General features: G+C 61.2%; 33 protein-coding genes and 2 tRNA genes. 16 read left to right on the forward strand and 19 right to left on the reverse strand.

Going from position 1 to position 43,852, the window contains the following annotated elements; genetic code table 11:
• From G5358_RS07000 to G5358_RS07045, 10 genes are all read right to left on the reverse strand, one after another.
• Positions 1-62: cold-shock protein (locus G5358_RS07000; RefSeq protein ID WP_421297730.1), on the reverse strand; the 62-nt coding region annotated here is incomplete at its 3' end.
• A 217-nt stretch (positions 63-279) separates the two neighbouring features.
• Entirely contained in the window at positions 280-1,380 is a 1,101-nt protein-coding gene (locus G5358_RS07005) for a dihydrolipoamide acetyltransferase family protein (protein WP_005359484.1), read from the reverse strand.
• The gene (locus tag G5358_RS07010) at positions 1,377-2,363 is read right to left on the reverse strand and encodes an alpha-ketoacid dehydrogenase subunit beta (RefSeq protein WP_040066143.1); all 987 of its coding nucleotides are present in this window, start codon (positions 2,361-2,363) and stop codon (positions 1,377-1,379) included. Before G5358_RS07010 ends, G5358_RS07005 begins: the two co-directional genes overlap by 4 nt.
• Entirely contained in the window at positions 2,356-3,444 is a 1,089-nt protein-coding gene (pdhA, locus tag G5358_RS07015; protein ID WP_421323843.1) for a pyruvate dehydrogenase (acetyl-transferring) E1 component subunit alpha, read from the reverse strand. Before pdhA ends, G5358_RS07010 begins: the two co-directional genes overlap by 8 nt.
• 268 nt (positions 3,445-3,712) lie before the next feature.
• Entirely contained in the window at positions 3,713-4,582 is an 870-nt protein-coding gene (locus G5358_RS07020) for a hypothetical protein (protein ID WP_421323844.1), read from the reverse strand.
• Positions 4,579-8,568, reverse strand: a complete 3,990-nt coding sequence (locus G5358_RS07025) for an amino acid adenylation domain-containing protein (protein WP_421323845.1) — start codon at positions 8,566-8,568, stop codon at positions 4,579-4,581. Before G5358_RS07025 ends, G5358_RS07020 begins: the two co-directional genes overlap by 4 nt.
• Positions 8,569-8,693: 125 nt before the next feature.
• On the reverse strand, positions 8,694-9,461 hold the full coding sequence (gene dhbA, locus G5358_RS07030; RefSeq protein ID WP_421323846.1) for a 2,3-dihydro-2,3-dihydroxybenzoate dehydrogenase: 768 nt from the start codon (positions 9,459-9,461) through the stop codon (positions 8,694-8,696).
• Positions 9,458-10,390, reverse strand: coding sequence for an isochorismatase family protein (locus tag G5358_RS07035; protein ID WP_421323847.1), 933 nt, complete (start codon positions 10,388-10,390; stop codon positions 9,458-9,460). Before G5358_RS07035 ends, dhbA begins: the two co-directional genes overlap by 4 nt.
• Positions 10,387-12,039 carry a (2,3-dihydroxybenzoyl)adenylate synthase gene (locus tag G5358_RS07040; RefSeq protein WP_421323848.1) on the reverse strand — a complete coding sequence of 551 codons (1,653 nt, stop codon included), beginning with the start codon at positions 12,037-12,039 and terminating at the stop codon, positions 10,387-10,389. The genes G5358_RS07035 and G5358_RS07040 overlap by 4 nt, the downstream gene beginning before the upstream one ends.
• On the reverse strand, positions 12,036-13,184 hold the full coding sequence (locus tag G5358_RS07045) for an isochorismate synthase (protein ID WP_421323849.1): 1,149 nt from the start codon (positions 13,182-13,184) through the stop codon (positions 12,036-12,038). Before G5358_RS07045 ends, G5358_RS07040 begins: the two co-directional genes overlap by 4 nt.
• Before the next feature lie 266 nt (positions 13,185-13,450).
• On the opposite strand from G5358_RS07045, the gene G5358_RS07050 reads away from it, so the two are divergent.
• Both G5358_RS07050 and G5358_RS07055 read left to right on the forward strand, forming a co-directional pair.
• Complete coding sequence (locus tag G5358_RS07050; protein WP_421323850.1) at positions 13,451-15,403, forward strand: TonB-dependent receptor domain-containing protein; 1,953 nt, start codon at positions 13,451-13,453, stop codon at positions 15,401-15,403.
• Positions 15,404-15,529: 126 nt separating this feature from the next.
• Complete coding sequence (locus tag G5358_RS07055) at positions 15,530-16,594, forward strand: 3-deoxy-7-phosphoheptulonate synthase (protein ID WP_236357319.1); 1,065 nt, start codon at positions 15,530-15,532, stop codon at positions 16,592-16,594.
• Between the two features lie 77 nt (positions 16,595-16,671).
• On the opposite strand, the gene G5358_RS07060 is transcribed toward G5358_RS07055, so the two are convergent.
• The 3 genes from G5358_RS07060 to G5358_RS07070 form a co-directional block, all read right to left on the reverse strand.
• Entirely contained in the window at positions 16,672-17,670 is a 999-nt protein-coding gene (locus tag G5358_RS07060) for a LacI family DNA-binding transcriptional regulator (protein WP_040066127.1), read from the reverse strand.
• Positions 17,671-17,847: 177 nt separating this feature from the next.
• Positions 17,848-19,749 carry a transglycosylase SLT domain-containing protein gene (locus tag G5358_RS07065; RefSeq protein WP_216954150.1) on the reverse strand — a complete coding sequence of 634 codons (1,902 nt, stop codon included), beginning with the start codon at positions 19,747-19,749 and terminating at the stop codon, positions 17,848-17,850.
• A 99-nt stretch (positions 19,750-19,848) separates the two neighbouring features.
• On the reverse strand, positions 19,849-22,353 hold the full coding sequence (locus G5358_RS07070; protein WP_040066125.1) for a putative bifunctional diguanylate cyclase/phosphodiesterase: 2,505 nt from the start codon (positions 22,351-22,353) through the stop codon (positions 19,849-19,851).
• 368 nt (positions 22,354-22,721) lie between these two features.
• Here G5358_RS07070 and hpf point away from each other — a divergent pair, with 368 nt between their 5' ends.
• Positions 22,722-23,060, forward strand: a complete 339-nt coding sequence (hpf, locus tag G5358_RS07075) for a ribosome hibernation-promoting factor, HPF/YfiA family (protein WP_005334257.1) — start codon at positions 22,722-22,724, stop codon at positions 23,058-23,060.
• 110 nt (positions 23,061-23,170) lie between these two features.
• Here hpf and G5358_RS07080 read toward each other — a convergent pair whose 3' ends face one another.
• Complete coding sequence (locus G5358_RS07080; RefSeq protein WP_204483842.1) at positions 23,171-23,680, reverse strand: VC2046/SO_2500 family protein; 510 nt, start codon at positions 23,678-23,680, stop codon at positions 23,171-23,173.
• A gap of 124 nt (positions 23,681-23,804) precedes the next feature.
• Between G5358_RS07080 and G5358_RS07085 the strand changes: the two genes are divergently transcribed.
• Both G5358_RS07085 and G5358_RS07090 read left to right on the forward strand, forming a co-directional pair.
• Positions 23,805-23,889: transfer RNA gene (locus G5358_RS07085), tRNA-Tyr, on the forward strand.
• A 34-nt stretch (positions 23,890-23,923) separates the two neighbouring features.
• A tRNA-Tyr gene (locus G5358_RS07090) sits at positions 23,924-24,008 on the forward strand.
• 171 nt (positions 24,009-24,179) lie between these two features.
• Here the strand turns inward: G5358_RS07090 and G5358_RS07095 are convergent.
• Both G5358_RS07095 and G5358_RS07100 read right to left on the reverse strand, forming a co-directional pair.
• Positions 24,180-27,980 (reverse strand): translocation/assembly module TamB domain-containing protein, encoded by a 3,801-nt coding sequence (locus tag G5358_RS07095; protein ID WP_421323851.1) that lies wholly within the window; start codon positions 27,978-27,980, stop codon positions 24,180-24,182.
• Between the two features lie 61 nt (positions 27,981-28,041).
• Entirely contained in the window at positions 28,042-29,817 is a 1,776-nt protein-coding gene (locus tag G5358_RS07100) for an autotransporter assembly complex protein TamA (protein WP_005334265.1), read from the reverse strand.
• Positions 29,818-30,331: 514 nt separating this feature from the next.
• Between G5358_RS07100 and G5358_RS07105 the strand changes: the two genes are divergently transcribed.
• Together G5358_RS07105 and G5358_RS07110 are read left to right on the forward strand one after the other, a co-directional pair.
• Positions 30,332-30,706, forward strand: coding sequence for a hypothetical protein (locus G5358_RS07105; protein ID WP_139742846.1), 375 nt, complete (start codon positions 30,332-30,334; stop codon positions 30,704-30,706).
• Between the two features lie 131 nt (positions 30,707-30,837).
• Positions 30,838-31,116, forward strand: a complete 279-nt coding sequence (locus tag G5358_RS07110) for a peptidylprolyl isomerase (protein ID WP_182932597.1) — start codon at positions 30,838-30,840, stop codon at positions 31,114-31,116.
• Between the two features lie 100 nt (positions 31,117-31,216).
• On the opposite strand, the gene G5358_RS07115 is transcribed toward G5358_RS07110, so the two are convergent.
• A complete protein-coding gene (locus tag G5358_RS07115; RefSeq protein ID WP_421323852.1) occupies positions 31,217-32,176 on the reverse strand; it encodes a TIR domain-containing protein in 960 nt (319 codons plus the stop codon).
• A gap of 340 nt (positions 32,177-32,516) precedes the next feature.
• Between G5358_RS07115 and G5358_RS07120 the strand changes: the two genes are divergently transcribed.
• The 8 genes from G5358_RS07120 to mltB all read left to right on the forward strand — a co-directional run bounded on the left by G5358_RS07120 (position 32,517) and on the right by mltB (position 41,409).
• A complete protein-coding gene (locus G5358_RS07120) occupies positions 32,517-33,191 on the forward strand; it encodes a DUF1499 domain-containing protein (protein WP_139406362.1) in 675 nt (224 codons plus the stop codon).
• A 25-nt stretch (positions 33,192-33,216) separates the two neighbouring features.
• On the forward strand, positions 33,217-33,798 hold the full coding sequence (locus G5358_RS07125) for a carboxymuconolactone decarboxylase family protein (RefSeq protein ID WP_005344442.1): 582 nt from the start codon (positions 33,217-33,219) through the stop codon (positions 33,796-33,798).
• Entirely contained in the window at positions 33,798-35,951 is a 2,154-nt protein-coding gene (locus G5358_RS07130; protein ID WP_421323853.1) for an FAD-dependent oxidoreductase, read from the forward strand. Before G5358_RS07125 ends, G5358_RS07130 begins: the two co-directional genes overlap by 1 nt.
• Before the next feature lie 17 nt (positions 35,952-35,968).
• A complete protein-coding gene (locus tag G5358_RS07135; protein WP_216954153.1) occupies positions 35,969-37,168 on the forward strand; it encodes an ABC transporter substrate-binding protein in 1,200 nt (399 codons plus the stop codon).
• A gap of 77 nt (positions 37,169-37,245) precedes the next feature.
• Complete coding sequence (locus G5358_RS07140; protein ID WP_216954154.1) at positions 37,246-38,880, forward strand: ABC transporter permease; 1,635 nt, start codon at positions 37,246-37,248, stop codon at positions 38,878-38,880.
• Between the two features lie 23 nt (positions 38,881-38,903).
• Positions 38,904-39,554: an ATP-binding cassette domain-containing protein gene (locus tag G5358_RS07145; RefSeq protein ID WP_216954155.1), complete on the forward strand. Its 651-nt coding sequence runs from the start codon at positions 38,904-38,906 to the stop codon at positions 39,552-39,554.
• Between the two features lie 16 nt (positions 39,555-39,570).
• Positions 39,571-40,185 (forward strand): CDP-alcohol phosphatidyltransferase family protein, encoded by a 615-nt coding sequence (locus G5358_RS07150; protein WP_216954156.1) that lies wholly within the window; start codon positions 39,571-39,573, stop codon positions 40,183-40,185.
• Between the two features lie 132 nt (positions 40,186-40,317).
• Positions 40,318-41,409, forward strand: coding sequence for a lytic murein transglycosylase B (gene mltB, locus G5358_RS07155; protein ID WP_058058116.1), 1,092 nt, complete (start codon positions 40,318-40,320; stop codon positions 41,407-41,409).
• A gap of 48 nt (positions 41,410-41,457) precedes the next feature.
• Here mltB and G5358_RS07160 read toward each other — a convergent pair whose 3' ends face one another.
• Positions 41,458-41,940 (reverse strand): MarR family winged helix-turn-helix transcriptional regulator, encoded by a 483-nt coding sequence (locus G5358_RS07160; protein WP_123173377.1) that lies wholly within the window; start codon positions 41,938-41,940, stop codon positions 41,458-41,460.
• Positions 41,941-42,035: 95 nt separating this feature from the next.
• Here G5358_RS07160 and G5358_RS07165 point away from each other — a divergent pair, with 95 nt between their 5' ends.
• Positions 42,036-42,917: a DMT family transporter gene (locus G5358_RS07165; RefSeq protein WP_127006826.1), complete on the forward strand. Its 882-nt coding sequence runs from the start codon at positions 42,036-42,038 to the stop codon at positions 42,915-42,917.
• Positions 42,918-43,003: 86 nt separating this feature from the next.
• Here G5358_RS07165 and G5358_RS07170 read toward each other — a convergent pair.
• Positions 43,004-43,852 (reverse strand): phosphoglucomutase (locus G5358_RS07170; protein WP_421323854.1); only part of this gene is annotated, 849 nt, incomplete at its 5' end.

Genomic DNA, 43,852 nt, shown 5'->3' on the forward strand with positions numbered 1-43,852 from the left:
TCTTGCTGGATGAAGCCAAAACCTTTGGTTTCGTTGAAAAACTTAACGGTACCGGTGATCATGTTAGACATATCTTTTAAACCTGTATTCAAAATAATTACTTATGCTTTTCAGCGGGTAAAGCTCAAAAAACGGGATTAACTTATGAACAACAGGACAAGATGTGAAACATCGTATTCATTGACATAACTATCGCCCTTTCAAGCTGGTTTGGATTATACGTGGCTTTGTAGATTACGCAAACAAATTTGTGCCCTGCCAATGACAGGGCACAACCCCTTATAAGGTGGCTGCTTCCAACGCTTCGACCAGCGCTCTGAGAAAACGAGCCGCCTCCCCGCCAGTGCAGGCTCTGTGGTCAAATGTCATCGACAGCGGCAATGCCCTGACGGGACGCGCTTCCCCATGGATGAACACCACTTTTTCGAACAGTTTGCCTGCCCCTATGATGGCCACCTGCGGCGGCGTGACGATGGGGCTGGCATAACGGCCTGCGATGGCACCGAAGTTGGTGAGCGTAATGGTCGCCCCCTGCAACATCTCGCGGGGCACGGCGCGCGCCTTCACATCGGCGATCATCCGATCCAGCCCTTGCCGGATATCTGCCCCCTCCCGCTCGGCCACGTTCTCCATCACCGGCACATAGAGGCCATGCTTTGAATCCACCGCGATGGCCACATTGACCTCTTTGAACAGCCGCCGTGACAGGGTGTCGCCATCAAACCAGGCATTCATCGAGGGCTCGGCGCGGCACGCCACGCCAATGGCCTTGATAAGGCGCACCGTCACATCCTCATCAGGCCGCCAGTGACGCAAATCCACCTCGTCGGTGATGCTGACCGGCACCACAGTCTGATGAGAGAGCTCCATCGCCTTGGCCATGGCCCGCCGCGACCCTTTGAGGAATTCGTTGCCACTGCTCTGCTGGGCCTCGAATGCCTGCTGCACATCCAGCTCGGTCACCATGCCGCCGCTGCCACTCCCCTTGATCCGCTCGATATCCAGACCCAGTTTTTGTGCCAGCAGGCGCACGGCAGGCATGGCTTGCACCAGCGATCCCCCCGGGGCAATGGCCCCCACCACGAAGTGATCCTCGATATGTTGCTGATGGGCGCTCACCTTGCCCACCACGGTGCCATCATCTTCGCCCCCCTCGAACTCCACCAGCGGTGCACCGATATGGAGGATATCCCCCTCGGCGCCGCAGAGACGGGCAATCACCCCGGCTACCGGAGAGGGTACATCCACCAGCGCCTTGGCCGTTTCCACCGACAACAGCACCTGATCGACCGCAACGGTATCACCGGCACTCACCTTCCACTCGACGATCTCGGCTTCGGCCAACCCTTCACCCAGATCCGGTAATTTGAAAAATTTCATAGCCACTGGTTCTCCATCAGCTGGTGAGCGGCATCGGCGATATCCTGCTCGGTGATGAGGTAATACGCCTCGTTGCGATAGTAGGGGACGGCGGCATCCACGCCGGTCAGCCGCTTGGGTGGCGCCTTGAGGCTGGGAAGTGCCTGCTCGGTCACCCGCGCCACGATTTCGGCTCCGACCCCGAAGCTGCCACACGCCTCGTGTACCACCAGCAAGCGACCGGTCTTGCGCACCGAGGTGAGGATGGTCTCCATATCCAGCGGCTTGATGGTGGCCAGATCCAGCACCTCGCACTGGATATCCTGCTCGGCCAGCAGGTTCGCCGCCCGCATCACCTCCTGAATGCAGGCCCCCCAGGCCACTATCGTGATATCCCGGCCCGGGCGCAGGGTGAAGCAGACATCCAGCGGCAAGCCGACACCGTCATCCACCACCTCGGATTTCATCGAGCGATAGATGCGATCCGGTTCGAAAAACATCACGGGATCCGGATCGCGTATGGCCGAGAGCAGCAAACCATAAGCGCGCCTCGGGCTGGAGGGGATCACCACCCGTAGCCCCGGAATATGAGCAAACAGCGCCTCGACGCTCTCGCTGTGATGTTCAGGCGAATGAATGCCCGCGCCATACGGGGAGCGATAGACGAGGGGACAGGAGAGGCGGCCACGGGTGCGGTTTCGCATCCGCGCCGCCTGACAGATGATCTGCTCCATCCCGGGGAAGATGAAGCCCTGAAACTGGAACTCAGCCACCGGCTTGAGCCCCTGGGTGGCCATGCCGACCGCCACCCCGGCGATCAGCCCCTCGGCCAGCGGCGTGTCGATCACCCGCTTGAAACCGAACTTGTCGCGCAGGCCCACGGTGGCGCGAAACACCCCGCCGTTGACCCCCACATCCTCACCCAGTACCACCACATCCGGGTCGTGCTCCATCTCGTAGTGAAGGGCCATGTTGACCGCTTCCAGCAAACTGATCTCACTCATGGCCCACCTCCTGCTTCATCCCCTTGGCAATCACTCGCTCGCGCTGGGGCAAGAGTTCGTCGGGCAGGCTGGCGTAGTGATAATCGAGCATCGCCTCCGGTGGCTGGGGCGCCATCGCCTCATAACGGGCGACCGCCTGTTCGACCTCTCGGGTAGCTTCCACCAGCAGGCTCTGCTCCTGCTCTTCATCCCACCACCCCTGGCTGTGCATAAACTGGCGCAGCCGCTTGACCGGCTCTTTCGCCCAGGCGGCCTCGACCTCGGCCCCATCGCGATAGCGAGTGGCATCGTCGGCCGTGGTGTGATCGCCGAGGCGATAACTGACCGCTTCTATCAGGGTCGGCCCCTTGCCGCTGCGGGCCCGTTCGACGGCACCGCGCGCGGCATCGTAGACCGCCACCACATCGTTGCCATCCACCTGCAGGCTGCGCACCCCTGCACCAATCCCCTTTTGGGCCAGCGTAGGAGCGCTCGATTGCAGCTTGCGCGGCACCGAGATGGCCCACTGGTTGTTGTTGACAATGATGACCATCGGCAGGTGCCAGACACCGGCGCAGTTGAGCCCCTCCAGAAAATCCCCCTTGGAGGTGCCGCCATCGCCGATAGTGACTACGGCGACGCGCGGTTGATTACGCAGTTTGAAGGCAGAGGCAATACCGCAAGCGTGGGTGATCTGGGTGGCGATGGGAACGCAGATGGGGAGATCTTCAGAGGGAGTCCCATCGGGTTTGAGAAAATAACTGCCCCGCTCGTCACCGCCCCAATATTGCAGGTTCTTCTCCATCGGCACGCCCCGCACATAGAGGGTGGGCATGTCCCGATAGTAGGGGACGTAGACATCCTGCGGCTGCATGGCGAGACCGATGCCAATCCCCACGGCTTCTGCGCCGAGATGGGAGGGAAAAGTACCGAGTTTGCCGGTTCGTTGCAGCGCAATCGCTTTTTTGTCATAGCTGCGCACCATCACCATATTGCGGTAGAAGGTGTGCAGTATCGCCTTGTCCAGCCAGGTCGGTAAGGTGGCGACCGGGCACCCTTCCGCATCGAGGTAACGAAGGAAAGGGATGTCGACATGGGTCATAACTGGCTCCTTGCCGTTGTGAGCGTCACCGATGCTGGTGACACCTAAATGTAAATACCTTGTTAAATAAAAAGCAAAGAGATTTACTCAGGTAAGACCAGTAGAAACTTCTTTAAAGTAGCGAAGGAGCTGAATTTTCGGCGATGAGTGGCAAGGTATGCCGTAAATGGTGCAACTTTGCAGCGCTGAAGACAGGATGCCAAATATTGAAAAGGGGAGCCTTGCTCCCCCTTCTGTTACTCAAGTCAGCGGTTACGCCAACCAACAGTTACGCCAGCCACTGTTGCAGCTGGCGGGCCATGCCAACTGGCAGCAGGTGAGCGCGGTTCAGCAAGTGGCTGCGCCAGGGCTCGGCCAGCAAGGTGGGGCAAATTCGCATCTCCCGTCCCCGGTCAGCCACCCGCACCAACCGATCGATGAGGGTCTCCAGCGGCGGATGCGCCGGCCAGTGAGGATAGAGGTCGGCAGTCGCGATCCCGGCCAACTCGCACACCCGCTCCTCTTCCCCATCTCCCTTCCCATCAACCGTTGGCCAAGGGTGAAGCACCTGTAGCCAACCCGGCCGTGCTGCCTCCAGCAACTGGCCCAGCGTCGGCTGCGCAAAGTGGGGATCCCCAGCGACTTTGAGCAGATGACGCGTCCCCGCCAGCACCACCACGCCGCGCGGGGGAAGTGCAAGAAGATAGTCGGCCAGCGCCTGATCCCGCCCCCTGTTGTGTTGCTGCCACCGCTCCGGGCTCATCTCCTGCCACTCGAATAAGGGCTCGCAGAGATGCACCCGTAGCCGCACATGTTCAGGGCGCACCAGATTGCTCTGGCGCAGAGCGGAAAAGAGAGCCGGAAACTCGGGGGCCATCCAGGCGGGAAAGGCGCAGGAGTCGAGCCAGACCGGATAGAGCCGCGCCAGCGTGAGCGGCTCACCCTGCCAGCTCTCCTGCCCCGTCAGCCAGGCATCGAGCAAGCCCTGATGGCGGCGGTTGCCGCACTCCAGCACCAGATCGGTCATGACTCCCCAGAGCGCCGGATCACAGAGCCAGGCGTGCTGGCGCCGGATAAAATCCGGGTGCCAATGCGGCTCCCCCAGCCCCACCAGTTTGCCCGCCAACAAAGCTTCCCTGATAGCGGCAACCGGGGTCATGCGTCCTCCTTCTGCCGGATGTGCGGTTGCTGCCCCACCCCATCGACCCGCTCACCAATAAGGGCGCCAATCTTTGCCAGCCAGTCGGGATGCACCATCTCCTGATGCAGGCAGGGGAAACGCTCATAGCGGATCTCCCCTTTTGTCAGCGACTCCCAGCCGCGCCCATCCAGCCAGGGCTGGCGGGAGGCTGACGCCTCGATAAAGATCACCTCCCCGTGGTAGCAGTAGTCGACCGGCTGACGGATTAGCCGGTTGTTGTGGCCCACCAGCTCAATCATGGCGCTCACCACCTGCTCGTCGAGCATGGCCAGCGCACTCCCCTCCGCCCCCAGTCGGGCCACCACCTCGGCGCGAGTAAGGGAATCGAGCGCGTCGTCCGCAACCGCAATGCCTCCCATCCGCAGCAACGCATCGAGCATCCGCTGCTCGTCGGGCAACGGCTGGGTCTGCCACTGCTGACAGGGGTAGGCATCGAGCAGCAGCACCATGGCCACCTCTTGTCCCTGCTCTTGCAACATGGCGGCCATCCGGTGCACCAGCATGCCCCCGAGTGACCAGCCGAGCAGCCAGTAGGGCCCCTCGCTCTGCTGACGACGCAGCTCGGTCACATAGTCGAGTGCCAGCTCGTCGAAGCTGGCGGGCAGCGGGGCATCCGGCTGGCAGAGCGCCCTTGCCTGCAGGGCATAGACCGCCATGTCGGCCGGCAGATGGGGCACCAGCGGCGCATAACACCAGCCGAGCCCCCCTGCGGGATGGACGCAAAAGAGGGTGGGGCACGATGTACCCGATTGAGCATCATGCGCCCGCAGGGGCAACAGCATGGGCATGGCCTCCCGCTCGCCGCCCAGACGGCGCGCCAGCTGGGCGGGGCTCGGCGCTTCGAACAGACTGGCCAAAGTGAACGCCTGTCCGGTCGACTCTTCAATGCGCACCACCAGTTGAGCCGCCAGCAGGGAGTGGCCGCCGAGGGCAAAGAAGTTATCGTCGGCGCCGACCCGCACCAGCCCCAGTATCTCGGCGAAGAGGCGACAGAGCCGCTCCTCCAGCAGGGTTTTCGGCAGTGACTGACCCACCGCCGACGCCATGTCGGGCAGTGGCAGCCCCTTGCGATCCAGCTTGCCATTGGGAGTGAGCGGCAGCTCAGCCAGAGTGACCAGGAGCCCCGGCACCATGTAGTCAGGCAAGGCAGCGCCAAGGGCAGGTGCCAGCTCGGCCAGCGTCAGCTCGCTGCTATCTGCGGCCACCACATAGGCCACCAGACGGCGATCGCCGGGGGTAAATTCGGGGGCCAGCACCACCGCCTGCGCCACCCGGGGATGGCGCAGCAGCACCTGTTCGATCTCCTCCAGTTCAATGCGCTGGCCGCGGATCTTCACCTGAAAATCGAGGCGCCCCAGATACTCGATGGCGCCATCCTCGCGCCAGGCGGCCAGATCGCCGCTGCGATAGAGCCGTCCCGCGCCGAAGGGGTTGGCAATAAAGCGCTCGGCGGTGAGCTCGGGCTGGCCAAAGTAGCCATCCGCCACCTGCACGCCGCCGATCCAGAGCTCCCCCGCCACACCGGGGGGCACCGGTTGCAACCAGGGGTCGAGAATGTGGATGCTGGTATTCCAGACCGGATAGCCGATGGGCACGCTGGTTACAGCCTCGTCTGCCCGGCAGGGATACCAAGTGACATCCACCGCCGCCTCGGTCGGGCCATAGAGGTTGTGCAGGGGGGCTGAAAATGTTCCATACCAGCGCTGCACCAGATCCGCGGGCAGCGCCTCGCCGGAGCAGAAGACCTGCCGCAGGGCGCGGCAACGCGCAGGCTCGGCCTGAGTGACAAAGATCTGCAGCATGGAGGGGACAAAGTGCAAGGTGGTGATCCCGGCCTGCTCAATCAGTTCGGCAAGGTAGGCGGGATCCTTGTGGCCGCCCGGTTTGGCGAGCACCAGCCGCGCCCCGGTCATAAAGGGCCAGAAAAACTCCCAGATGGAGACATCGAAACCGGCCGGGGTCTTTTGCAGCACCCGATCCGCCGGGCCGATGGGATACATGTGCTGCATCCAGAGCAGCCGGTTGACGATGGCGCCATGGCTCACCACCACCCCTTTGGGCCGACCGGTCGAGCCGGAAGTGTAGATGATGTAGGCCGCATCTTCCGGTTTGGGGGCTGGCAGATCACAAGGTGCTATCCCCGCCACGTCTATCGTCGCCAGTTGCTCTGCCACACCGGGGGCATCGAGGCAGACAAGTGGCGCCGCCACATCGAGCGGCATCTGAAGCGTATGGCTGGTCAACACCAGCGCAGGATCGCTGCTGGCGAGAATGTAGCCAATCCGCTCCGCCGGATAGTCCAGATCAACGGGCACGTAGACGGCTCCCACCGCCATGATGGCCTGCTGGGCGAGAATAAGCTCGGGAGCGCGCGGGATCACCACCGCCACCCGGCAACCGGGGCCCACGCCCCTCCCCGCCAGATAGCTGGCCAGCTGGCGGGTGCGCTGGCGCAGCTCGGCCACACTCCAGCGCTCGGCGCCACACTCCAGCGCGATGGCGCTCTGATCTGCCGCCGCCAGCCCCTCGGCCAGCAGTGCGCTCAGGGTGGTGGTCGGCAACGGATAGTCGGTCTGGTTCCAGCGCGCCAGCTCAGCCTGCTCGCAAGGCAGCAGCAGCGGCAAACGCACTGCCTCCACCTCGTCATCCGCCTCACTCCAGGCGGCCAGATAGGCCAGCAGTCGGGCCAGATGACGTTCGCTCTCCTGTTGGCTGAAGCGCCCCTGATGTGCTTCGAGGGTCAGGGTCATAGCGCCTGCCTCCTCGGCAAAGTAGAAGGCGCACTCCTCCACCGGCCCCGCCGCCAGCACCTGCACCTCGCCACGAACCTGGTTGTGCCCTTCACCAACGCTGAGGGTGCGGGCAAAGGGCATCAAATTGACCTGAGGGCCAAACAGCGGCTGGCCCGGCTGACGCTGTTGCAACCACTCCTGACGGCAGCCCTGATGACGGCGCAGGGCGGCAAATTGCCGCTCGACCTGTGCCAGCAACTCCCCTACCCGGCTGGTGCCGCTCAGCTCGATGCGCAGGGGCACCACATTGACTTTCATGCAGGGGGTATCGGCCGCCGCTGAGCCCAGCCGCCCCATCAGCGGAATACCCAGCACCACCTCGCCAGCGCCACTCATCCGCTGCACATAGCTGGCCAGCGCCGCCAGCAGCAGGCTGTAGGGGTGACAGGCCGAACGACTCGCCCGCGCCACCAATGCCTGCCACTGGCGGCCAGCAAGCCGTTGTTCAAGACGATATGTGGGGCCCGGCCCTTGCGCCGGACGGCGGGAGAGCGACGCCGGGTTCTCCACCCCGGCCAGCTGCTGCACGAAGAAATCGCGATCCCGCGCGGCACGCGGTGAGTCCTGATAGGCCGCCTCCTCGGCCAACAACTCCTGCTGGGTCGCATAACGACAGGGAGCAGGCTGCTCGCCCATGCAGAGCGCCTCATACCAGCTCGCCACCCGCTGGCAGAGCAAACTCAGGCCAAACCCGTCGATGGCGATATGGTGCACGGCGATAAACCAGGCCCACCGCCCCTCGCCAAGGCGATAGAGGGTGGTGGCAAACAGCGGCCCCCCGGCCAGATTGAAGGGGACGGCCAACTGCGCACGCATCTCGGCCTGCGCGGCTGCGAGCGGGTCGGCTTCGCTGCGCAGATCCCGCTCGCTCAGCTGCCAGCAGGCGGGGTTGGCCACCATCTGCGGGCCATCGGCAGTGGCCACAAAGGCGCAGTGCAGACCGGGGATCTCGTCGATGGTCTGACGCACCGCTCGGGTGAAGTGATGGGGAGCCAGCGCCCCCTCCAGCAGCCAGTACTCGCCGGTATTGCAGGCGGGGCTCTGCGGATATTTTTGCTGGGCAAACCAGATGCCCGCCTGAGCGGTGGTTAGCGGCCAGCACGGGTGATCACCACGCTGGTGGGTGGCGCGCATCGCCATTGTCTGTTCCATGGGAATGTCCTTGCGCAAACATCGAGCGAGCAGTGACTTGCCCCTGCCCGCATGGCTGAAAAGCGAGGAGGCCAGGCCTCCTCCATAAAGAGAGTGTCACGCCTGCCAGATCGGCAGAGTGCAGGCTAGACCCCTAGGGTGGCACCGCCATCGACCACCAGATCCTGCAAGGTGATATGGCTGGCGGCATCGGAGGCGAGAAACAGCACGCAGGCAGCCACCTCGTCGGGGGTCCCAAGTTTGCCAAGGGGGATCCCCAGCTTGAACTGCCCGGGCAGGCCCGCGATGGTGCGCAGCTCTCCTTCCTGCTGCGCCGCCTCCCCCTCCTGCCACATGCCGTACAGCATCGGGGTTCGGGTCGAACCCGGTGACACCAGATTGCAGCGCACGCCGTAGGGTGCAAGCTCCAACCCCGCCGTTTGGGTGAGGCTGGTCAGCGCCGCCTTGGAGGCGCCATAGATACCCATCCCCACTCGTGGCACCCGACCGGCATTGGAGGAGACATTGACGATGGCGCCCCTGCGCCGTCCCTGAAACCAGGGGGTCAGGGCCCGCATCAGGTAGAAGGGGGCGAAAGTGTTGATGGCGAAGGTGCGCTGCAAGAGGGCGTCATCCACCTCATCGAGCCTGCCGGTCGCCAGTACGCCAGCGACATTGACCAGCACATCGGGCCCCAGTCCCTCGTCGAACAGCTGTTCGCAGCAGCGGGCCACGGCCTCGCTGTCGCTCACATCGATCACCACCCCCTTCACGTTGCCGGGCAGTGCCTCGGCCAGTTGCAGATCAAACGCCACCACGCTGGCCCCTGCCTCGGCAAAGGTGCCCGCCACCGCATGGCCAATTCCCTGCGCTGCGCCGGTCACCCAGACGGTTCTGCCTTGCCACTCGCTCATAGGGTGCACTCCGGTTCGCTGACGTGCTCTTCGTTGGCCTGATAAGCCGTGGCCTGACTGACGTGAAGCTGACGGGAGAGGAGCGCCCACCAGTGAGCCAGGGTCGGCGTGCGGGCCAACTCGGCCAGCTCCACCACCAGCCCCTGCTGACGCCACTCTTCCACCAGCCCCATCACAGCCAGCGAGTCGAGACCGTAGTCGAGCAGGTTGTCATCCTCGGTGGGCTGCTCCTGCTGCATCTCGGCGGGCAGCCGCGCCAGCACCTGAGCACGCAGCGACTCCCGGGTCAGAGGGCGTTTGCTGACCGCCATCACCTCGGCCACGGTGATCACCCGACCGGCATTGCGGCTGACATAGGAGAGCGCCAGCAGATGATCCTCGCGGGAAAAGTCGGCGATGGCATCAGCCACCAGGAAGGGGCGGATATCACGCATAAAGGCATCGACCGCCGTCTGCATTACCCCGATATGACCGTAGATGCCACAGATCACCAGCTGATCCCGCCCCCATCCGGCCATCAGCTCCGCCAGCGGTGAGCGACAAAAAGCGCTGTAGCGCCACTTGGTCAGCACCGTATCCTGCGGCTCGGGTGCCAGCGCCGGAACAATCGGCTGACGCTCCGGCGCCCGGGTCAGTCCCGGCCCCCACATGTCGTTAAGTAGCGCCCGATCGGCCAGGCTCTGCTCGGCAGGCTGGGCGGTATAGACCACCGGCATGCCAAGAGCTCGCGCCTGACGGATCAGGGTGGCGATATGGTCGATGACCTGATTGATCAGCGGATTGTCCGGCCCGTAGAAATCGACGAAATAGTGCTGCATATCGTGGACCAGCAAGGCGGCGCGGCCCGGTTCGAAGGGCCAGTTCACCCGCCCGGTTGGCAGCTCCTCATCGGTAGGCAGCGGGTAGGCTGCGAGGGATTGAATGGTCATGCACACTCCTTGGCGAGCTGCTCGCGCAGCGTCTGTTTGTCTATCTTGCCGACCGGGGTGTGGGGCAGTTGCTCCACCAGCACCAGGCGATCGGGCAGTTTGTAATCGGCCACCCCCTGCTCGCGCAGGAAACGGCGCAAGCGGGGCAGATTGAGGGGCTCGCGGCACATCAAAAAGGCGCAGCTGCGCTCCCCGAGCATGGGATCAGGCATGGCGACCAGCGCCGCCTGCCGCACCTCCGGGTGGGTCAGCAACAGCTCTTCAATCTCGAGGGCGTCGATCTTCTCCCCACCCCGGTTGATCTGATCCTTGTTGCGCCCCACCACTATCAGATGACCGCCGGGCAAGCGGCAGACCAGATCGCCGGTGCAGTAGAAACCGTCCCGGTCGAAGGCACGCTGATTGTGGGCATCGGCCTTGAAGTAACCGCGAAAGGTGTAGGGGCCACGCGTCCAGAGCTCGCCGCACTCGCCATCAGGCAAGGGGTGCCCGTCGCTGTCTCGCACCTCCACCTCGTCGCCCGGGCTCATCGGACGGCCCTGGGTATTGACGATGTGCCACTGGTCATCCTCGATGCGGGTGTAGTTGACCAGCCCCTCTGCCATGCCAAACACCTGCTGCAAACGGCAACCAAGGCGGCTCGCCACCGCCTCGGCATGAGCCGGGCTGAGGCGCGCACCGCCCACCTGCACACACTCCAGAGAGGTCTGCGGATAGTGGCTGGCCGCCTCCAGCCAGAGCGCCAGAGCCGGTGGCACCAGTGCCGCCCAGTTGACCTGATGGCGCTGCACCAGCGGCAGACAGGTTGCGGCGGAAGGATCCTTTGCCAGCACCACGCAGCCACCGACATAAAACACCCCGAGTGCCCCGGGGGAGCTCAGGGGAAAGTTGTGGGGCGCTGGCAGAGCGCAGAGATAGATCACCCGCTCATCCCAACCGCACACCGCTACGCTCTGGCGCACGCTGTAGCCATAGTCATCGTGGGTGCGGGGGATCAGTTTGGGGGTGCCGGTACTGCCGCCGGAGAGCTGGAAAAAGGCGACCTGATCGGCCGGAGTCGGTGCAGGTGTTGGCGCAGCAGCCACCTGCACAGAACCATCAGTACTAGCCATCAATTCAGGCCGACGCCATGCAAATCCAGACTGAAGATCACCCCCTTCAGCCTGCTCGAACAGCTGTGTCTGGCAGGAAGGAGATACCAGCTCATCAAGGGCCGCGAGGCTCCCCGCTTCACCGGCAAAGCCGGGATGGGAGGGGCTGAGAACCAGCAAGGCGGGCTCAATCTGGCGGGCAAAGGCCACCAGCTCGCGCCGCTGATGGCTGTAGAGGGCATGCACCGCCACTACGCCGCAGCGGATCAGGGCAAACCAGCAGATATAGAACTCGGCGCAGTTGGGCAACTGCACCAGCGCGGTATCTCCGTGGCCCAGCCCGCGCGCGGCCAGCCGCGCCGCCAGTGCATCGACCTCACGCTTTAACCGGCCATAACTGAGGGTGCGTTCGCCACAGATCAGGGCCGTGCGCTCGGGATAACGTTCGGCGGAGTCATCGAGCAGGGCGGTGAGCGGTTGTCCGCACCACCACCCTTGTGCCCGGTAGTGGGCAGCCAGCTCGACAGGCCAGGGGGTAAAGGGCACCAGCGGCTTCATGCGGTTACCTCCGGCTCCCGGCTTTCGAGGCCGAAGGCACGCAACATGGTGCCAAGCTTGGCGGCGGTCTCCTGCCACTCCGCTTCCGGCGAAGAGCCCACCACAACCCCGGCGCCGGCATAGAGCCGCAGTTGCCTGCCAGCCAGCACGCCACAGCGGATGGTGACCACCCACTCGCCATTGCCATCGGCATCCATCCAGCCGACGGCGCCACAGTAGAAGCGGCGATCGTACCCCTCAAGCCGGGCGATGGCCTGACGTGCTGCCGAGAGCGGCGTGCCGCACACCGCCGGTGTCGGGTGCAACGCCAGCGCCAGTGCCAGCACGGGAGAGGGCTCATGGAGCCGCCCGGCGATGCGGGTCGAGAGGTGCCACATGGTAGGAGTGGCGATCACCTGCGGCTCCAGAGGGACGTCCAGCTCGCGGCAGAAGGGATCGAGGACGGTGGCGACCGCATCGGCCACCAGCGCATGTTCATAGCGATCCTTCTGCGCCCCCAGCAGTTCGACACTGGCCGCCTGTTGATCGGAAAACGCGTGGCGCGGACGGGAGCCCGCCAGCGGATTGCTCACCACCGCCATCTCGCTGCGCGATACCAGCAGCTCGGGGCTGGCGCCAAGCAGGGTCTCCCCATCCGGCAGCGGGATCTGGAACACATAGGCGCCCGGATTCTGGGCCAACAGAGAGCCATAGGCGTGTGCGGGGGAGGTCTGCTCTGCGCTCTGCACATCAATGGCGCGCGACAACACCACTTTCTCGAGCTGCCCCTCGCTGAACTGCTGCAACGCTGCCCGCACCGCCCCCTGATAGTGGGCGGAGCCGGTCACTTCGCTCACCTCGCCATGGAGCTGGCAACAGCGGGCGGGCAACAGCGCATCCCTTGCGACCCACTGCGATTGCGCCGGGATCACCAGATGCCAGGGGGATTGGGTATCAAACGGAATGGCGCCGATGGCGATGGGATTGGCCATCCCCTGCTGGCGCAACTGACGCAGATGGGCGAGCAGCTTCTCCGGCGGGATGCCGGTAAAACTGTCGTGGATACCGGAGGCGACCAGAACCCTGCCACCGCTGGCAAAACAGCACGCTTTATCCAGCCCGGCAGTTGCTGCGGGCCACTCTCCTTCCAGTGCATGGTCACACATGACGGTGCTACTCCTTGGAATGAATCACTGCCTGACACGACTTAAAGTGAGTCATTTGACTCACCAGATGTCAGGGTGAACGGCATCCTAACAAGGAGCGAAAAAACGATCAATACAAATGAGAATCAATTTCATTAACTTTTTTTTAGTCAAAAGAGGGTGACGAACGAAACTGAGCTTCGCCGATAAAAAAGAGTTGCGATCGGAGCAAATTCAATTTGATAATGATAACGCTTATCATTTATATATTGTGGAAGATGTAAATAATGAAATCCTCAACCTCCCGTTTTATTGCTCCCAGCCTGCTGGCCACTACCATCGTCACCCTGCTGACCCAGCAAGCGATCGCCGCCAGCAACGCCCCTCAAGCCGATGAGGTGATCACCGTCACCACCACGGCGCACAATACCCGCTCAGCACCGGCCTCCATCTCTGTCATCACGGCAGAACAGATCGCCGCCGCGCCGGTCAATGACCTTGCCGACCTGCTGCGCCACGAAGTGGGCATTCAGGCTGAAGCTGACACCAATGGCCGCAGCGATATCGGCATTCGCGGCATGTCCGGCAAATACACGCTGGTACTGGTGGATGGCAAACGCCTCTCCTCCTCCAATGCCCTGTGGCGCGGCGGCAACTTCGACAACACTCCCGTGCCCCTTGGAATGATCCAGCGGGTCGAGGTGATCCGTGGCCCCATGTCGGCACTTTACGGCTCCGATGCCATCGGTGGTGTCATCAACATCATCACCAAGCAGCCGGGCAAAACCTGGCAAGGGGCGGCCGATGCCGACTTCAAGGCTATCGAAGGCAAGGATGGCGGCGATCAGCACAGAACCAACCTGGGCTTTACCGGCCCGCTGACCGACAACCTGCTGATCCGGATGAACGGCGAGGTGTATGACCGTCAAGCCTGGACTCCGCCCGAAGCGGCCGACGGCATCCCCCTCATCGAAGCCAAACAGACCCGTAACTTTGCCTCCACCCTGAGCTGGCTGGTGGATGAGCAGCAACGCTTCGAGTTTGACTATCTCTACAACCAGGATGAGCGGCCTCTCGATATCTTCCGCAAGACCGGCAACAAGGTTCACAGCCGCCAGCAGCAGAATGATCGCAACCTGTTTGGCCTGACTCACAAGGGGAACTGGAGCTGGGGTGACACCACCGTCATGGCCAACTACGAGACCTCCCAGATCGACGACTTCAACACCAGCTACTCGGCCCCGCAGCAGCGGGAGCTGGAAGAGAACACCCTGACCCTCAAGGGCTATACCAACCTGGCGCTGGCCAACCACTACCTGACCCTGGGTGGTGAATATCTGGACCGGGAGCTGGTGGATGCGGTGAGCTACAAGGATATCGGCGGCAAAGAGAGTCACTCTCAGGAGGCGCTGTTCGCCCAGGATGAAATTGGCCTGACCGACAGCCTGACCTTCACGCTGGGCGGCCGTTACGATCACCACGAGATCTACGGCAGCCACTTCACCCCGCGCGGCTATCTGGTCTATGAGATGAACGATGTGGTGACAGTGAAAGGCGGTGTCAGCCAGGCCTTCAAGGCACCGGCACCACACCAGTACTCCAACGGTTACAGCATCGAGAGCTGCGGCGGCAGCTGCCGCATCTATGGCAGTGACAAGGTCAAGCCGGAAACCAGCACCAACTACGAGCTGGGTGTCATCGCAGGAGAAGGGATCTGGGAAACCAGCGCCACCCTGTTCTACTCCGACATCGACGACATGCTCACCTTCAAACAGCTGCCGAACTCCACTGACCGCACCTGGTACAACCTGGAGAAAGCCACCACCAAGGGGTTGGAGCTGACCGGCAAGCTCGATCTGACCGACAATATCAACCTTGGAGCCAACTACACCTACCTCAAGGCGGAAGGCGATCAGGGTCAGGCTCTGCCCGAGCGGCCGGAGCACAAGGCCAACGCCAAGATCACTTGGCAGGCCACCGAGCGGGTAAATGCCTTTGTCGGCACCACCTACACCGGCACCCAGTTTGCCGAGCAGACCGTCAACAAGGTTGTCGTACTGCACAAGCTGCCCAGCTATCAGACCTTTGATCTCGGCACCGGCTTCAAGGTCACAGAGAACTTTGACCTGCGGCTGGGGATCAACAACCTGACCGACGTTCGCCTGCAAGAGAAAGATACAGTCTTTCAGAACGTCGAACCGGGTCGCAGCTACTACGTCAGCGGCTCAGCCCGCTTCTAAGGTAGCCAAGGCCGATATAACAGAGCGCGGGCCCATGCCCGCGCTCTGTTAACCAAGAGAATAAGGGGAAGATCCCCACTGGACAGCAAAGAGCATGCAGATTTCCATTTGTCATCAGGATCGCTCATGTTCACCTCACTTCTGAATGCTTCACCCCTTGCCACCCTGCCCACCCCTGACGAGATGTTAAAGGCCAGACCCTGTCCGGCACGGCTCGCTCGCCAGATCGCACGCAGCCGCCAGCAAGCCCGCCATATTCTGCAGGGAGAGGATGATCGCCTGCTACTGGTGATCGGCCCCTGCTCCATTCACGATCCGGCAGCCGCCCGCGACTATGGTGGCCGGCTCGCTGAACTGCAGGGCCAATACGGGGAGCAACTGCAACTGGTAATGCGCACCTATTTCGAAAAGCCGCGCACGACGCTCGGCTGGAAAGGATTTATCTTCGATCCCGACCTCGATGGCAGCGATCGACTGGAAAAGGGACTAACCCAGGCTCGGGAGTTACTGTTGGCACTTGGACAGGAAGGGCTCGCCTGTGCCACCGAATTTCTCGATCTCACCAGCATGCTCTATCTGGGGGATCTCATCAGCTGGGGTGCCATTGGCGCTCGCACCACCGAATCCCAGCTCCACCGCCAGCTGGCCTCGGCCCTTCCCTGCCCCATCGGTTTTAAAAACGGTACCGACGGCAATATCCGGATCGCGGTAGAGGCGATCCTCGCCAGCCGAGCGGCCCACCTCTATACCCAACCTTCCGGTGATGGCCAGCTGGCACTGGTGCGCAGCCATGGCAACCCCGACTGCCACCTGATCCTGCGCGGTGGCCGCCTGCCCAACTATCAGAGCTTTCATGTGGCAGAGGCTGGCGAGCTGCTGCGCCAGCATCATCTGTCACCCCGGCTGATGATCGATTGCAGCCACGGCAACAGCCAGAAGCAGCATGCCCGCCAGCTGCTGGTTGCCCGTGACATTGCCAACCAGCTGGGGGCAGGTAGCCATGCCATCGCCGCCATCATGGTGGAAAGTTTTATTTGCGAAGGGCGTCAGGAGATTGGCAGCAAACCGCTGTGCTACGGCCAGTCGATCACCGATAGCTGCATCGGCTGGGAACAGACAAGGCAACTGCTCGATATGGTGGCAGAAGGGGTTGAGGCGCGCCGTCAGCAGCGGGTCGCTCTGGCGGGATAAATGGCGGATTAGAGAGATAACGCAGAAAAGAGTGTGGCCCCGATGGGGCCACCTTGTTGTTCACTGTCTGACGCACGTCAGGCGACTGACTCACGCTCCACCAGCTGGGCTTCAAACTTGAGCGCCAGGCCGTCCACCGGCTTGTGATCGAGCAGACGCAGCGCCAGTTCAGCAGCGCGGCTGCCCATCTCCTCGATGGGGTAGCGCACTGTGGTGAGCTTGGGATAGATGTAGCGGGCGTAGGGGATATCGTCGAACCCCACCACCGACACCTGCTGCGGGATCTTGTAACCCCGCTCCAGCAGGCAAGAGATCGCCCCCGCCACCATGCCGTCGTTGAAACCGAGCACGGCCGTGAACTCGACACCACGGGCCAGCAGTTCACTCATCGCCACATAGCCGCCATTTTCGTCGGCAAAGGCGCGGCTGACGAGTGCAGGATCAAAGGCGATCCCGGCTCTGGCCAGGGTCTGGGTGTAACCGGCCATCCGCTGCTGACCATCTACAAACTCTTCATCATCGGAGGTGATAAAGGCGATGTTGCGATGACCGGCATCCAACAAGTGCTGGCACGCGGTGGTGATCCCCGCCTGGTTATCGAGCCAGACGCAGCGATCCTCAAAGCCCGGCACCTGACGGTTGATGAACACGATGGGGGTAGAGCCTGCCGCCAGCTCGCTCAGCTCCTCGTCCGGGAGCGCCTTGCTGTGGAGGATCAGCGCATCGCACTGGCGCTGCAGCAGCGCCTGAATGGCATGACGCTCGCGCGCGATATCGTGGTTGCCAGACATGACGATGGTGAACTTGTTGGCCTGATCGACCATGGTTTCGATGCCACGCATCATCTGGGCAAAGAAGGGGCCGCCGCAGAGGTCGCCAACCAGCACGCCAATGCAGTTGGAACGCTTGCTGACCAGTGCCTGGGCAAAACTGTTGGGTCGAAAATTCAGTTCCTTCATGGCCGCCAGTACGGCCTCACGCTTTTCCGGTGCTACCTGTGCCGTGTTGTTGATAACCCGCGACACGGTGGAGATAGACACATTTGCCAGCTGAGAAACGTCTTTAATCGTTGCCACTATCCATTCCTTTATTGTGGGGGAACCTGTCGGTGCCGACGCCCGAGTATACCCTGCGGCCTGATGCAATTCCCGGAGCCAGGTCACCAGGCATGTTTCCTTTGGTAACAAAACCTTACCCGATGATACCCGGCAGCAGGGAAATTTGAAAACAGGGGCCGGCTGGCGGCCCCCGACTCAATAGGCGTGATTGAGCTCCCGCTCTGACATGAAGCGCAGCGGCTGCTGCAGCTTGTGCTGATAGATGAGATCGAACGACAACACGTTTTGCACGTAGTTGCGGGTCTCCTTGTAGGGAATGCTCTCGACCCACACGTCCATCGGCTTGTTGTCACTCTGCTCTCGCCAGCGTTTTACCCGTCCTGGCCCGGCGTTGTAGGCGGCCGCCGCCAGGATCCGGTTGCCATCATAGACATCCAGCAAACGCTTGAGATAGGCGCTCCCCAGACGAATATTCATCGTCGGATCAAATAGTTGCTGCTCGTTGCGATAGGGCACCCCCAGCTTGCCAGCGGTCTCTTTGGCGGTGGCTGGCATCAACTGCATCAGACCGCGCGCCCCCACCGGCGACTGGGCCAGCGGATAGAGGGCACTCTCCTGACGGGATATGGCATAGAGCAAACTGGTGTTCATGGTGCGCTCTTGCGCCATCTGGGAGAAGGTGCGCTTGAGCGGCAGCGGGAAGCGCAGGTCGAGGGCATCCCATGCCTCGGCGCGAATACTGGCGAGAATGGCCAGCTCGTGCCACCCCTGATTGAGGGCGATATGACCAAACTCGATGCGCTGGGCCACCGGATTGCGATCCATGTTGTGGATCCACTCCGAGCGGGCCGCCGCAATCTCGTTCATCGAGAGCAATTCGCGCACCCGCAACAGGAAGGGCCAGCGCTGGCTGGCCGTGCGCCAGTCCGGTACATGCTTGACGCTCTGGTTCTTGATGCGATAGGGCACGCCGGTGCGCTGGGCGGCCATAAAGCCGTAGAAACCGCGCAGGTTGGCGGTCTCCAGATAGAGATCCCGCGCCGGTTTTTGCTGCCCCTGCACCTCAAGGGAGCGCGCCATCCAGTAGCGCCAGCGATCCTCTTTCTGACGGGCCATCGGCATCATCTTCACCCAGCCGGAGAGGCCACGCCAATCCTGCTCCCAGATGGCCAGTCGCGCCCGCAGCTCGGTGATGTCGGGATCCGCCAGCTTTTTCACCGTGCTGTCGACCCAGCTACGCTGGGCAATGGAGCGATCCAGCAGCAGGCGGCGGGCAATGGCACGCTCTACCGGTTTCACCTCGGCCTGGGTCAGGCCGAAACGGCTGCGAAACAGCGCAAGCTGGCGCAGCACCGACTCCGGCTCCTGATTGGCATAGCGGGTCAAACCGAGGGAGAGCAGCTTGCGGGAATAGGGGTTGCTGCTGAAATAGGCCGGGTTCATCGCCTTGGCTGGCTGCTCGAACAGGGTCACCATCTGATCGCCATAGCTCTGCAAGCCGCTACCCAGGGTCGCGCCAAGGTGGCGGATCAGATTGGGGTTTTCCGCCTCGAACGCCAGCGTCATCCGCTGCCAGATCTTCTCCTGGGTACGCTGACCGGATGCCTGCCACAGCTGAAATAACGGGGAGCAGGCATCGGGACGGGATTGACCGCTCATCCAGATCTTGCCCGCCCCCTGCAACGCCTCTTTCGGCTTGCCGGTGTAATAGAGCGCCTGATAGTGCATGCAGAGCAGGTCGGTGGAGCTCGGCTTGGCCGGATAGAAGCGCAGGAACTGCGACCACTGCTGGCTCTGGGCCAGATAGGTCAGATAACTGCGCTCCAGCCGGTTGGACTGGGGGGTATCCCCATGCTGGCGGATAAAACGGGTCACATCGTTGTAATCCGCCGCCCCAGGACGAAAGGCGAGCTGATAGTAATCGAGGTAAGGGAGCAGGGGGTAATGGGTCAAACGGGCACGAATTTGCTGGAAACGGGCCTGATCATTGGCCCGTACGGCGTCATACGCCTGACGGTAGAGCGTCTGGTCGGCAGTCTGCGCCATCAGGGTCGGCACGAACAGCACCGACAAAACAATTCCCCATACAGCTTTCACTGAACATCTCCATTGAGGGCAATACACCGCCCGGTGGCGGTGGGTCTACTGCCTCTCATTCTACCCGTTGCTGGGCAGCGCTACAGCGGGGAGCAGGGACTATTTTTCTGCCTCGCTCAGCTGCATTTCACGCAGTTGCTCAGGTCTGGTCAGCCGCTGTACATATTTCTCCAGATAGGGCACCGGCAGCGGCTTGGAGGCGAGATAGCCCTGATAGAAACTGCACCCCTGCGCCTTGAGAAACTCCAGTTGCTGACGGGACTCCACCCCTTCCGCCGTGACGTTGAACCCCATATGTCGCGCCATGGCGATCACCGCCTCGACGATGGCCATGTTGTCACCATCTTTCGGGATGTCCTGAATGAAGGAGCGGTCGATCTTGAGCTCATCGGCAGGCAGCCGCTTGAGGTAGCTCAGGGAGGAGTAACCGGCGCCAAAATCGTCGATGGCAAAGCTGATGCCGAGCTCTTTGAGCTCGGTCATCTTGCTGATGGTGTCCTCGGCGTGGCCCAGCACCACGGATTCGGTGATCTCCAGATTGAGGCAGGCCGGATCCATGCCGGTTTGCGCCAACACATCGTGTATCCGCTCGACAAAGTCGGTGGCATGGAACTGTTTGGCACTGACGTTGACCGAGATCTGCGGAATGTGGATGCCGTTCTCCTCCCACAGCACATACTGGGCGCACGCCTCGTGCAGCACCCAGTTGCCGATATCGACAATCAGATCGGTCTCCTCGGCGATGGGGATAAATTCTGCTGGCGAGACCAGCGAGCGACCGGCCGGCTGCCAGCGAATGAGCGCCTCGACACCAATGATATCGCCGCCATCGACCATATGCTGGGGCTGATAGTAGAGGGTCAGCTCTTGCTGGCTGAGAGCGTTGCGCAGTTCGTTGTGAATAAGCAGACGGCGATCCGCCTGCTGCTGCATCGAGGCATCGAAGAAGCGACGGGTCTTGCGGCCAGCGGACTTGGCCTGATACATGGCGGTATCTGCCTGCTTGAGCAGATCATCGACACCCTGCTCCCGATCCGGAAACAGGGTAATGCCGACACTGGCGCCGATGTGCAGCACTTGCCCCACATAGGTATATGGAGCGGCAATCTCGGTGATGAGCCGTTCGGCAATGATATCGGCCTGCATCTCCGCCTGGGGCGGGCTGGCCGAGAGCGATGGCAGCAGCAACACAAACTCGTCACCGCCGAGACGGGCCAGACAATCCCCCTGTCGCACCAGCCGTTTGAGACGGGCGGCGACCTCCTTGAGCAACCAGTCACCGGTGGCGTGGCCGAGGGAGTCGTTGATGGTCTTGAAGTGATCGAGATCGATAAAGAGCAGCGCGCCAATCAAGCCATCGCGGGTCGCCTCGTTGAAGGTCTGCACCAGAGTCTCGTGGAGCTGACGGCGATTGGGCAATCCGGTCAGCTCGTCGTAATAGGCGAGATCCTGAATGCGTCGCTCGGCCGCCTTGCGCTCGGAAATATCTTCAAAACAGATGACAAAGTGGCTGATCACCCCTTTTTCATCCTGCACCGGTGTCACTATCTCCCACTGGGGATAGGTGTGACCATCGACATGGCGACGCTGGGTCTCCCCCTGCCAGCGGCTGAGGGTATTGAGCTCGTAACCGAGCCCCCCCAGATTTGGCCAGAGATCCTCTTCCAGATGCAGGCCCAGCACCGACTGGCTGTCGAAGCCGGTGATCTGGCTGAAGGCGTTGTTGACCCGCAGGATCTTGAACCCCGGATCCGTGATGATGATCCCTTCGTGGGTCTCGAATGCAACGGCAGAGAGGCGCATCTGGGCATCGGATTGCAGACGCTCCAGCTCGGCCACCATCCGTACCGAGAAGGTATTGAGCACCGAGGTGAGATTGCTGGTATCTGCCGGGGCCGAATAGAGCAGCGCCAGATGGCCCAGAAGTTGGCCTCTGGCATCAAACAGCGGCTGACCATAATAAGTCTGCCCGGCCGCCAGCCAGGGTTGATACTCCTGCGACTCGTCGATCACCTCGAAACAGATGGCCCCTTGCTTGTAGAGCTCCTGACAGGGGGAGCCCGCCAGCGGGTAGTCCTTCTGCGCCAGCCCGTCGGCGGCCAGCACTTTGACCCGGTCGGCACCGCACAGCTCACCCACCCAGACCGCATCCACCTTGAGAATATGAGCCAGCTGGCTGACCAGGGTATTGAAGAAATCGAGCCCGGTTCGGGCAGAGAGCGCCTGCGCCAACTGGGTGAGCAGGGTGGTTTGCAGCAACGGCAAAGAGAGGTTGAGAGAGGATACTGCACTGTTGGCGGTATCAAGAGGGGCCAGCCAGCCACAGCAGATCTGCTGGGTGGGCACAAACTGGCCGCTCCAGAGCACATGGTTGAGCTGCCCCTGATCATCTTTCAGATGACCGATGAACTGTTCAGGCAGATGTGATTCATGAAGCCGGACAAGAAAGTCGGCAAAGCCTGCCTCATCTTCCGGTAACAGGCGAGCGGCCCAGGGATGATTGCCCTCCCCTTGCCACTGCTGGTAGGCCCCCTGATCAGAGAGACTCCACTGATCATGTTGCCGATCGAAAAACCACATGACTTGCGTGGCCTGCTGCTTCATTTACCACTCCAACACAACAACCAACCACGTTTGATGTCCAATCAGGCATAGCAACGCCCCCTGCATCCGCTCATCAGATCAGAGGTTGCGAGGGAAGAGTACAAACATGCGATATCAAGCAGTGGAAACCGGACATGAGGTCGACACGAAGTGCTGCCAAGAAGGGACAGAAACGATCCTATTCCCGTCATACTGCCTGCCAGTTTCATGGAGCTCAAGCTGTTTTTGGCACGAAACCGGAAAAGATCACAATTTATAAGTTGCTGAATAGCCAAGGGAATGTTATGTGACATAGATCACATTTCAATCTTTACCAATGAGTAATCTGAAGGTGAAGACACAAGCAAGACGACCCGAAGGGGGCCAATATGAAAATCGAAATTACCAGCAAAATCATCGACATCACCCCGGCTATCCGCGAGCGCATCGAATCCCGTTTTGAAAAGCTCGAACGTCTTCAGGTGCCTCTCATCACACCCCATGTGATTGTTTCCAAAGAGCGTCTGATGTTCACTGTCGAAGCCAGTGCTGGCATCCCCAACGGCAAACTGTTTGCCCAGGCAGAGCATGAGGATCTCTACGCCGCCATCAACGAACTGGGGCAAAAACTGGAGCGCCAACTCAACCGTCACACCGAAAAGCCGATTGCCCGTCGTGCCAATGCCGCGCTCAAAGAGCAGCCGCAACCGGATGAAGCTGACGCTTGATAGCATGCCGCAAGGCTAAAATTCTAAAGAGCATAAAGGCGGGGTCACCCGCCTTTTTGTTGCCTGTGATTTGCCGACAAGCATCGCGTTACACCAGTGAACAGGCACCATCAACTGAGCCAGTGCAACCGGGTATCCACCCCCTCTTGCAAACGATCGAGGATCGGCAGCAATACCAGCGGATCCTCCTGGCGTGGCATATCGGCCAGCTTTCCTTGCAACCGCTCCCGCGCCAGCGGTGACAGGTTGTCGTAGACAGCCTCATCCAGCAGCGGCTGTTTGACCGCCAGCGGCGGTGTTTGCAGCGCCAGCCAGAGCCGCACATCCACCATGCTTCCCCCCTGCTGCAGCCGCTCATTGATGGCACTGCAGTCACTCCCAGCCCCTTCAGCCACCAGCACCTCTGCCGGTCTCAGCGCAAAGTGCAGACGCCAGTCACGGCTCTGGGGAGTGGCCGCCGGTTTGGCATCAAACCAGGGCTGCTCCTCCACCGCGTCGGTCAGCAGGGCCAGATGCAACCGGAAATCCGCCCGATCCCCATGCTGCAGGTCACGGTTGAGGCGCTGCCCCAACTGGCCCTCATCAACGAGCAGGTGATTACGGATTGAACTGGGCAGCATGAGATAACTCTCGAAAATGGCGATTTCACTGGTTATCGGCCACAAATCCAATTCGTTTAATGGAAAAATCCTGCTTGGGGGTTCACAAAACCGGAAGATCTGTTAGTATGCGCCTCGCACTTGTGGAGGGGTTCCCGAGCGGCCAAAGGGATCAGACTGTAAATCTGACGGCTCTGCCTTCGAAGGTTCGAATCCTTCTCCCTCCACCATTTCAAGTGCGACAATTTGAAAGCAATACCCCGTGGAGGGGTTCCCGAGTGGCCAAAGGGATCAGACTGTAAATCTGACGGCTCTGCCTTCGAAGGTTCGAATCCTTCTCCCTCCACCATCATTCAGAAAACCCGGCTTGGCGCCGGGTTTTCGCATTTCTGGTCTGCCAAATCCGTTATTCCTCTGCACTCCCTTATCGCCGGTGCCTACTGCCGATCGCGCAATAAAAAAACGGGAGGCCTGCGCCTCCCGTTTTACTCTCATCTCTGCACTGTCATTCGGTGTCGCGTTACAGGGTAAAGCGATAGAAGATATCGACCGCCTGAGCCACCCCGCTCATCGCTTGCAGATAGAGCCGTGGCAATACCTCATAGCGCAGCTTGAATTCGGCGATGGGGCTGAAAACCCCGACCCCGTACTGGAACTGCAAGCCCGGCAGCAGATAGGCCGACAGAGTCACCTGGGTGTTGTCGCCACTGCCCGCGGTATCGAGGGAGACATCGCTCATCCCCAGCGACTCGCCGATGCTCGACACCACGCCGTTGGCCTGACTCACCGCGCCGGCCACCAGCAGGCCGTTGAAACCGCCATCCTCACCGCCAGTCTGCAACCCTTTGCCACGCAGCAGATAGGAGAGCTGTTCCGACTGCGCCATCTGCGGCTCGGAGTAGACAGTGATCTCAGGCTTGCTGGCAGGGCCTGTCACCCGCACCCCGACCGTCACCTGACCCTCGATGGTATCGGGATCCCGGTTGGCTTCGATGTTGAGGAACGGCCGATCCAGCGGACCGGAGAAGAGGATCCGCCCCTCCTTGATGATGAGGTTCTGACCATAGGCCTTGAAGCGGCCGTTGGTCAGCACCAGCTGGCCGTTGCCTGCCAGCGGTTTCTCGGGATCCTGACGGATATTGAGACCGCCAGAGACATCGGTCTTCAGTCCCATGGCATCAAGTTTCACATCGTTGCCAAGGCGGATCGCCACCTTCATCGCCAGCGGCAGACTTGCCTGCTTGGGGGCCGGGGGCAGATCGTCATAGACCACAGTCACATCGTCGGAGACCGCCACCGCCGAATCCGGCAGGCTCTTGACCAGAATGCGCGCCCAGGGAATATCCACCTGACCGGTAATCCGGGTCTCCTCCCCCAGCGACACCGCGATATCGGGCGAGACTCTGACCCGGCCCATGCCCGGATATTGCGCCTCCAGATCCTTGCCCTGAATGGTGAGGCTGCCGCTGACCGGCATCTTGGCCCAGCTGAGCCAGCCCCCCAGTGCCAGCGGCCCCTTGCCAACCAGCATGGAACCATCCAGCTCGGCCCGGTTGCCTTCGATCTTGAGTCGGGTCACCAGCTTAGTCAGGGTCACCATGTCGGAGTGGGTCTGTACCTCGCCATCGCTCAGATTGAGCTGGCCAAACAGCAGGGGCGCCGCCAGGGTGCCGTCGAAGCGGGCATCGGCGGAGATGATCCCTTGCAGGGAGCGCACCTCAGGGATGAGCGGCGCAAAGGTATTGAGCTTGAGATCGTCAAACTTGAGCTGACCACCGAGCAGACCGCGACCGGCGGGCTCCCTGATCAGCAGATCGGTATCGATATTGCCGATCTGCTTGGAGGCAAAATCGAGGCGGATCGCCGCCTGCTGCCGCTCGAAATCAAGAGCCAGCGCCAGCTGCTGATAGTCGGTCTTGAGGCCATCGGCCACAAAGGTACCCGGCGTGGTGCGCACCACCGCATGCAGGGTTGGCTGATTGCCACGCCAGCTGGCGCGGCCATCGGCCGAGAGCATCGCCTGCCAGCGGAAGTTGTCCGGCAACCAGGGGCGCAGCCGCTTGAGATCAAACTCGCTCAGGGCAAACTCCAGAGTGCCCTGGGCAGCGGAGACCTGACTCCCCTTGACGCAGAGGCTGGCCCCCTGGGAGCCGAGGCAGAGATCCCCCATCGCCAGCCGCTGACGCGGCAGATCGAGATCCAGTGCCCAGGGGGAGCTCAAGTCCCAACGGCGCAGCGGGGTTTTCAGCCGCAACTCGGAGAGCGCCCCGCGCCAGTGATCCCCCCGCACACCGCCACCCAGTTTGAGGTTGGCGGCAACAGGGTCACCCTTCATGGTCAGGGTCAACAGATGCTGACTGATATCGCCGCTGAGGTTCAAGGCCAGCTGGCTGAGCTTGGTATCCCCCTGTTTCAGCTGCGCCACCAACAACGCGAGCTCACCGGCCGGTTTGGCACCGATCGCCACATTGCCCTTGAGGCTAATACCCTTCAGGTCGGTGCCGGCATAGTAGAGCCGGTCGGAGGCCAGATCCGCATCGATTTTTGGCGTCTGCTGATTGCCACTGACTTTCACCTGTCCCTTGATATCCCCTTTCAGGCCAGGATAGATGCCCCCCAGCTGGGGAGCCTGCAGGTTGGCATCGAGCTTCCACTGGGCGCTGCTGATACTGCCCTTGGCCTGCAACTGGTTGGGGCCACTTTGCAGCGAGAGCGCCGGGATCTGCCACTCCATCTTGTCGTTACCGCTGAGCTCCCCCTTGAGGGCCAACGGATACTGGTTGAGCTTGCCATCCACCTTGAGCTTGGGCAGTTTCAGCTCCCAGTGGCCCGCCTCGTTCATCACGAAACGGCTCTCCAGCTCACCGGCCAGCGTCCCTTTCAGCTCGGGCAGCAGCTCGGCCGGATTGATCCCCTTGAACAGGGTGGTTCCCTGCCACTCGATCCCCTTGTTCCAGGCGAGCTTGCCATCGAGCTTCAGCTCCCCCTTGAGGGCGTTGAGCTGCAAGGCGATCTTGCTGAGCCGCTCCAGATCCCCCTTGCCGTCCAGCGCAAGCTTGAAGGGGGGGACATCGGTCCCCTTGCCGGAGGTATTGAGGGCAAACTGGTAGCCGGAGAGCTTGCCCTTGGCAGTCAGGCTCCCTTTGTCCAGCCGATAGCTCGGCTCATCTTTGGCTGGCTTGTGAAGAGGCCAACCGAGGCTCTTCCAGTCGAGGGCCAGATCAAAAGGGAGATCCGGGTCGAGGGCGGCCAGCGAGCCCTTGAGATTGGCGGCAACCGGCCCCTTGGCCGACAACGCCAACCCCAGCTTGCCAACCGAACCGTTCAGCGCCAGCGTGGCCTGCTCACCCTGCAGCTCGCCATCCAGCAGCCCCTTGCGGGCCTTGGCATCCAGCGTCACCGCCAGCGGGTAGTCGTCACTGAGCTGGATGTGTCCCTTGAGCGCCAGATCGGCCATGGCGTGGCGCAGCGAGAGCTCGCGCACCTCGATGCGATCGTCGGCAGCAGTGGCCGACAGCAGCAGCTTGTCGAGCCCTTCGATCAGCTCGCCCTGCTTATATTGCACCCGGGTCGCACTGACCCCTTCCAGCTGGATGGGGAAAGGAAGGTGAATGGCGGGCAGGAGAATGGGGGCTGCCTTTGTCGTGTTCGCAGCAGGCGTCCCTTTACCCTGTTTGGCTGTCTCGGCGCTGGCCTTGTCGTTGCGCGCCACCGCAGTTCCGGCTTGCTTCTCGTTAGCGGCCGGCTGTTTGGCAGATTTGGCTGTGCTGGCGGGTGCCACGTCATCCAGCGTCACCGTCAGGTTATCGAGCACCGGGCCGCGTACAATCAGCCCCTTGCGGTTGAGGGTGGCGCCGATATCGAGGGACCCCAGGATCACGGCCACACCGGGCACTGCCAGATCGAGATCCGTGACCTTGAGGCTGTCGACCTGGATCTTGAGTGGCAGCGGGCGCCAGACAAAGGGTTCGGAAGGCTCTTCCGGTGCGGGCTCGGAATCGGCTACCTTGACCACCGGATGGGTCACCGCCAGGGATTTTATCCAGAACTTGCCCTGCAGCAACTTGCCGAGATCCCAGTCGAGCACGGCGCGATCCACAGTGACATCCACCAGCTCATCCTGCCAACCCGCCCCTTCCAGAGTCCAGCCATAGCCAAGCTGACCGGCCACCAGCTCCCCCTTGAGAGAAGGCAGCGCTCCCTTGGCCTGTTGCCACAACCACTTGTTGCCCTGATGGGTAAAACCCAGCAGGCTGACGCCGATGAGCAGCAGGAACACCAGCCCCATCAGCCAGAGAAAAATACGTTTTAGCCAGATCACAATGCAGACCCCCGCGCAAGATACAGCCGCAGCGGCCAAAGAAAAAAGCGTTTAGACAACATCATAATTCAGGCCCCAATGCGAAATGCAGCCGCAAGGGCTTGTCCTCCTCCGATACCCCGACCGCCAGATCCAGCCTGACCTGACCGATGGGGGTGACCCAGCGCACACCGACGCCGGTACCTATTTTCCAGGGTTCGCTGTAATCGGTGGTGGAGGTGCCGCCATCCACAAACATGGCCCCCAGCCACTTCTCGCTGAAGCGGTAGTTGTATTCCAGACTGGCCACGCTGGTGTAGCGGCCACCAGTCAGCTTGCCATCCGGCCCGGTGGGGGAGATGCTCTCGTAACCAAAGCCGCGCACCGTCTGATCGCCACCGGTAAAGAAGCGCAAGGACGGCGGCACCAGCGAGAAGCTGTCACCTATGATGGCCCCCTGCTCGGCCCGCATCAGGAATCTGTGGTTATCGCCGAGGGTTCGCAGCCACTTGCTGCGCCCCCACACCCGCATAAAGCTGATGTCGGAGCCCCATCTGGGATCGGAGAACTCCAGCGTCAGCTGCTGGCGATCACCCCAGTCGGGCACCAGAGTACCGCGCACCCGCAGTCGGGACCAGGAGACCCCGGGGATCAGCAGCAAGCTGTTCCCCTCGTCGGCGCCCTGGGTATAGATCTCGTTCTCCAGCCGGATAAAGACGTCCCGATCCCAGCTCTCCGGCCGCCGCGTCCAGCGGTGCACACCGATGGTAGTGAGATCGGAGCGGGTATCGTTGTTGTCCTTGTACTGGTAGCCGGTCTGGATGGAGTAGTAGTCCCGCAGCGGGTTGCCCACCGGGATCTGATAGTCGAAGCTGAGCTCTGCCTCCGGCGCCGACACCTTGGCGGTGGCAAACAGACGGTGGCCGTAGCGGTTGACCCAGGGCTTCTCCCAGGTGGCACTCATCCGCGGCCCTACGTCGGTGGCATAACCGATACCGGTCTCGATTTCGTGATCGACCCGGTTATCCAGCGTCACCGCGATGGGCACCCGATAGTTGCTCGCCTCGCTTAATACCGGCTTGATATCGACCTGACGGAACAGCTTGGTGGAGGAGACATCCTGCGACATTTCGGCCAGCCGGATGGCGAGATAGGGGTCACCGCTCTTGATGTTGATAAGCGGGCGAATAAGGTGAAGCGCTTCGGGGGTGGCATCGTAGCGGATCTCGCCAAAACGGTAGCGATGGCCCGATTCGAACAGAATAAAGATCTCCGCCGTCCCCTTGTCCGGGAACACCTTGACCTGACTCTTGCTCAGCTTGGCATCAAAGTAACCGCGGGCCAGCCCGAGGCTGCCCAGATCCGCCTTGATGGATTCATATTTGGCGTGATTGAGGGGCTCACCTTCTTTGAGGGGCAACTTGTCCAGCAGGGCGCTGTAGAGCTCGTCGCTGCCCGCATCCCCCTCCAGCAGAATATCGAGGCGGGAGACGATGACCGGCTCCCCTTTGTCCACCTCAATCACCACTTTGGACGGAGTCTTCTTGTCGCGACTCAGGGTGATCTTCGGCTGGTAATAGCCATAAACCTGCAGCGCCTTTTGCACGCTCTCGGTGATTTTGGCGCGGGCCGGGCGGTATTGCCGCTCCTGATAGACCGGCAGGGCATTGAGATAGGCTTCAACGTTATCCTTGTTCTCCCCTTTCAACCCCTTGACCTGATAGGTGAGCTTGGCGGCAAACGCGGGCGAAGCCAGCAGCGACAGCAACAGGCCCACCCCCAGTACCCGCAGGCCGCGGCGAAACGCAGGGCCGGACAGTGAACGCCCTGCCAGCAGGGATGAAATGCATCCTGTCAAAGGTCAATATTCCTGAATCTGTGGTGAAGGAAACCAGCGCCCTTTCGGGCCAACCCCGAATGCGGCGCAGCACGGCATGCAGGGCATGGCCGTGACACAAAAATGCGCGCCAGAAAAATGGCGAACCTTATCCTAACATAGGCATCGGCCAGCGACAGCGCAGCACCATTGGCAAATTCGCCATATCTTTTAAGAGGTTGACCACAAATCACACATTTTGGTGACAATGACGCCGCCCGCTTTCCCGATGGAAGCGAATTGACCTGCCCTCAATAAGGCTCACCCCACCATCAGGCACCATTTGTCACCTCTCCTCCTCTCTTTGCAACCAGAAACCCACCACGACAGAGTTTGTCGGCATAGCCCCACCCTCACCGTTTAACCAGCCCGGCACACGCCAAAGCCCGCCGTAGCGGGTGATTAAGAATTGCTCGTTCAGCGCAATCGAATTATCCCGCTGCCTTTGCGAACGTCCCTCCCTCACACTTGAACCATCAACTGAAGGAGACACATCATGCATGCACGTAGCGAACAGATGGCTGACTATATTGCCGATCGTCTCGAGTTCATCACCTTCCTCGCCTGTTGCAGCGCCCTGCTGGCCCTGCTGACCGGCATGAGTGGCCAACAGGCGCTGGCCTTTACCGCCCTGAACCTGCCGTTTGGCCTCGGCATTTTGCTGGGGATGGCGATGCTGGCCCCCCTGCCCGTCCACTGGCGGCTGCCGGGGCTCACCTTGCTGCTGGCAGGTTGCGCTCTGATGACCCTGCAACTGGGGGGAGAGTGGCTCAATCCGCTGGCCATCTGGAGCCTCTACGCCCTGCTCGGGCTGGAGATCATCTGGCAAGCGCGTCCCCGCGCCGTGCTGGCCACCCGCGCTCGCCAGTAACAGGGCTGACGAACGCCGGTAAATGGCGGGGTGATGGCTGACGCCGGTGGCAAATTGGGGTACTCTTGCGCCCCCATTTGCTACCACTCTTGGCGTTAACAACCTTCGCCATCACTCCCAGGAGCGCCCCGATGAAAAAAGCCTGTGCCCAGCACATTCTGGTCAAGACCGAAAAACAGTGTCTGGAGATCAAGGAGAAGATCGAGAAGGGAGCCGACTTCGGCCAGATGGCCAAGCGCTTCTCCACCTGCGCCTCTTCAAAACGCAGCGGCGATCTGGGGGAGTTCAATAAAGGGGATATGGTCAAGCCCTTCGACGATGCGGTATTCAAAGGCGAACTGCTCAAGGTGCTGGGGCCGGTGCGCACCAAGTTCGGTTTTCATCTGATCAAAGTTTTGTACAGAATCTAGACAGGCTTGTTTTTTGCATTAAGAACACAACTCTATGGAAGAGCCTGACCCGTTGCTGAAATTACTTGAGCCCTTTAAGGGCTCATAATTACTTCTGTGATCATAGGTGATTCAAATCAACATTCAAACCTGAGCGTTTCATTTCTTTAGCTAACTCGTATTGCCATCCAGTCTGATACTTGTGATATACGACACCACTTATATCGCCTTGGATTTCTACGTTCCCTTTGACAACAGCAGCTACATTTTCACGTCCTAGACGACCAATAAAGTAACCATGCTCGAATACTACATTTTGTCTGGCTCGAGGATTAACTTCCGGAGTACCAATTTTTCGACCTTCATCACAAGCGGTATAAAGAATGACCGCGTATCGAACATCCCCATATTTTTCTAATTTCTCGATAATCGTCTTGCCACCACTATGCTGATCGCGAAGAACTATAGGATCCATATTGAGCTTGCGGAGTAAATTTTCTGTTTCACTCAACAAGTGCTCATCATGCCCATGAACAATAAAGATTTTTTCTTTTTCTGGAACTGAGAATTTAGTCATAGAGGATTCAGTCTGAGAATGTTGTGGCTTGAGCTGATCCCAACTTGGTGCTTCCTGTAAAGGTTTATTTGGCATAGAACCAAATACCTCATTTATGGCAGCAGCACGTACTTGTTGGAGTTGTGATTTAAACGGGTTCACAAGCGGATTATGTTGAGTTGGTGCAACTGTAGTAGCCGAGTTAATCAATCGATTTGCAATATCAATGCAACGCTGGCGCAGTTCATGATTTTTGGGAGGTGAATTTAAATTTTGTTCGATGTCGTTATCTTCGATTAATGCGAGTATAACTTTGCCTATGATTTCATCGTCATGCTGATTAAAGAACGAACGAAGGCGCTTAGCTTTTGAATCGCCGATATCGCAATATCGGTCATTGTAAATATCAATATCAAACTGTTCGAAAAAATCTGCAAACGTACGGTTGCTATGATGTAGGACATAGCCCGTCCTCATATCAAAGTACTGCTCGACTATCTTTTGCTCTACCTTATCTAGCGCCATGTGAACCCCCACCAAAGTCAATATTTGATATATGGGTTAATCACCATAATTTCAAGAGGTTTAGTTAATAGTCACAGTAAAGGACCCTTCGTTTGGAACAAATATTGAACAGCTCAACATTTATCTTAAGAACACAAGACTAAAGTGCTCTATCGCAACTAAGTCATCGCAACTGACCATTCTCTCGGTGAAGCTCCCGTCAGGCGGGCTTCACCTCCCTCTGCATTCCCTCGCAAAACTGGCCAAAACCACGCCAAACTCTCATCAATTTACTAACGTTATCAGGCAATTAAGTTTATCCTTCTCGGCATTGTCCACATTCGACGATGGATCCCGTGCTATGCCCCGCTCTTGCTTGTGGCCCCTGCTGGCCTGGTTACTCCCGCTCGCTGGCGCCCTCGGCAGCCGCTTTCATCTCTGGCCCTGGTGGATAGGTTTTGCGATCTGTCTCATCGGAGCCCTTGTCTCCCTGATCTTGCTGGTACGCCTGCCCTGGAGCCGCAACCGCTATGCCAGCGGCCTTGGCGCCTTGCCACTGCTGCTACCGCTGACCTTTGTGCTGCAGGCGCTGCGCATGCCGCTGATCAACGATGTGAGCACAGATCCCTACAATCCCCCCCAGCTACGCTGGGCGGCAGAGCTGAGAACGGCGCAGGATCTGCCAATAAATAGCGCACCGCTGAAAGCAGTTGAGGCAAAACCCGGTCCTCTCTTTACCAGGGCCTCTCCTGCCGAAGTGCTGATTGAAGCCAACGAGCTGATGCAGGAGCTGGGCTGGCAGATACGACCCAGCCCGGATGGCCTGGATGCAGTGGTCACCACCGGCTGGTTCGGCTTTCAGGATGATGTGGCGCTGCGGGTCTTTGCCGGCCCCAAAGAGACCCGCATCGATATGCGATCAGCCTCCCGTCAGGGGCAAAGCGATCTGGGCACCAACCGGGCGCGGATCGAGGATTTCCTGACCCGCCTGAACGAGCGGTTGGGCCAAGCCTACAAACCCAATTTGAAACCGTAAGAGTGAAACAACAAGAAGGTAACTGATGCGCGTTGAGGTCAAACCCGACCGGGAATATGCCTGGTTTATCCGCCCCTTTTTCTGGCTGCAAAAGCGCAACTATGGTCAGGTGCTTATTCCGGGCAAGTGCTGGGGCCGCTCGCCGCGCCTCTTTGCCGCCGTCGCCACCCTCTACGGGGTCATCAACCGCAAGCGCTCCCCCATCGATCCCGTGCTGCGCTCGCTGGTGACGGTGCGGGTCTCCCAGCTCAACTGGTGTCGTTTTTGCGTCGACATCAACGCCATGACCCTGGTAAAGAGAGCCGGCTCCAGCGAGAAGGTGGAGGCGCTGGCCAACTGGCGCGAAAGCTCCTTGTTTGACGAGCGGGAAAAAGCGGTGCTCGACTACACCGAAGCGATGACTGGCCTCGATGGGGTGAGCGATGAACAGGCGGCCCGCCTCAAGCCCTGGTTCGATGACGATGCCATGGTGGAGCTGACCGGCCTTATCGCCTTCCAGAACATGTCGGCCAAGTTCAACGCCGCCCTCGATATCGCACCGCAGGGCTTCTGCCAGCTGCCTGTGCAACCGGAACGCCCTGCCCAGCCAGACAGCAAGGACGCCTGATGAACCGGACCCGCCTGCTGCTTGCACTGGTGATGGGGAGCCTTATCGGCACCTTTTTTGCCCTCGATCTTGGCCGTTACCTCACTCTGGACGCCTTGCAGGCCCAGCAGGCGGCAGTGGCGCAATGGGTCGACAGTCACTTTGTCTCGGCCAGCCTGCTGTTCGTGCTTATCTATGTGCTGAGCACCGCCCTCTCCCTGCCCGGCGCCAGCCTGCTCACCCTGGGTGGTAGCGCAGTGTTCGGCGTCGCCTGGGGGCTGCTGCTGGTCTCCTTTGCCAGCACCATAGGCGCAACCCTGGCCTTTCTCAGCGCTCGTTTTCTGCTGCGCGACTGGGTCACCGCCCGCTTTGGCGACAAGCTGGCCACCTTTCAGTCCGGCATGGCGAAGGAGGGGGCCTTCTATCTGCTGAGCCTGCGCCTCATCCCCATCTTCCCCTTCTTTCTGGTCAATCTGCTGATGGGGCTCACCCCCATCAGAGTCAGCACCTACTACTGGGTCAGCCAGCTTGGCATGTTGCCCGGCACCTTCGTCTATGTGCTGGCGGGCAGCGAGCTTGGCCAGTTAACCAGCACCGGCAATATTCTCTCCCCCGGCCTGATGGTCGCGTTGACCCTGCTGGGGCTGATGCCCTGGCTGGTCAAGAAATTGACCGACAAGCTCGCGCTGCGCCGCTTGCTCTCCCCCTACCGCAAACCCGCTCGCTACGACTACAACCTGCTGGTGATCGGTGCCGGTGCAGGTGGGCTGGTCACCAGCTATATCGCGGCAGCGGTGAAGGCCAAGGTGGCGCTCATCGAGAAACACAAGATGGGGGGCGATTGCCTCAACAGCGGTTGCGTCCCCTCCAAGGCGCTGATCCGAAGCGCCCGCTTTGCCGCAGAGCAGCGTAAAGCCGACGAGCTGGGCTTTAGCCCAAGCCACTCCCGCGCCGATTTTACCGCCGTGATGGAGCGGGTAGCGGAGGTTATCAAGGAGGTCGAGCCACACGACTCCATCGAACGCTATCAGGGGCTTGGAGTGGAATGCATCGAAGGGGAGGCGCGGCTGGTCTCTCCCTGGGAGGTGGAGGTGAACGGCCAGCGCCTTGCCAGCCGCCATATCGTTATCGCCACTGGCGCTCGGCCGCTGGTGCCCAAGCTGCCGGGGCTGGATCAGGTGCCTTACCTCACCTCGGATAGCCTCTGGCAGCTGCGCACCCCGCCGCGCCGCCTGCTGGTGCTGGGCGGCGGCCCCATCGGCTGCGAGCTGGCCCAGAGCTTCGCCCTGCTCGGCATTCCCGTGACCTTGGTGGAACTCTCGGAGCAACTGCTGCCCCGCGAAGAGAGAGAGGTAGCCGACGCCCTTGCCGGGCAAATGAGCCGAGATGGTGTGCAGCTACTCACCGGCTGGCGCGCCGAACGAGCCGACTATCTGCCCGCAGCCAAGGGGGATCTCCCCATCCGGCTGCAACTGCGCCGGGGCGATGAGACACAAGTGGTGGAAGGGGATCAACTGCTGCTGGCACTGGGTCGGGTCGCCAACGTCAGCGGCTTCGGGCTCGAAGCGTTGGGGGTCGAGCTGGCCCCCCGCGGCCCCCTAGCGGTCGATGGCTTCCTTGCCACCAACTTCCCCAGCATACTGGCAGTGGGAGACGTAGCGGGCCCTTACCAGTTCACCCACTTTGCCGCCCATCAGGCCTGGTATGCGGCGGTCAATGCCCTGTTTGGCCAGTTCAAGCGCTTTCGGGCCGACTATCGGGTCATTCCGGCGGCCACCTACACCACGCCGGAGATTGCCCGGGTCGGCCTCAATCGCAAGGAGGCCGAAGCGCAGAGGATCCCCTTCGAGGCGACCCGCTTCGAGCTGGCCGAGCTGGACAGAGCCATCGCCGATGGGGAGCGCCACGGTTTTGTCGAGGTGCTGACCGTGCCGGGCAAGGATACTATCCTTGGCGCCACCATAGTGGGCACTCACGCCGGTGAGCGGATCGCCGAGTTCGTGCTCGCCATGCGTCACCGCCTCGGCCTTGGCAAGATCCTCGGCACCATTCACGCCTATCCCACCCTGATGGAGGGGAACAAATATGTGGCGGGTGAATGGAAAAGGGCCCACCAGCCCACCCGGGTACTGGCGTTGCTGGCCCGTTATCACCGCTGGCGCCGTGGCGCCTGACAACCAGAGAAACGTTTATGCTCAAGCCATTCTCACAACTCAACTCACAGCTCAAACAGCGGCTAAATGTCCTGCTGTGCGCCCTGCCACTGCTGGCCAGCGGCTCGCTGTTGGCGGCCAATCCAGACGGCAACTGGCAACAGACCCTTGAGGAGGCGAAGGGACAGACCGTCTACTTCAACGCCTGGGGCGGCAGCCCGGAGATCAACGCCTATCTGGTGTGGGCCGGGCAGGAGCTGGCGCGCGACTATCAGGTCAAGCTGGTGCAGGTGAAGGTGGATGATATCGCCCAGAGCGTCAGTCAACTGCTGGCCAACAAGCTGGCAGGCAAGCAAGCTGGCGGGCCCATCGATCTGCTCTGGGTCAACGGCGAGAACTTCAAGGTGCTCAAGGAGCAGGGGCTGCTCGGCGCTCCCTTTACCTCCGAGCTGCCCAACATGGCACTGGTCGACAGCAGCCTGCCGGTGAGTGAGGACTTCACCCTGCCGGTGGAAGGGCTGGAAGCCCCCTGGGGCATCGGCCAGCTCAATCTGATGGTCGACACCGAAGAGGTCGCCAGCCCGCCCACCTCGGCATCAGCCCTGCTGGCGTGGGCCAAGGCTCATCCCGGCCGCTTCACCTATCCCAAGCCGCCCCAGTTCCATGGCTCCAGTTTTCTCAAGCAGATCCTGCTGGAATTGACGCCAGACCCCGCCCCCCTCTATCGGGAGGCGACTGAGAGCAACTTTGCCAAGCTCACCGCCCCGCTCTGGGCCTGGCTCGATGAGCTGCATCCGGCGCTCTGGCGCAAGGGCAAACTGTTCCCCACCAGCGCCGCTGAGACCCGCCAGCTGCTCGATGATGGCGAACTGGCCATGGCTATCAGCTTCAATCCAAAGGAGGCGCAAAGCGCCGCCCAGATTGGCGCCCTGCCCCCCAGTGTGGAGGCGATTGCCATGGAGAAAGGGGCGCTCACCAACAGCCATTTTCTCGCCATCCCCTTCAACGCCAGTGCCCGTGCGGGAGCTAAAGTGGTGGCCAACTTTCTGTTAAGTCCGGCGGCGCAGGCGCGCAAGGCCAATCCGGCATTCTGGGGTGATCCCAGCGTGCTGCGGGCCGATGCCCTGCCTGACTCCGCCAAAGGGCAACCGGCACTGCGCTTCAAAGCGGTAGCCGAGCCTCACCCCAGCTGGCAGCTCAAACTGGAAGCGGCCTGGGCCGAGCGTTACGGTCACTGATGAGTGCCGCTGGTCACCCGCTTTCCCGCTCCCGACCGTGGCGCCGGTTGACACGCCACCCCAGTATGAGTACGGGGATGGCGGTCATTTATCTGGCGCTCTTCGTTATCCCTCTGCTGGCAGGGCTATGGCAACTGCTGGCGGAGGGGATGGCCACCTCTCATCTCGCCTTGCTGCTCGCCCAGCCTGGCCTGTGGCACTCAGCAGCGCTGAGTCTGTGGATTGGCGCCGCCTCCACCCTTGGCAGCCTGCTGATGACAGCCCTGCTGCTGGCCCACAGCGACAGCCGGGCTTTCGGGCTGCTCCGCCGTCTGCTCTCGCCCATGCTGGCAATGCCCCACGTCGCCTTTGCCATCGGCTTTGCCTTTCTGCTCGCCCCCTCCGGCTGGCTGCTGCGGCTCCTCTCGCCAGCTCTGACCGGGTTTGATCTTCCCCCCGATTGGCAGACCATTCGCGACCCTTGGGGGCTCGGGCTGATTGCACTGCTCGTTTTCAAGGAGACCCCCTTTCTGCTACTGATGGCGATGGCCGCACAGCAACCCATCCAGCTGGCACGCCAGCAGTGGCTGGGGGCAAGCCTCGGTTTCAGTGTCCCCCAGATCTGGTGGCGTCTGCTGCTACCGGCACTCTGGCCCGCCCTGCGCCTGCCCATCTATGCGGTGGCGGCCTACGGAGTGGCGGTGGTGGATCTCGCCCAGCTGCTCGGGCCCGATGCCCCCGCCCCGCTGGCGGTGCGGTTGTGGCTCTGGTATCAGGACCCGGATCTGCTCTGGCGCGGAGCCACCGCCAGCGGCGCCCTGCTTTTGCTCGCCATCACGGCGTTGCTCATCGCTCTGCTCAGATTACTGGAGTGGCTTCATAAAGAGATGGGCAAAGGCTGCTGGCTCGATGGCAAACGGGCGGCGCCCCACTTCTTTGCCAACCGGCTCGCAGCAGGCTTTGCCTTCACCCTGATCACCCTCAATCTGGCGGTGCTGGCGGCCCTGCTGCTCTGGTCGCTGGCGCGCCGCTGGCCCTTTCCCGCCCTCTGGCCCAGCCAGTGGAGCAGTCATTACTGGCTGGATCTGCTGCCAACCCTGCTGCCACTGCTGGTAACCAGCGCACTGCTGGCGCTGGTGAGCGGCTTGTTGGCACTGATGATGGCGGTGTGCAGTCTGGAGGCGCAAGCCGGGCGCCGCCCCTGGCCGCTCTGGCTTATCTGCCTGCCGCTGTTGCTGCCGCAGGCAAGCCTGCTGTTTGGCATCCGGCTCGGGTTGGACTGGCTTGCGCATGACTCGATAAGCAGCGGCATTGGCTGGGGCTGGGTGCTCTGGAGCCAGCTGTTGTTTGTCTTTCCCTATGTCTATCTCTGCCTGCACGGCCCCTATCGCCAGTTCGACCCGCGGATCACCCAGAGCGCCCTGCTGCTGGGGGCCACACCGTGGCAAGCCTGGTGGCAGGTCAAAGCGCCGCTGCTGGCGCGCCCGCTGCTGTTTGCCTTCGGCGTCGGGGCGGCGGTGAGTCTGGCCCAGTATCTGCCAACCCTGTTGTTTGGGGCTGGCAGAGTGGTCACCATCACCACCGAAGCGGTGGCCATCGGCAGCGGCCTCAACCGGCGGCTGGCGGGGCTCTACGGCCTGCTGCAACTGCTGTTGCCACTCGTTATCTATCTGCTGGCGCTCTGGCTGCCGGCGCGGCTCAATCCGGCGCTCAAGGGGGGCGGCTCACGATGAACTCTCACGATGGAAACAACCATATGCTGAGCACCACGCCTCTTCGGCTTTACCTTGATGAAAATCTGCTGCTTTCACTCCCTGCCCTGCAAGTGGCCCCCGGCGAGGTATTGACCCTGATGGGACCAAGCGGCTGCGGTAAAAGCTCCCTGCTGGCGGGGCTCGCCGGGGTACTGCCCGGCGCGCTGGCAGGAAATGGCCCGATCCGGCTGGAGGGGAAGATAAGGCTCGGCGAGCGGCTACTCAACACCTTGCCTGCGCAAGCACGGCGCATCGGCATGCTGTTTCAGGATGACCTGCTGTTCGACCATCTGACGGTGGCGGAGAACCTGATGTTCGGCATGCCTGCGATCATCAAGGGAAAACGCGCGCGGCGGGAAAAGGCGTTGGCCGCATTGGCGCAGGTCGCACTGGCAGATCAGGCTGACAAGCTGCCGCCGCTGCTGTCAGGGGGGCAGCGGGCGCGGGTCAGCCTGCTGCGGGCACTGTTGGCGGAACCCGACGCCCTGCTACTGGACGAGCCCTTCTCCCGCCTCGACAAGCCGCTGCGGGCCGCCTTTCGCGAACTGGTGTTCGCGCAGATCAAGGCGCTGGCCATCCCTGCCATCCTGGTGACCCACGATGCGGAAGACGCGCCGGGCACCATACTCAACCTCACCGAATGCCACTGTTAACCGAGGAATGTTCACCTTGTTTGATCGCCATCTGATCCCCGTGATCCGCAGCCCCCTCACCCAGCTTGCCAAACCGCTCTGCCGTGCGGGGATCAGTGCCAATCAGGTGAGCCTCACCGGCTTTGCCATCGGCATGCTGGCGCTGCCGCTGCTGGCCTTTGGCGGCTATCAGTGGGCACTCGCGGCCATCCTGCTCAACCGGCTGCTGGACGGGCTCGATGGCGCCGTGGCGCGGGAAACCGGCATCACCGACTGCGGCGGCTTTCTCGACATCACGCTCGACTTTATCTTCTACGCCGCCGTGGTGCTGGGCTTTGCCCTCGCCGCCCCCGCCAATGCGCTGCCCGCCGCCACCCTGCTATTTGCCTTTATGGGTACCGGCTCGAGCTTTCTGGCGTTTGCTATCATGGCGGGCAAGCGGGGGATCGATAATCCGGTCTACCACCATAAATCTCTCTACTATCTGGGCGGCCTCACCGAGGGGAGCGAGACCATCGCGCTCTTTGTGCTGATGTGCCTGTGGCCCGCCGCCTTCGCCCCGCTCGCCTACGGCTTTGCCCTGCTCTGCGCCATCACCACCCTGACCCGGCTCTGGAGCGGTTACCACACCCTGCGTCCCCCCGAGCGCTAACCAGCACAGCCCTCACAGAAGGGCTAATCCATCGCACGATGAATTGGCGGCAAACAAGGCGCACGGAACACTTGCACGGGGATGGCAATGTTTTACCATGACGACACTTTTATCAGTCTCTTTGAGAACCCTATGCGTCGCCTTGCCTCTCTTCTCACTCTGTCGTTATTCCCCCTGCTCGGTGGCTGCAGCAGCGCCCCCGCGCCAAAGCCCGTGGTCGTCCCCCAGCCCAAGAGCGCCTTTATCAATCAAGCTCCATCGAGCAAACCCGTTTATACACAAGGGGTTAGCAAGGGGGACTTCGCCAATCGCCCCAACGTGGATCGGTTCGTCCAGAAAATGGTCGAGAAGCACGGTTTTGACAACGCCCAGCTGCATCAGGTGCTGGCACAGGCAGAGCGTTACGACTGGATCATCCGCCTGATGGATGCCCAGGCGCCGACTACCGCCAAGCCCACCGGCCCGACCGGCGCCTGGAACCGCTATCGCGCCAAGTTCATCACCCCGGACAACGTACAGAATGGCGTCAACTTCTGGCGTGAATACGCAAGCGAGCTGAACCGAGCGGAGCAGATCTACGGGGTGCCGCCGGAGATCATCGTCGGCATTATCGGGGTGGAGACCCGCTGGGGCCGGGTGATGGGCAAGACCCGCATTCTGGATGCGCTGGCCACTCTGGCATTTGATTATCCGCGCCGCGCCGAGTTCTTCACCAGCGAGCTGGAAGCCTTCCTGGTGATGACCCGCGACGAGGGGATGGATCCCACCGAACCCAAGGGCTCCTATGCGGGCGCCATGGGCTACGGCCAGTTTATGCCCTCCAGCTTCCAGCGCTATGCGGTGGACTTTGATGGCAACGGCCACACCAACCTGTGGGATCCGGTAGATGCCATCGGCAGCGTCGCCAACTACTTCAAGGCCCACGGCTGGGAGAAAGGCCAACCGGTGGCGGTGCGCGGTCAGGGCCAACTGCCCGGCTATGAGCATGGCTTCCAGACCCGCTACCCGGTGGCCTCCCTGCGCCGCGCAGGGCTCACCCCCACCAGCAGCCTGGGCAACCACAGCGAAGCGAGCCTGCTGCGCCTCGATGTCGGCACCGGCTACCAATACTGGTACGGCCTGCCCAACTTCTACACCATCACCCGCTACAACCACAGCACCCACTACGCCATGGCGGTGTGGCAGCTGGGGCTGGCGGTGAAAGAGGCCAAAGGCGGTTACTGAGTCAAGCACTGATTTGCCAACAAAAACGGGCCTGCTGGCCCGTTTTTGTTATTCGTTTTGCAGCAACCAGCGTTTGAGCAGTGCCGCTAACTGAGCCTGCTCCGCCTCGGTCAGTGGCGCCAGCAGGCGACGCTCGTTGGCCACGTGCAGCTCAACCGCTCGGTCGATAAGCGCTTTGCCCGATTCGGTGAGGCAGACCAGCAGGCTGCGCCGATCGCTGGGCGCCGCTTGCCGCTCTATCAGTCCCCGCTCGGCCAGCTTGTCGAGCCGGGCCGTCATGGCACCAGAACTCAACATGGCCGATTGGTAGAGCACTGTCGGCGTCAGTGGCTCACCCGACCGACGCAGGGTCGCCAAAATGTCGAAGTCCGTGCCAAGCAAGCCGCACTCCTTGAGCTCTTCACTCACCTCACGACCGGCAATTGCCGCCATCCTGGCTACCCGACCCAGCACCCCCATAGGAGAACAGTCGAGATCCGGTCGCTGCCGGGCCCACTGAGCCAGCAGCAGGTCTACATGATCTGATTCCATCGCCAACTACTTATCTTCATATCGAGATACTTGATGATAAATCAATTTGGCGCTAATTTATCTTCACTTGAAGATACTTTTCAAAGAGATAAATAATGCCAATGCTGATCGCCTTGCTGGCTCCACTGCTGTGGGGCAGCACCTATGCTGTCGTCAGCCTCTACCTGACTGACTACTCACCCTACTGGGTTGCCGTATGGCGAGCACTGCCTGCCGGGCTGCTCTTGTTACTGTTACATCCGCGCATGCCGCCTCTGCCCTGGGGCAAGCAGTTCCTGTTGGCGTTTTGCAACATTGCCGCCTTCTTCGCTTTGCTGTTTGTGGCGGCCTTCCGGCTGCCGGGGGCAGTAGCAGGTACACTTGGTGCCACCCTACCGCTGGTGCTGATGCTACTGGCCTGGTTGCAAGATGGCACACGACCAAGCCTGAAATGGCTACTGCTGGGATTGATGGGGCTGGCTGGGGTATTACTGTTGCTCAACCCCTCTGCCAATCTGGATCCTGTCGGAGTTGCATGCGCCATGCTGGCCACAGTGCTGATCGGCCAATCCAGCCGTTGGATGCGCCACTGGCCGGTAAACGATCTGCTGGCGCTGACCGCTTGGCAATTGCTGCTTGGGGGCTTGATGCTGATCCCGCTCGCCTGGTGGCTGGCTGGCCCAATGCCGTTGCCGGATCCGGCCAGTGCGCCGGGATTGCTCTGGTTGATCCTGCTCAACACCGCGCTGGGCTACTGGGCCTGGTTGTGGGGATTAAAGCACCACGGCCCGGAGGTGATGGGCATGCTGGCCCTCACCAATCCCATGATGGCTGTGTCGCTTGGGGTATTGATGGTGGGTGAAACCCTGGATGTCAGCCAGTGGATCGGCATCGGGGTGATCTTGCTCTCCCTGTTCCTGATGAAGCTGCCAGCACGCCCCTTTTTCAAACGTTGGCAAGCTCGCCGAGCGAGTACAGGGATCTGTAACGAGGCGTAAACACCAGAACACCTCAACCCGCGCATAAAAAAGAGGAGCAACTTCGGCTCCTCTTTTTTGTCAACGGTCAGCGACTGGAAGGTGGCTTATACACCTGCTTTGGCCAGCGCAGCAGAGACGATCTGCTGAGCCTCTTGCTGGATGAGGTCGAGGTGCGTGTCGCCCTTGAAGCTCTCCATGTAGATCTTGTAGATGGACTCAGTGCCAGAGGGGCGCGCCGCGAACCAGCCGTTCTCGGTCACCACCTTGAGGCCGCCGATGGCGGCATCGTTGCCCGGCGCCTTGGTCAGCTTGGCGATGATGGGCTCACCCGCCAAAGTTGAGGCTTCCACCAGAGCAGGATCCAGCTTGGAGAGCACCGCTTTCTGGGCACTGTTGGCCGGTGCGTCGATACGGCGGTAGCTGGAGCGGCCGAACTTGGCTTCCAGCGCGTCGTAGTGGGCCTGCGGATCCTTGCCGGTGACCGCCAGAATTTCCGCTGCCAGCAGCGCCAGAATGAAGCCATCCTTGTCGGTGGTCCAGACGGTGCCATCTTTGCGCAGGAAGGAGGCGCCCGCGCTCTCTTCACCACCAAAACCGAACTCGCCGCTGTAGAGGCCATCCACGAACCACTTGAAGCCGACCGGCACCTCTTTGAGGGTACGGCCAATCTCGCCGGCCACCCGGTCGATCATGGACGAGGAGACCAGCGTCTTGCCAACGGCCGCATCGGCAGACCAGCCGGTGCGATGGGTAAACAGATACTGGATTGCCACCGCCAGATAGTGGTTCGGGTTCATCAGGCCGGACTTGGTGACAATGCCGTGACGGTCGTAGTCAGGGTCGTTGCCAAGGGCGATGTCGAACTTGTCTTTGAGGGCAATCAGGCTCGCCATGGCGAACGGGCTGGAGCAGTCCATCCGGATCTTGCCGTCTTTATCCAGGGTCATGAAGGA

It is taken from the genome of Aeromonas sp. 604176 (assembly GCF_049170755.1).
In the GTDB taxonomy this organism is placed as follows: domain Bacteria; phylum Pseudomonadota; class Gammaproteobacteria; order Enterobacterales; family Aeromonadaceae; genus Aeromonas; species Aeromonas veronii_A.

Coding starts and splice junctions, on each gene's coding strand:
- mltB (WP_058058116.1), top strand. CDS start 40,318: ATGCGTCGCCTTGCCTCTCTTCTCACTCTGTCGTTATTCCCCCTGCTC.
- G5358_RS07115 (WP_421323852.1), bottom strand. CDS start 32,176: ATGGCGCTAGATAAGGTAGAGCAAAAGATAGTCGAGCAGTACTTTGAT.
- G5358_RS07160 (WP_123173377.1), bottom strand. CDS start 41,940: ATGGAATCAGATCATGTAGACCTGCTGCTGGCTCAGTGGGCCCGGCAG.
- G5358_RS07045 (WP_421323849.1), bottom strand. CDS start 13,184: ATGTGTGACCATGCACTGGAAGGAGAGTGGCCCGCAGCAACTGCCGGG.
- G5358_RS07120 (WP_139406362.1), top strand. CDS start 32,517: ATGCCCCGCTCTTGCTTGTGGCCCCTGCTGGCCTGGTTACTCCCGCTC.
- G5358_RS07080 (WP_204483842.1), bottom strand. CDS start 23,680: ATGCTGCCCAGTTCAATCCGTAATCACCTGCTCGTTGATGAGGGCCAG.
- G5358_RS07035 (WP_421323847.1), bottom strand. CDS start 10,390: ATGACCATTCAATCCCTCGCAGCCTACCCGCTGCCTACCGATGAGGAG.
- G5358_RS07070 (WP_040066125.1), bottom strand. CDS start 22,353: ATGAAGCAGCAGGCCACGCAAGTCATGTGGTTTTTCGATCGGCAACAT.
- G5358_RS07025 (WP_421323845.1), bottom strand. CDS start 8,568: ATGGAACAGACAATGGCGATGCGCGCCACCCACCAGCGTGGTGATCAC.
- G5358_RS07165 (WP_127006826.1), top strand. CDS start 42,036: ATGCCAATGCTGATCGCCTTGCTGGCTCCACTGCTGTGGGGCAGCACC.
- G5358_RS07050 (WP_421323850.1), top strand. CDS start 13,451: ATGAAATCCTCAACCTCCCGTTTTATTGCTCCCAGCCTGCTGGCCACT.
- G5358_RS07145 (WP_216954155.1), top strand. CDS start 38,904: ATGCTGAGCACCACGCCTCTTCGGCTTTACCTTGATGAAAATCTGCTG.
- G5358_RS07020 (WP_421323844.1), bottom strand. CDS start 4,582: ATGACCCCGGTTGCCGCTATCAGGGAAGCTTTGTTGGCGGGCAAACTG.
- G5358_RS07055 (WP_236357319.1), top strand. CDS start 15,530: ATGTTCACCTCACTTCTGAATGCTTCACCCCTTGCCACCCTGCCCACC.
- G5358_RS07125 (WP_005344442.1), top strand. CDS start 33,217: ATGCGCGTTGAGGTCAAACCCGACCGGGAATATGCCTGGTTTATCCGC.
- G5358_RS07105 (WP_139742846.1), top strand. CDS start 30,332: ATGCATGCACGTAGCGAACAGATGGCTGACTATATTGCCGATCGTCTC.
- G5358_RS07005 (WP_005359484.1), bottom strand. CDS start 1,380: ATGAAATTTTTCAAATTACCGGATCTGGGTGAAGGGTTGGCCGAAGCC.
- G5358_RS07010 (WP_040066143.1), bottom strand. CDS start 2,363: ATGAGTGAGATCAGTTTGCTGGAAGCGGTCAACATGGCCCTTCACTAC.
- G5358_RS07140 (WP_216954154.1), top strand. CDS start 37,246: ATGGCGGTCATTTATCTGGCGCTCTTCGTTATCCCTCTGCTGGCAGGG.
- dhbA (WP_421323846.1), bottom strand. CDS start 9,461: ATGAGCGAGTGGCAAGGCAGAACCGTCTGGGTGACCGGCGCAGCGCAG.
- pdhA (WP_421323843.1), bottom strand. CDS start 3,444: ATGACCCATGTCGACATCCCTTTCCTTCGTTACCTCGATGCGGAAGGG.
- G5358_RS07110 (WP_182932597.1), top strand. CDS start 30,838: ATGAAAAAAGCCTGTGCCCAGCACATTCTGGTCAAGACCGAAAAACAG.
- hpf (WP_005334257.1), top strand. CDS start 22,722: ATGAAAATCGAAATTACCAGCAAAATCATCGACATCACCCCGGCTATC.
- G5358_RS07130 (WP_421323853.1), top strand. CDS start 33,798: ATGAACCGGACCCGCCTGCTGCTTGCACTGGTGATGGGGAGCCTTATC.
- G5358_RS07040 (WP_421323848.1), bottom strand. CDS start 12,039: ATGAAGCCGCTGGTGCCCTTTACCCCCTGGCCTGTCGAGCTGGCTGCC.
- G5358_RS07135 (WP_216954153.1), top strand. CDS start 35,969: ATGCTCAAGCCATTCTCACAACTCAACTCACAGCTCAAACAGCGGCTA.